Source organism: Chryseobacterium ureilyticum (genome assembly GCF_900156735.1).
GTDB lineage: Bacteria > Bacteroidota > Bacteroidia > Flavobacteriales > Weeksellaceae > Chryseobacterium > Chryseobacterium ureilyticum.
The window spans coordinates 173015-230685 of sequence record NZ_FTOL01000007.1 but is presented as its reverse complement, the minus strand read 5'-3'; the positions used below and the strand labels follow the sequence as shown (position 1 = coordinate 230685).

The following is a 57671-nucleotide window of genomic DNA, read 5'->3' as shown; positions in this document are numbered from 1 at the left end:
AAATCATTCCCTCTTGTAACCAGCGGAGGTATAGGATCTTTTCTTCCCCACTGATAGAGAAGTCCTATGCTTTTATTCCAATCTGAAGCGGTAATAGAACTGGAAATAGCGCCTAGATTTCGATCCATCCATTTCCATTCATTATTAGGAATCGGTTCTATTATTCCATCTGTTCTCATTCTTTTCACTCCATCAAAACTCTTATAGGAAGAACCATTCGTAGGATCATCTGTAATCCAAATGTGCCAGCTCCAGTAAATTTCTCCATTTACTTTTAATGCCACTACAGCATTTCCTTTTTTAGATTTATTGATAGGAACTTTTATTTTAGCATCCTGTCCGGAGCCTAAAATCTCCAAAGCATAATTTGCTCCTGATTTTATTAATCCATGGACATCTTCCCAAAGCACATCCGCTGTTATTGCACCCGAAGGGATTCCACTACCATTGATATAATTTCCCCCACTCCACATTGCATAAGCTTTTTTAACAGGAACCAATATACCTTCACTATTCTGCTGAGGGTCAAAAATGTAGCTGTTAGGAGCTTTTTTCCAATCGGAAATTACTTTCTGTACTATTTTCTTCTGAATCGGCTTTACCAATGAATCAAATTTTCCAATCTTATGTCTTACCGAGGGAAGACCTTTTACTGAAATAATATTCCCCTTAATAAAACACATACTTATCAACACTAAACAGAATGCTGCCTTTAATTTTTCAATCAACCTTTTCATACTTTTATGGATTTGAGTGTATCCTTAGCGGAATACAACTTTTAAGCCCATATCAATAAAATGATATTTATTTTATAAATAAATATTCAATATTTTAATTATACTATAAATAAACTAACATAAAAACATTATTAACAAATAAAAAACATTCAAAATAAATAAATAAATAAATAAACAGGCTGCTTTAAAAAGCAGCCTGTTTATTTTTATTATCTAAAAGTATTTTACGGTAGTACGTGATTTCGATAAAGATCTATCGAAAATCGCCCAGCCTTGATGTTATTAAAGTATCCAAATACCACAAAGTTGAATACCACAAGGGATATGATAAACGCATAGATCATATTCTTCATTCTGCTTGAAACTACATACATGGCATTCGGAATAATAACATAAGCAAACCCAATGAATGCTCCGGCAAGTCGGGAAGAGAAGATAGGATTATTTCTAAAGATAAAGTATAAGCAAATTCCAACTACAGCATAGTTTCTGTGATATTCATAGTAAGGAAAATATTCTTTCATCTTTGTATCAAAAACAAAAAGGAAAAACGTCAGAATTGCCATCATCGCTTCAGGAATACCAAAACCACCATTTAGCCTTTGAGCACTGATTTCTACATATCCGTTAAATCCTTCTACAAGGGAACTTTCAGACGCCATTCCGCCCAGGAAATCTCCAAGCACACGATACACTTCGAAAGGAGACAATAAAATAGATCCGATAATCATCAGAAGCATCATTGTTTTATTCAAAGGTATACGAGCTAGCCAGTACATAGGCAAAAACAGATAACACACACTGTGAATACCTGACCCTATGAATATAAAAAAGAGGTAATACCAGAGCTTCCGTTCTTTAATAAACCGAATGGCAAAGTAGACAATGAAAGTTCCCAAGTTTTGTCTTATCTGCCCACTTTCTCCAATGAAGAAGTTCGGGATAAACATAAACAGCGTGAATGTAAAGGGATAAAAGGTATTATCATCTGTATATTCTACTTTAAAAAACATAGCAAAAAGTGCTATGACAAAGGTCACCATATAAAACGGTGCATCAAAAATATTGAGGAGTATCTTATTAATTAAAGTATAGAGCCACTCCACATCGAGCAATTCTGGTCCTTCCATATGGAGCATCTTCATAAAGATACTGTAATAGCTCTTCTCATCAGAATAGATATAAATCCCGAGATAACTTCCATAATCCGGTCCTACATCATTCCTAAGCCCTGCAATAATCACAAAGTATGCTCCAAGTAGCCAGAACCACTTTTTATCAACCTTTCTTCCATAGACTTCCTGAATACTGAAAATCAGCATGTAAATAATCGCAATTATATAATATGGATGGAGTAAAGTCATGCTATAGCTCTGATGTTTTTTTAAACTGGTGATAAACAATTATAATCCCTGTCAGAATCAAAGGTAAAAATAACCTTATTTCCCAAAAAAGTCCTACCAAGGTAATCATAAACAAATAAGGAATGGAAAAGAAAAGATATTTACCAAAAACCACTCTATTCTCCTTATCTGCACAAAGCTTATATATAAAATAAAGGACAATAACGGCAAACAACAATCCTGCAAGGTTGAACGGACTTGAAAAATTCCTATTGATATAAAATCCTTCTACAAAAGTAGTTTCATTCTGTACAAGCATTGCCCGCAATCCCAAATAAGGAACCAGAAAAGCAATCACCAATGGTATTAGTTTTAAGATTATCTGATAATTTCCTTTCTTCAAATCGTCCACATTAAAGAATATGGCAGCAAAAAAAGCAATATTGATACATGCCGTTTCTCTCACTAAAGTAGATAATGCAATAAGCCCGGCTAAAAGATACAGGAATATATTTTTATGGGTAAGTAAATATTTAAATGTTAAAAAAACTCCAGTTAAATAACAAAAAAGAGCTATCGTATCACAATTTGTAGGAGCATACTGCGTAAGTACAATGAAAAATACAGACAAAAGATGAATGATTCTTCTGGCATTCAGATGTAAAAGAAAAGTAGTCGCTCTAAGTTTAAAAATCATATTCAGAATCACTGAACACAACACAAAGAACACGCTATTCATCAGGAAAAGCCCGTGATAAAATGGCGTTCCGTTTTTGGATAAAAAGTCTTTAAAGGACGAAAAAGGACCATTGATCAGATAAAACATCAGATCTGTCATCTGTACACTCAGGTAATTGGGAATCACTCTGTAAGCATATACTGAGGAAAATAAAAAGTCAGGGGTTCGCTCCGAAATCTTTAGTCTTGTATAAGAAGACTCAAATCCGTAGTAAGACATTGCAAACATCAGAAGGGGGAGCACTATTATAAATAGGAATCCGTTTATTTTTTCATCATTCTTTTTCAACATATCTAAAACAGATTCTTATTTTTTTAATAATAATTTATGGTTTAAAATACATTTCATCAAAAGGGAACTTTTGCAAAAGTAGAATATTTTTTTATTCTTCCTAGAATATTTTATTGATTTTCAGTCAAAACTTATGGTCTAACTATTTTGAACTAATTCTTAAAAAATTAAATTTGCAGACTTGATTTAAATGCAATGCATCGCTTTTTTATATTTTTATACTATCTGATTTCCAGAAACAAAATCCTCTCTGTATTTACAGCCTTAGGAATTGCCGCCATATGTCTTTTCTTTGCGTCAAAGATTAATTTTGAAGAAGATATCAATCAGATTATTCCTAAAAGTGAAAAATCCGATCTGACGGCAAAGGTGCTTAAACAGCTTAACTTTTCAGATAAAATCATTGTTATCATAGAAAATAAATCCAATGAAGACAGCTTCCAGCTTTCCGAAACAGCGGATACTTTTTTACAGAAAATAGCCCCTTTACAAAAATACATTGGTTCTGTTCAGGGAAAAGTAAATGATAATGAGATCTCAGAAACCTTTGATTTTGTAAGCCAAAACCTTCCTTTATTTCTAAATGAAAACGACTATAAGGAAATTGAAAGAAAGCTTCAAAAGGACAGTATTGCCCAGCAGGTAGAGAGCAATTACATGTCTTTGGTTTCTCCCACAAGTCTCGTTACTAAAGAATTCATCAAAAAAGATCCGCTCGGGCTGACTTTTTTAGGAATAAAAAAATTAAATGCTTTAAATATCAGCAAGGATTTCAAACTGGAAGACAGTTATATTGTCACCAAAGACGGAAAAAACCTTCTCCTGTTCATTGATCCTAAAAATAAAAGCAATGATACAAAAGACAATGAGTTCTTTGTAGATCAGCTTACCTCCATAAAAGACAATCTTAACAAACAATTCAAAGGCAAAACGGAAATAAGCTATTTTGGTTCACCTGTGATTGCTGTTGCCAATGCCAAACAGATAAAGAAGGATATCCAGAATACAGTAATGATTTCCATGACTGTACTTTTGATCCTGCTGATCTATTATTTCAGAAACTTCTTTACTCCGATTATTGTATTCCTTCCAACGGTATTTTCGGTATTACTGGCTTTACTGATTCTGTATTTTATTAAGGATAAAATTTCGGCAATCTCTTTAAGTGTAGGCGCCATCCTGATCGGAATTACCATTGATTACGCTCTGCATATTCTGACACATTATAAGCACAATAATAATATTGAAGAGCTGTATAAGGAAATTACACAACCTATTGTATTAAGTAGTGCAACTACTGCTGTTTCATTTTTGTGTCTGGTATTTGTAAGGTCCGAAGCATTAAAAGACCTGGGCCTTTTTGCTGCCATCACGGTTATTTTATCGTCAATCAGCGCCTTGATTATCGTCCCTCAACTTTATAAGCCGAAACACAAGGAAGAAAAACTTAACACCAATTTTATTGACAAGATCGGGTCATATCCTTATGAAAAGAATAAACCATTGATCATTGGCTGCTCCGTTATCATTCTTGCGTGCCTCTTTGGCTTCAGACATGTAGGATTTAATGAAGATATTGGTGATCTGAACTATATTCCCAAGGAAATGAAGATCAGTGAGGCTAAGCTACAAAAGCTTTCAGATATTACCTCAAAGTCTATTTATACGATTTCTTACGGAAATTCTGAAGAAGAAGCTCTTGCCAGAAATTCTAAATTGAGTTCTTTTCTTGAGCAGGAGAAAAAAGAAGGCAAAATCTTAAGCTATAACTCAATCGGAAGCGTTGTTTTATCGGAGAAAGATCAACAGAGAAAAATTAAAGAATGGCAAAATTTCTGGAATGGTGATAGAAAAAACCAGACTATTTCAGAATTGGTAAGTAATGGAAACAAATTTGGTTTCAACAGTTCTGCATTTGATAATTTTAATGAAATTCTAAACAAAAACTATTCAACATTAGACCTTAAAGACTACGAAAAGGTAAAAGCTCTTCAGATTTCGGAGTTTATGAGCAATGAGAATGGTTTTTATACCGTTTCCAACGTTGTAAAAGTTGATGAAAAGAAAAGAGATACTTTCATCAAGGATATCGAGAAGAAACATGATGCTCTTGCAATTGATCGTCAACAGATGAATGAAAATTTCTTAGGCTTATTGAAAAGAGATTTCAATACCCTGATCAATTATTCTCTTTTAGCAATCGTTCTGACAATCATTGTTTTCTTTAGAAATTTTGAACTGACGGTTCTTACCATGTTCCCAATTGTTCTTACGGGAGTGGTGACGGCAGGAATTCTTTATTTTTTAGGCTTGGAATTAAATATTTTCAGTACAGTAGTTTGTACGCTGGTATTCGGGGTGGGTGACGATTTCAGTATTTTTCTTACTCAGGCAATGCAAAAAGAACATACCACGGGTAAAAATGAACTTCCTACTTACAGAACGTCCATTATTCTTGCCGTATTTACAACCATTTTATCTATTGGATCATTAATTTTTGCCAAACATCCTGCTTTACATTCACTTGCCTTAGTGGCATTAATCGGAATGTTCTCTGTAATCATCATTACCTCTACATTATATCCATTTTGGTTCAGGTTTTTCATTACCAACAGAGCGAAAAAAGGACTTTCACCAATCACCTTCAGACTGTTATTAAATTCTATCATTTCATTTTTATATTACGGACTTGGAGGATTGATATTTTCAGCGTTTGGAAGTTTCTTCGTAAAAAATTCAAAGGGAAAAACGTTGGATATTATTAAACTTATTTTAGCTAAGTTTTTAACTTCTGTGCTCTATTCTAATCCTTTTGTAAAGAAGAAGGTCATTAAAAATTTAAATGAAGATTTCAGCAAACCGGCTGTTATTATTGCCAATCACACCTCATTTTTAGATACGCTGGCAATTGCAATGGCTACTCATAAAATCATTTATCTGGTCAATGACTGGGTATATCAATCTCCTGTTTTTGGAAGGCTGGTAAGAGCCCTAGGTTTTTATCCCGTTTCACAAGGCATTGAAAACGGAATGGAACAACTGAAAGAGAAAATTGCCCAAGGATATTCCCTTGTTGTTTTCCCTGAAGCTGAACGTTCGTATAGCAATGATTTAAAAAGATTTCACAAAGGTGCATTCTATCTTGCTGAACAGTTTGATCTGGATGTTCTTCCTTTATATATTCATGGTAATTCAGAAGTACTCCCGAAAGGAGATTTCATTATCTATGATGGAAGTATCACGGTAAAAGTGGGGGAAAGAATCAGCAAAGATGATCTGAGTTTTGGTAAAAATTATTCAGAGAGAACGAAAAAGATCAATGCATACTACAGAAATGAGTTTGCTAAACTGAGAGAAGAAATTGAAAATGAAAATTATTTTAAAAAGCAATTATTCTTAAGCTATTTATATAAAGACAGTGAAGTGGTAACGGAAGTAAAAAAAGATTTTAATACTAATAAATCCGTATATTTTGAACTGAATAAACATATCGCTAATAATGCTAATATTCTTCACATGGCTGATGATTACGGGCAAAAAGATGCATTACTTACTTTATTTCAGGCTAGCCGAAGAATGTTTACGTTAATCAATAATGATAATAAAAGAGCAACTGCAGCCCACAATTATTTAGTAAAAAGAAGAAAAATACAATATATAAAGGATCTTTCGGAAGTAAATAAAAAATTAGACGTTCTACTTATTTCCGATGACAATTTTAATATAGATATACTTCAGGAACTCCCTGACACTGTAATTTTTGTGAATACTAAGAATCTCAGATTTGAAAATGAAAATTATACATTAAAATTCAGTTCTGAAGCGATAAAAGTATTTAAAACTGAATAATAAATATGAAAAACATATTTTTGTAAACGCTAAAAAGATTCCATGAAAAAAAATATACTTGTCATATATTATTCTCAAACCGGTCAGCTGGAAGATATTGTGAGAAATATTGCCAAGCCTTTTGAAGCTCAAAAGGAAGAATATGATGTTACTTATTATAATATTCAACTAAAGGAAGACTTTCCTTATCCTTGGCCTGGTGATGTTTTTTTTGACACTTTTCCGGAATCTTATTTACAAATACCAAAAGAAATACTTCCTCCTTCTGAAGAAGTCCTGAACAAGAAGTATGACCTCATCCTGTTTGGATATCAGGTATGGTTCCTTACTCCTTCCATTCCTATTATTTCATTCCTGAAAAGTGGATATGCAGCGCAGCTTCTTAAAGAGACTCCTGTTATTACGATTTCCGGGACGAGAAATATGTGGATGCTTTCTCAGGAAAAACTAAAAGTCTACCTTAGAGATTTAAAAGCAAAGCTTGTTGGGAATATAGCATTGGTAGACAGACATGACAACTATACCAGTGTATTGACCATTGTACGATGGTTAACCAAAGGACAAAAAGAAAAATCAGGACTTTTACCTGCAGCCGGTGTTTCTGATGAAGAGATTACAGGCTCAGTAAAATATGGCGAGATTATCGAAAAGCATTTAAAAAATACTGATCTCGAGAATTTACAACCGGATCTTGTGAAAAACGGAGCCATAGAAATTCGCCCTTTCCTGGTGCGTGTAGAAAAGGTAGGAAACAAAATTTTCACAGTATGGTCTAATCTGATTATCAAGAAAAAAGAGAAACGTCCATTGCTGATAAAATTCTTTAAGGTATATTTGATGACTGCGATATGGGTAATCTCACCTGTCGTATTAGTCTTACACCTTCTTACAACCCCTATATTTTGGTTTAAAAGACAAAAACAAAAACGATATTTACAAGGAATTAATTTAAAATAGAATGTACGACGTATTTATAACAAAGGCATCAAAATATTTACCCAATGAACCGGTATCGAATGATGAGATGGAGAAATATCTTGGGCTAATCAATGACGCACCTTCTAAAGCTAGATCACTTATTTTAAGAAATAATAAAATCACCACAAGATATTATGCTTTAGATAAGGAAGGAAATCCTACGCATTCCAATGCGCAGCTTACAGCAAAAGCAATTGAAGGTCTTTTTGACGAGAATTTCAAAAAGGAAGATATGAAACTATTATCCGTAGGAACTACTTCTCCGGATCAAATTCAGCCTTCACATGCTTCTATGGTTCATGGTGAACTGAACATCGGAAAATCCATTGAAATCAATACAGCAACCGGGCTTTGCAACTCTGGGATGAATGCGCTGAACTACGGATTCCTTTCTGTAAAAGCCGGTGTACAGGAAAGTGCGGTATGTGCAGGTTCCGAAAGAATGTCTGCATGGATGACTGCAGATAAGTTCAACCACGAAGCTGAAAATTTAAAATTATTGGAAGAAAGACCCATTATCGCTTTCAAAAGAGAATTCCTGAGATGGATGCTCTCTGATGGAGCAGGTGCTTTCCTATTACAAAATAAACCTAGAGAAAACAGTATTTCTTTAAAAGTAGAATTTATAGATTTCTATTCTTATGCTCACGAAATCGAAGCATGTATGTATGCAGGATGTGAAAAGCAAGAAGACGGAAGCTTAAAATCATGGGCAGATTATCCATCAGATTCCTGGTTGAAGGACTCTATTTTTGCAATTAAACAGGATACTAAGATCCTTGATAAGTATATTCTTGTAAAGGGTGCAGAAAGTTTAAGAGCATCTTTTGATAAACATAATCTGGATCCTGAAAAAATTGACCATGTATTGGCTCATATCTCTTCAGGATATTTCAAAGATGGTTTAAAAGAAGAATTTGCAAAAAAAGGAATGGATTTCCCTGCTGAAAAGTGGTTCTATAATCTTTCTAACATCGGAAATATCGGTGCCGGATCTATCTTCGTAGCATTAGAGGAGCTAATGAACTCAGGTACATTGAAAAAAGGAGAAAAAGTACTTCTTTGCGTTCCTGAAAGTGGAAGGTTTGCTTATTCTTGTTCTTTATTAACAGTTTGCTAATGGAAAACAGACTACCAACATCCGATACAGATTTTGTACAAAGTCTTATTCCGCAGCGTGCTCCGTTTGTAATGGTACACGAACTATCGGAATACTCAGAAAACCATCTGATTTCCGGATTCGAAATAAAAGAAGAGAATCTTTTCGTTCAAGACGGATTTTTCCAGGCTTCAGGTCTGATCGAGCATCAGGCTCAAAGTGTAGCCCTTCATACAGGGTATAAATATCATCTGCTTGGAAAGGATGCACCAACAGGATATATCGGAGCGATTAAATCTTTTGAAGCCGAAATATTACCTAAAGTCGGAGATCAACTGAAATCTGAGGTAACCATCCTCAATGAAGTAATGGGAGTAACACTTGTAGACATTGTTACCAAATTAAATGGTGAAGTGATTGCAAAATCTCAAATGAAAACTGCTGTAAAATAACTTTTAATGGAAATCAGGGAAGAAAATATCATCAATATTCACAACTTTTTACCTCATCGCGAACCGATGCTCATGGCAGACTATATACTGGAACTGACCAAGGAAAAAGTAGTGACTTCCTTCGAAATAAAAGAAGATAATGTATTTGTTCACAACAATGAATTTGTTGAAGCAGGCTTAATTGAAAACCTTGCCCAGACCTGTTCATCCATCCTTGGACAAAGCTTTTTTGAAAATCCTGAAGCAGATACCAAGGTAATAGGTTTTATTACCAATATCAAAAAAATTGAAATTTTCGGACTTCCAAAGGTAAATGATAAAATCATTTCAAAAGCATCACTGATTTCCCAGTTTGAAAATATCTGCCACATTTTCTGTGAGACTTTCAATAATAATGAATTGTTGATCCGAGCAGAAATTAACCTGTTTATTCAGGAGGTAAAATCGTAAAAAGAAAAAAAACTATAAAAGCTGTACATTTTGTGCAGCTTTTTTTATGATTACATAGATTGGGTATTGTTATTATTTAACGCGGTGATGCCCACCTCTATTGAATTAAACACATACCAATCAAAGATATTCCCTTGCTGAGTGAAACGCCCTTGCGATTGGAAACAACCGTATTTTATAATCCTTTTGCGAACTCTTGCGTTACAAAAGAATCTATCAAAGATTATTGTAAATATTAGTAAAATTTGCGTTTAAATAACAGAATATTTCACGTGAAACATTCCACATAGAGATGAAATAGCAATCATCATCAAAAGCCCTATTTAAAACAAAAAGTGGAACATTTCTGCTCCACTTTACCTATTATTAAAATTAAAAAAAAATTAGTATCCAAAAATCTCCTCAAGAGATACTTCCTGGAATTCCCCCATTTTGTTGATGGACTCCATATTTAGATTTTCTTTTTTACCGATGATTGCCGTATTGTATTTTACCGGTTTGATCTCCGTATTATAGAATCCTGTCAGTTGAGGTAATGTCAACCCTTGAATTTCAGCATATGTATCTTTTCTCAGATCGTAATCAACGCCTAGTTTTTTCAAAGCTAACTGACTGAAGAAAATATTCGTTCTGTTAATTCTGTTAGAAGCGATCTGCTTTAATGCAGAACCTCTTGCATTTTCAAACTGTGTTGGAATTTGTGGTAATTCAGCCATCAGCTCGTTCATTGCATTTACAGCAAGAGGAAGCTTATTTGCCTGTGTTCCGATATAATTGGTGATATAGTTTGCATGTCCTTTTTCCGAAGCATTAGCATAAGAAACATAAGCAGAATATGCCAATGACTTACTTTCTCTGATCTCCTGGAAAACAATAGAAGATAACCCTCTTCCGAAATATTCATTAAAAACTGTTGATTTTCCAAAATTACCAAGGTTTACAGGGCTTGCTTTTGCTACTTTGGACATTTCCATTTGTACCATGTCGTAGTTCGCAAAATACACCTTTCCTGTTGTAGCCGGTTCTGTATATTCTTTAGCTTTTGCTGGCTGAAGGCTTGTACTTGTGATATAAGGTTTTACTGCTTTTTCCATACCAGCCTGATCCTGTCCGTAAAGGAATACTTGGTAAGGATATTGGTTCAGTGTTTTTACCTTTTTCATCAGTTCTGTAGCGTCAATACTTTCAAGACGAGCTTTAGAAATAACATCTGTCAGCCTTGAGTCTTTTCCATATTTTGCATAGTTGGAAAGAGCTCCCATAATTCTCACTTTATCTCTCTTCGCAGCATCTCTTGCTTCAAGGATTGTTTTAACCGTTTGGCTGTAGATTGTCTTATCAGCTTTTACATTCGTCATCCAGTGGTTCATAAGCTCCGTCCCCTTTTTCATGTTGCTTTCAAGCCCAGATAGCGTGATAGTCGTCTGATCGTTGGATGTTCTGAAACTGTATGTAATTCCTAATTTAAAGAATTCCTCTTTCAGTTGCTCCGGTGTATATTTATCTGTCCCAAGGTATTCGAAAACAGTTCCTGCTAAAGAAAGTTCCTTATCATTATCTGTTCCAAAAGGGAAAACATAACTTACCTGAGCGATCTCATTATATTTATTTTTAACAAAACTTACCGTCTTATCTTTTACCTGTGACGTCTGAATAGCCGTTTTATAATCTATAAACTCTGGTTTGCTCTCTGTAACCTTTGTATTTAAAATATCTTTAAGGAAAGGAGATTGCGCTTCTTTATTCAGTTTAATAGGAGTAATTCCTGGATTTTCTACTCTTACCAACTTATCATTTACGCCTTTCTCTTTATAAACCACTACATAGTTATCCTTAAAGAAATCATTCGCAAACTTTACAACATCAGCTTTAGTGATTTTTTCATATTGATTGATTTCATCCAGCTCCTGCTCCCATGTTCTTCCTTTGATATAAGAATCATAAAGTTCTGTAGCAAGACCGTCAGCCGTTTCAAGACCTTTCATACGCTGAACTCTCTTATCATTTACGATAGCTTTCAGCATCCAATCCGGGAATTGTCCTTTTTTAACAAGCTCAATCTGGTCCAGTAATAGTTTTTTAGCCTCATCGAAGCTCTGACCTTCTTTAGGTGTTACAACCAATCCAAAGTAACCATATGTTTTAAATGGTGATTCGTAAGCTCCGGCACCTAAAGTTTTTTGCTTTTGATTAATATTAAGGTCAATTAATCCCGCATCACCTCTGTTACTTAAAATTTCAGCAACAACATCTGCTAATCTTGCTTCCTGGCTTCCATAAGAATCCGTTCTCCATGCCATTGTCATTCTTGCATTAGAAGGACTTTTTACCGTTCTGGAAACAATCTGAGTCATTGGCTCTTCTGAAACCATCTTTTTCATCGGAAGCTCCTTGTACTTGAAAGCACCGAAATACTGATCAACTAATTTTATAGTTTTGTCATAATCAAGATCACCTACTAATACAACAGCCATGTTATTAGGCACATAATAGGTATCGAAATATTTATGAATAGCCACCATCGAAGGGCTCTTTAAATGTTCAGAAGTACCGATAGTTGTTTGTTGTCCGTTCGGGTGTTTTGGGAAAAGCGCTTCCATCAAAGCATAGTTTACAAGACGTCCGTCGTTATCCTGCGCTCTGTTGTACTCTTCATATACCGCTTCCAATTCTGTGTGAAAAAGACGAAGTACCAATTCTGAGAAACGCTCTTTTTCTACTTTCAGCCATTTTTCAAGTTCGTTAGCAGGAATATTATTTTTGTAAACTGTTTCATCCAACCAGGTATGGGCATTTGTTCCAGTAGCTCCTAATGAAGAGATCGCTTTATCATATTCATTGGCGATTGCATATTTTGATGCTTCCTGAGAAACCTCATCAATCTTTTTATAAAGTTCTCTTTTCTTTGCAGGATCTTTTTCTGCCTTATGTTGTTCATAAAGATCAGAGATCTGCTGTAATAAAGCTTTTTCCTTTGCCCAATCCTGAGTTCCCAAATGAGAAGTTCCTTTGAAAACCATATGCTCTAAATAGTGAGCCAGCCCTGTATTGTCACTTGGATCATTATTAGATCCCGTTCTCACAGGAATATATGTTTGAATTCTTGGTGCATCCTCATTTCTTGCAAGATATACCTTTAATCCGTTTTTCAAAGTATAAACTCTTACTCCGGCATTATCATTCTTTACCGTTTCATAAGTGTAGCCTTGAGCATCCGTCAGCTTTTGTGTATCGAATTTCTGAGCCATTGCACTTAGCATGCAGAAAAGCGAAACAGAAATAAAAAACTTCTTCATAGTTGTTATTTAATAGTTATTTTTTTCTATCCAATTTCTACCCATTAGTATTATTATAGAGCACAGTTGTTACAGTTAATCTATACAAACGTCAATAATAATTGCTAACAGTATTTTTTATGATTCCAATATTTATAATTAGTTAAACACTTGAGTCTACAAAACAGCAAACATTCCCTTTATTCAATGTGTTCAAACTCAAAAGAAAATAGGAAAAATTAATCAGCAACTCTTTTAAATGGTAAAAAACAGCAATCGCTCATCACCTGAACCTTTCAGCAGTAATCCTTATATAGGCTCAGTTTCACAAGAATACCATGATCGGGCTTACTGTAATTTTCATATTATGTATTTTCACTATTTTAGCCAACTGATTAAAAGAATCAAAACAGGTGAACTATTTTTCATCTGGAATCTAAAAAAATTAAACATTATTTAGATGAAAAAACAAGACCTACCTCAAGACGAAAGCAATCTGAAATCCGCCAACATGACAGAAGTGTTGTACGTAACAGATGAGAATGATAATTATACAACAGCAAACAGTACAGGCTGGGATGCAAAAAAAGCTGCTCTGGACGAATCCATGGAACTTATTCATGAAAGAATAGATGAAGCAAAACAAAACGTTGCCAATAATATCGTAAGCCCGATCGTTTATTTTATGGAACTGAATAAAATGGACCTTGGAGTACTTTCCTCTTACGTAGGAATGTGGCAGTGGAGGGTAAAAAGACACTTTAAACCCAAAGTATTTAAAACACTAAGCGAAGCCGCACTGAAAAAATATGCTGATGTATTCGGAATTTCAGTCAATGAATTAAAAAACTTCGATGGAAAATAAATGAAATGAGCACTATGCCCCATTCCATTTAACCAATGAAAAAGATATAAGCTACCAATGAAATTAAACTTTGAACACCATCAGACTGCGCATTGCGAAAACGGTGTTGCTTCTAATCTCCTTCTTAACAGAGGACTGAAACTCAGTGAACCTATGATCTTCGGGATCGGTTCAGGATTGTTTTTTGTCTATCTACCTTTTTTAAAGGTAAACTTTGCTCCAGGCTTCAGCTATCGTCCGATGCCGGGTGCAATCTTTAGTAAAGCGGCAAAAAGATTAGGAATTAAAATAAAAAGAGAAAAATTCTCAAACCCTCAGGATGCTCAGAAAGCATTAGAAAGAAATTTAGAACAAAATATACCTACAGGGCTTCAGGTAGGCGTTTTCAATCTTGCTTATTTCCCTGAAGAATATAAATTCCACTTTAATGCTCACAACCTTGTCGTATATGGTAAAGAAGACGGAAAATTCCTGATCAGTGATCCGGTAATGGATTATACTACTTCCCTTTCAGAAGCTGAATTGGAAAAAGTAAGATATGCTAAAGGAGCACTTCCTCCAAAAGGTCATATGTACTACCCTATCTATATTCCTGAAAATATTCATTTGGAAGAGGCTATTAAAAAAGGAATCAAAGACACTTGTAAAAATATGCTGGCTCCCGTACCGCTTATCGGAGTAAAAGCAATGCGATGGGTAGCAAAAAGTATCCCGAAATGGGCTGAAAAGAAAGGTACAAAAGTGACAAACCATTACCTTGGGCAGCTGATCAGAATGCAGGAGGAAATAGGGACCGGAGGTGGTGGCTTCAGATTTATTTATGGAGCTTTTCTGCAGGAAGCAGCTGTTATCCTTAACAACGACGAATTAAAAGAACTATCAAAGGAAATCACTTCTATCGGTGACCTTTGGAGAGATTTTGCCGTGGATATTGCCAGAGTGTATAAAAACAGAAACTCAAAGAGCAATATTTACAATGAATTATCAAAAACAATGCTTCATATCGCAGATTTAGAAGAAGCTTTCTATAAAAAACTGAGAAAAGCGATCTGATATGGCAGAGAATATGATTGAGATCAAAAATCTATATAAAAAATACAAAAATTCCGACGAGTTTTCTGTAAATGATATCTCTTTGAATATCAATAAAAACGAAATCTATGGAATTCTTGGTCCTAACGGAGCTGGAAAAACAACTTTGATTTCCATGCTTTCAGGATTAATTAAACCAACATCAGGACAGTTTACCATTGATGGGCTTTCCCCACAAAAAGATGGTTTCAAAATAAGACAGATCATTGGAATCGTTCCTCAGGAATATGCGCTTTATCCAACTCTCACAGCAAAGGAAAATCTAATGTTCTTCGGAAGTCTGTACGGATTAAAGCATAAACCGCTTACCAAAGCCATTGACGAGTCGCTGGAGATTATGGGGCTGTCAAAATTTGCCAATAAGCAGGTAGGACAGTTTTCCGGAGGGATGAAGCGCCGTTGTAACCTTATCGCCGGAACTCTTCACAATCCTAAGGTTCTCTTTTTGGATGAACCTACTGTAGGAGTAGATGTTCAGTCTAAAAAAGCAATCATTGATTATCTTCAGGATTTAAACAAACAGGGAACCTGTATTATTTATACGTCTCACCATCTTTCGGAAGCGGAAGAATTCTGTACCAAGATTGCGATCATCGATCATGGAAAAATTCATGCTGTAGGAACTCCAGAAGAGCTTGTTTCACAGTTTGCCAATGCCGAAAACCTTGAAGATGTTTTCATTTCATTAACCGGAAAAGAATTAAGAGATGTTGTTGTATAAACTGTGGAGAAGCTTTATTAAGGAAATTCTTCTGTTGAAAAGAGATATTGGAGGAATTGTAATCATTTTTGTAATGCCGTTGCTATTGATTGTGACCATTACTTTGATTCAGGATTCTACTTTTAAAAACCTTGAGGGATCAAAAATCCCGATCATTTTTATTGATAATGATAAATCTGAGGTCTCAAAAAATATAAAGGGGGAGCTTGAAAACAGCAAAACCTTCCAGCTATTGACCAATTTCAATGAAAAATCTGCACAAGATGCCGTATTTTCCGGAGATTATCAGATGGCAATCGTTATTCCTGAAAATCTAACAAAGGATTTAAATTCAAATATTGATTCTAAAGTTCAGACGATTGTAAGTTCATTCGGATTGGAAAATGATTCTGTAAAGACAAAAATCGAAGCTCCAAAAGCCAAAGAAATTCATTTATATTTTGACCCGGCAACGAATGCAGGATTCAAAAATTCTGTCATGAATTCTGTCAACAAAATGGTTTTTGAGATTGAAAATAAAAAGATTTATAAAGCATTCCAGGATCAGCTTGGAACGACTGAAAATCTTGATGAAAATAAAAACCTGATCAGCTTTAAAGAAATCACCCCTAAAAAGGGAGAAATGGATGTGATGCCGAATTCTGTTCAGCATAATGTACCTGCATGGACGCTTTTTGCAATCTTTTTCATTGTAGTTCCATTATCCATTAATCTTGTAAAGGAAAAAAGTCAGGGGACAAGCGTAAGAGCAAGAATAAGCCCTACACCCTATTTTGTACATATTTTAGGAAAAACATTTACCTATCTTATCATCTGCATCATTCAATTTTTATTGATGGTTGCGGTAGGAATTTACCTTTTCCCTTATATGGATCTTCCTGCGTTTGATGTATCCGGAAAAATGTTCCAACTGGTTACTGTAACTTTATTTGCGGGACTTGCTGCCATCGGTTTCGGAGTATTATTGGGAACAATTGCAGACACTCAGGAACAATCAGCACCTTTTGGGGCAACATCAGTCGTAGTTTTAGCAGCTATCGGCGGAATCTGGGTTCCGGTATTCTTAATGCCGGAATTCATGCAGACGGTAGCCAAATTCTCTCCCATGAACTGGGGATTGAATGCTTATTATGATATTATTTTAAGAAACAGCGGAATCGGAGGTATTGCCAAAGAACTGGTATTCCTGTTTTTATTTTACCTTGCAACGGTGGCAATTTCCATTTTTTATGAAAGAAAACAAAATGCAGTCTAACGAAAATATATTAACCTGCACTGAAGAAGTAAGGGTAAGATTCAACGAGACAGATCCATTGGGAATTGTCTGGCATGGTCATTACATCGTTTATTTTGAAGACGGAAGAGAGGCTTTCGGGCGTCAGCATGGGCTAACTTATCTTGACATTCAGAATGCAGGGTTTGTAGCGCCTATTGTAAAAAGCACCTGTGAACATTTTCTTCCTTTAAAATATGGAGAAACTTTCAGGATTGTAACCACTTACATCAATTCTGTTTCCGCTAAGCTGATCTATAAATATGAGATTTTCAATCAGGAAGATAAATTGGTGTGCAGCGGAGAAACTATTCAGGTATTCCTGGACAGTAATGGAAGCTTGTGCTTATATAATCCGGACTTTTTTCAGGCATGGAAGGATAAAATGGGATTATCATGAGAAAGGAAATTTATATCACAGACTATAGTTGTGTAACTCCGCTGGGTTTTGATGTTGAATCTAACTGGAATGCTATTCTTGAAGGAAAATCAGGAGTTGCCTTGCATAAGGTTATAGAAAATCAGGATGCTTTTTATGCTTCTATGATTGATTCTGAAAAACTGAATAAAGAGTTCATCACAGTTTTTGATTCTGAAATAACTAACAGCCAGGAATTCACAAGACTGGAAAAAATGTTACTTTTAAGTCTTAAACCTGTCATCGAAAAGCACTCTGTAACTGCAAACACGGCTTTTATCCTTTCTACAACGAAAGGGAATGTCAGCTTATTAAAAAATCAAACTGAATTACCTGAAGGCGCTTATCTTTCAAAATTAGCACAGAAAATTGCAGACTTTTTCGGATTTACTACAAAACCTATCGTAGTTTCTAATGCTTGTGTTTCAGGAGTTATCGCAATTGCTGTGGCTAAAAATATGATTCAGGCAGGGAAATATAAGGACGCTTTTGTAATTGCAGGTGATGAAATTTCGGAATTTGTGATCTCCGGGTTCAATTCATTTCAGGCAATAGGTTCTGAGCCTTGTAAACCTTATGATAAAAACCGAAACGGAATCAATATTGGTGAAGCAGCAGCAGCAGCTTACATCACGTCTGAAATTTCTGAAAATGAAAAGATAAAATTTAAAGTGCTTGGGGATTCTGCCATCAATGATGCTAATCATATTTCCGGACCTTCAAGAACCGGAGACGGATTATACGGAAGCATCAAAAATGCTATGATTGAAGCCAATATTAGTTCAGAACAGATAAATTTTATTTCAGCTCACGGAACGGCTACATTATACAATGATGAGATGGAGAGTATTGCTTTCAACAGAATGGAGCTTCAAAATGTTCCTTTGAACAGCATGAAAGGCTTCTACGGACATTGTCTTGGCGCAGCAGGGTTACTGGAAAGCATTATTTCTATGGAAAGTGCACTTCACAGTACACTAATTACATCCAGAAACTTTGAGGAAATGGGAGTTTCTCAACCTTTGAATGTTATTAGAGATTATCAGACATCAACTATCAGATATATCCTGAAAACAGCTTCTGGCTTTGGTGGTTGTAATGCGGCTATTGTATTAGAAAAGATGATATAATATATAAAGACTCCAAGAATTTTGGAGTCTTATTTTTTTATTATTGTTTTGTAAAGATCAGATTTTCTGTCTCGGGAAGGTGTATTTTGTATTCTCTATCAGGAGGGCAAAGAGTATCAATTCTTGTTGTAGTCCCCGGATAATATCCCCATGAAAATTGAGTAGCATTTATTTTCTTTAAATTGATAGTTCCTATGCCCACACTACAGTTCCCTCCTGAAAAAAGTAAAGTTACATTATTTCTATTGTCTTGAGTATATGCACTTTTTATAGAAAGTCCTACATCATTAGTAAAATCTTTATTCAATGTGCTTTCTGAAATTATTCCATTTTTTGTAATCTCATATCTTATAAATAATTGGTCTCTATAAAAATTTTTATCAAAAAGTTCTATTGAAGCTTTTTTCTGTTCTGATATTTGGAGAACTATAGTTTTATCTTGGAAAGTTGCATTCCATGTTCCCTCATAATAATCTAATTCGTTATTTAAATCTTTAAAGTATGAATTTTCTGGAGCCCCTAGCACAGATGTGTTTAGTGGTAATACTTGCTGCTGTGCTTTGCAAGAAAACACAACAAAAATCCCTACTATAATCCACACATTTCTCATTATTGTTTTGTAAAAACCAAATTCTCAGTTTCTGGCAGATAGATGGTATAATCTCTATCAGGTGGACAAGTAATATCATTTCTCGTTGTTGTCCCAGGATAATAGCCCCATGAAAATTGAGTAGCATTTATTTTCTTTAAATTGATAGTTCCTATACCTACACTACAATTACCTCCTGAAAATACCAATGTAATACTATTGTCTTGAATTTTGGATCCTTTTATGGAAAGTCCAATATCATTGGTGAAATCCTTATTTAGTGAGCTTTCTAATATACTGTTACCTTTTTTCACTTCATATTTTACAAATATTTGATCTCTAAAGAATTTTTCCCCAAATCTTTCGATTGGAACTTTTATTTGCTTAGATATTTGTAAAGTAATAGTTTTATCTTGAAAGCTACCTTGCCACACTCCTGTAAAGTAATCTAATTCATTATTTGAATCTTTGAAATATGAATTTGGAGCTGAGTCAAGGGCGGAAGCATTTAATGAAATTATTTGCTGTGCTTTACAAGAAAGCACAATAAATATTCCTAATATGATTAAACCATTTCTCATTACTGTTTTGTAAAAATCAGGTTTTCTGTCTCGGGAAGGTGAATTTTGTACTCTCTGTCAGGGGGACAAAGAGTATCAATTCTTGTTGTAGTTCCCGGATAATACCCCCAAGAAAATTGAGTAGCATTTATTTTTTTTAAATTGATAGTTCCTATACCAACACTGCAGTTTCCTCCTGAAAATACCAGTGTAATACTATTGTCTTGAATTTTTGAGCCTTCAATAGAAAGTTTGGAATCAGCTGTAAAATCTTTATTTAATGTGCTTTCCAAAACTATATTATCTTTTTTTACTTCATACTTTATAAATAATTGGTCGGTATAAAAGTTCTTGTTCCACATTTTAAAGGGGGTTTTTATTTCCTTAGTAATCACAAGTTTTATAGTTTTGTTGTCGAAATTGGAAGTCCATATTCCTGTGTAGTCATCTAATTCATTATTTATATCTTTAAAATATGAATTCGTCTGAGACTTAAAAGCTGAACTGTTTAAAGGCAATATTTGCTGTGCTTTACAAGGTATAGTAAAGAAGATTAATATATATATAATTTGTTTCATAATATTTTATTTTTAGTTACATGGAGCCGGAACTGGAGTACCATTTGAATTTTGGTTTATTGTTGAAATTTTATTTTCCTCCACCCTTTGTAGTATAACTTTATTCTGTAATCCCATATTTTCTAAAGTTGAAAGGAAAATTTGTTCTAATCTTTGATTTATAGAAATATCATTATCGCTAATTAAATCTACATTTTTTTTCCATTGTTCTTTATTCCAACCATCCAACTGCCCTGTACTATAACTCCCATACGCAGGTATTTCATTATGCGTTCCATTAAAGTACATTACATAATGTATGCCACCGGGAGCTACCACTACCATATAGGCATTTCCCGCATTTCCTATGGCTTGATATCTTGCAATTTCTATTAGAATAGCAATATCATCGGCAGAAAATATATTCACTCCAGTTCCTGGGTGGTTATGATAGCCACCATTCATGGTAGAAGGGTCACCAAGGTTTACACTATAATCTTCATTTTGAGTAGCTTGAAGAATTGTTCCAGAAGAGTTTTTTATCATGTATTTTATTCATAATATATCTCTATAAAAACTTCCTGTTTCCATACTCTATTAGCTTATAGGGTTCTTTTGTGATAAATAAAGACACTTCGTTATTATTAAAAATTGCCTTATAACACCCCACCAATGGGTCTAATTCATTATTCATGTCTTTTAAATAAGAATTATTGGGAATTATTGTAAAATCAGTATTTAAAGGATATTCTTGTTGCGCATTGCATATTAATGAAGTCGTTAAAGCAATTAATAATATTGTACTTTTCATTTTGATATATTTTAATTTAACATGGAACTTCATCTATTATACCATCGTTACTGATTTCGTATCTCCATCATTTTCAATATCATAATAAATAAAACCACTAACCGGTGGCTTTATTTTTAACACTTTGATAAAAAGGTTATTGTTTTGTAAATACAAGATCCTTTGTCTCAGGAAGATAAATCTTAATATCAGTTCCTACTGGACATCTGCTATCATCAAGAATAATATCATTAGGCCGATATTCCCATGACATTTGTGTATCATTAAGTTTTTTTAATATTATACTTCCCCATCCAACACCACAATTAGTACCTCCATAATACAATAGAAGCTTATTCCCATTATCTTCAACCCACATACTATATATTGTATGTCTTAATTGCTGTTCCGGCAAATTCATACCTTGAGTATCTTGAACTATATGTCCTGAAGAACTTTTAATAATATATCTTATAGATAGTACATCTTTATAATGTTTGTATTGACTATTATCAAAAAATTTATGAATAAGTTTGTTGATGAATAAAGTTATTTTCTTATCCTGATAAGTAGCTTCGTAAGTACCAACAAAAGAGCTTAGTTCATTATTAGTATCTTTTAAATAGGAGTAATTAGGAGTTTCTGTATAGTCAGTCCTTAAAGGATATTCTTGTTGCGCTTTGCAAAAAGTAGTAATAATGATAATAATTAATAATAATATTTTTTTCATATTCTTTATTTTTAACACGGTGTAGCTGTTATCGTCCCATCACTGTTTTTAGTTATTGTACTTATCGTTCCATCAGTTTCTATTCTTTGTAGATTTACTTTTCCTTCTATTTTCATATCTTTCAGAGTTTTAAAAAGTAGTTTTTCAAGTCCCTCGGCACTACTAGAAGAATGATATAAATAATTTCTAGTTTCAAAGTTTATTACAAACTCATCTAGTTGTTGTTGAGAGAAAGTCACCAAAGCATCATTATAATTCCCATTAAAAGTTATTACATAATGCATACCATTAGGAGCTACCATTCCAATAAAAGCATTTTTTGGGTTTCCATAATTTCCTTGAGCTAAAGCGAACTGGAGCAATTGATCTATATCTGGTGGCGATAGCATTGGTATTCCCGTTGGGGTATGGTTATGATATCCTCCAACATATCCCGTCTTATCCATGAAATTTACACTATGATCTCCCCCTGGTATCATATCTGACGGGGTTCCGTCTGCTTTGATTTTGTAACCGTCTTCACCTCCTAGAGGAGATTTTGCTTTTAATGCATCTATTGCCGGTTTTGTTTTAGAATTATTTATTAGGTTTTTCGTCTTCTCACAAGGATCTTTTGGTTTTGGTGGCACACCACCGCCCCCTCTTGGAGGACCACCACAGTTATTAAATGTCTCACAACCACCGCCGCCGTCTCCACCGCCACCACCTTCACCAGGATACACTCCTATATCAAAATTTGGTAATTTGGGAACTCGAGGTGAAGTAATGATTACTTCCCCTGTGTCACAAGGATTTCCTGATGTTCCACAAGGAGGTGGATCTTCTTTTCCTCTACTAAAAACTGAAATACTTTTTCTAAGATAAGCTTCTCGAAATTCTTTTAAAACCAATTGATTATATTCATCCTTTTGGTTTAGTATTCCAAACTGAACATAAGTTTCTTCATCTTGAAGAACTCCAATCGCAATATCCACAACCTTTCCGTTTTCAACTACAGGAAAATATACCCACACTTTATCATCAAATTTTATGGGCTGAGAACGCATATCAAAATCAATATGTCTTTCGGAAATACTATTCCTTTTAGCATTACCTTCATTTTCCAATGATTTCAACCCTGTAAAATCGGTTTTATACAATTTATCATATTCTTTTAAAAGAAAAGCAAAACCATCCGGATAATTTATTATTCCATTTTCGTTTGGTTGGGTAAAAACCTGGAACTTATTTGAATAATAAGCTTCATCACCTGAGGATAAGTAATCTTCGTTCGTTCGGCAGGATTGCAAAGACACAGCAAACAGCGCCACCGATGCAGTCCGGATAATAATTTTTTTCATTCTGACTATTATGTTTTTTTGATTCGCTAAATATCGTATTTTATCACATACCTATGAATAAAAATCAAAAAAATAGGCTGCTCGTACTAAAAATTATTAAAAAAACAATATTTTATAAAACAGATCAATAATTCTATTTAATGATTTCCCGATCAAAACATGTATTCAATAAAAATGAACTTGAATAAAAAACTACAGATCATCTTTCAAAAAAATTAACCATTAGCTATCATTTCAAATTATTTTATATTTGTGAAAAATAAAAAATTTGCTAAAAAACAGCAGATCTGCTATTAATGAAGAAAACAAACACCTGTACCGTAGAACATTCAAAAATAACTGTTGACGGAGAAATTATTTTTGAAAGTCAGAATCACACATTCCAAGAATTTGCAAAGGAAGCTTATAAAAACATGGAACTGAATTATCCTAAGTTCCACAAAATGGATAATCTAAGTAAACTAGCCTTTCTTGCTGCTGAAATGGTATTAAAAGATGATGATCACAGCAGAACAGCCTTAGTTTTTGCCAATAGATCATCCAGCCTGGATACTGATTTTAAATATCAGGAAAGCATCAACTCTCAGGAAAATTACTTCCCGAGCCCTGCTGTCTTTGTCTATACACTTCCCAATATATGTGTGGGAGAAATCAGCATAAAACATAAAATGCAAACAGAGAATGCTTTTTTCGTTTTGGATGAATTTGATGAAAAATTTTTAAATGATTATTCCGAGCAGATTCTTTATTCCGGAAAAGCAGACAAAGTATTATGCGGCTGGGTTGAATTATATCAGGAAAATTATAAAGCTTTTGTATATTTGCTAACCTTGTAATAAATGTAACAATATAACCACGTAAAAATGTAACAATTTTAACTATTCGTAAACTTTTACATGGATACATTGGTAAACTTAATTAAATTATGGAAAACTTAAAAACTGAATTGAAGCACAAAATTATTGAAGTACTTAATCTTGAAGACGTTTCTGTAGAGGAAATCAAAGATACGGATCCGTTGTTCGGAGGAGGATTAGGACTTGACTCTATTGATGCTTTAGAACTTATCGTTCTTCTTGATAAAGAATATGGAATTAAATTAGCTGATCCTAAAAAAGGAAAGGAAATTTTCCAGTCTATTGAGGTAATGGCTAAGTTCATCGAAGAAAACAGAACAAAATAAAATTAATACAACAATGTAACAGTTTGTCCTTTATTGACATCCTGTTACATTGATACATTGTTACATTATTCATACTAATGAGCCAGAAAATTGCCATAACAGGAATGGGCATCATTTCCTCCATCGGAAACAATGTGGAGGAAAATTTTATTTCATTACAATCCGGAAAACATGGTATTTCAGATATTCAGATGTTTGAAACCCGTCATGCCGGAGCGATTAAAACAGGTGAGGTAAAATTATCCAATGAAGAACTTGTAAAGAAACTTCAGCTAAATGAAGACAACAACGTAACAAGAACATCCTTATTGGGAATGATCGCTGCAAAAGAAGCTGTAGAAAGTGCCGGAATTTCAAATATCAACGAATACAAAACCGGTTTTATTTCCTCTACCAGCGTCGGAGGAATGGATATTACCGAAAAATATTTCTACTCCTACGAAAACTTCCCTGAAAAGCAAAAGTACATTGATGCTCATGATGCCGGAAATTCTTCATTGGCTATTGCTGATTATCTGGGATTAAAAGGCATGGTTTCTACCATCAGTACAGCATGCTCATCTGCAGCCAATGCAATCATGATGGGAGCCAAATTGATTAAAAATGGGGTCTTAGACCGTGTTATCGTCGGTGGAACAGATTCGCTTTCAAAATTTACTTTGAACGGATTCAATACTCTGATGATTCTTACAGACTCTTACAATACTCCTTTTGACAACAACCGAAAAGGTCTAAACCTTGGAGAAGCAGCCGCTTTTCTGGTTCTTGAATCTGAGGAAGTTGTAAAAAAAGAAAATAAAAAGGTTTTAGGTTACCTTTCCGGGTATGGAAATGCCAATGATGCCCATCATCAAACCGCTTCTTCTGAAAACGGACAAGGTGCATTTTTAGCAATGCAGCAAGCTCTGAAAATTTCAGGGTTACAAAAAGAGAATATAGACTATATCAATGTTCATGGGACAGCAACGCCTAACAATGATTTATCAGAGGGAATTGCCATGATCAGAATATTCGGGGAAAACAATGTACCTGAGTTTAGTTCTACAAAGGCATTTACAGGACATACACTTGCTGCTGCTGCCGGAATTGAAGCCGTATTTTCAATTTTAGCCATGCAACACAGCCTTATCTTCCCGAATCTGAATTTTAAAACAAAAATGGAAGAGTTTGATTTAACGCCTGTTACTCAGCTTAAAGAGAAAAACATTAATCATGTTCTTTCCAATTCATTCGGGTTTGGAGGAAACTGTTCAACATTAATATTCTCAAAATCATGAGTGCAGTATACATCAACAGTGCAGCCTGCATCTCTGTTCAGGACACTTTAAACGAAAATATCCTTCAAAATCTTAACCCGCAAAACACGGTAAAGATTATAAAAGCTATAGAACCTAATTACAAAGAATTCATTCCTCCGGCAATGATCAGGAGAATGTCTAAAACTGTAAAAATGAGTTCAGTAGCATCAAATTATGCTTTAAAAGAAGCTGGAATTGAAAAACCGGACGCTATTATTGTGGGAACCGGAATGGGATGTTCACAGGACTCTGAAAAGTTCCTGAAAAACGTGATTGATAATCATGAGGAGTTTTTAACCCCTACATTTTTCATTCAATCCACTCATAACACTGTGGCAGGTCAGATTGCTCTTGGATTGCAGTGTCATGCTTACAATTTCACTTACGTTAATACTTCTTCGTCGCTGGAGTTTTCATTTTTGGATGCTCAGCTTCAGATCAATGATGGGGAAGCTGAAAATATTCTGGTAGGGTCAACCGATGAGCAGACCGACAGAACCATGGAGCTTTATTGTCTGAACAATACTATTAAAAAAGAAACCGATCTTCCGGCAGACCACCTGAATTCCAAAACCAATGGAGTTATTTGGGGTGAAGGAGCAAGTTTTTTTGTGGTTGGAAAAGACAAAACAGAAAGTTCTTACGCAAAGCTTACAGACATTAAAATCAGCAACCGATTAGAATTGAACGAAACACAGGAATTTATTCAGGAGTTTTTATCAAAAAACAATCTTTCTGTGAATCATATTGATGCTGTGATTTTAGGCTTCAGCAGTGATGCTGATTCTGATGCTTACTATACCAAAGCGATGAATCTTTTTCCTGATTCTGCGTTATTGTATTATAAACATTTAAGCGGTGAATTTAATACAGCCAGCGGATTTTCTACTTTTATAGCATGTCATATCCTTAAGGAACAGCAAATCCCGAAAGTAATGATGATCAATAGTATACAAAAGGAAGAAGTAAAAAATGTACTTCTTTACAATCATCTTGCCGGTGATGATCACAGTTTGGTATTATTGGAAAAGGCTTAATTGAAGAGTCGTAATAAAAAACAGTGCTATTGTCATTCTGACGAAGGAAGAATCTCTGCTTTTATATGATAGGTTCTTCATTTCGCTCCGCTATATTCAGAATGACAAAATGGGTATACATTCAGGAAGTTTAACAATAAAAAAGTCAGCAATGAAGCACTATTCATTCATCCTATTTTATCTTTTCTGTAACGTTTTTATTTATGCGTTTCAGGGAAGCTTGTGGGTGTATATTGCTTGTTTCCTTGCTTTTTCTGCCGTTGTTGTTTGGGGTTCGTTTGCTATTGAACTTGGATATTTTGTTAACAGTATTACGAACAAACGAACAAAAATCAAAGAGGTGGCTCTGACTTTTGATGATGGTCCAACAGAATTCACTCCTCAATTTTTAGATTTACTTCAAAAACATCAGGTAAAAGCTACATTTTTCTGTATCGGAAAGCAGATTGAAAAATATCCGGAAACGTTTCAAAGGATCATAGCGGAAGGGCATACCATCGGAAATCATACGTTGTCACATTCTAGTGCCACAGGTTTTTTATCCACTTCAAAAATGGTCAAGGAGATTGAAAGCTGTGATGAAGTGATAAAACAGATTGGAAATGTTCAAACAGATTTATACAGACCTCCTTTCGGAGTTACCAATCCGAGTATTGCCAAAGCCATTAAGCGAACTCATAAAACAAGCATTGGATGGAATGTTCGTTCTCTGGATACCGTTATAAATGATGAAAAAAAGATCTTCAGAAGAATTACAAAAACCCTTAAAAAAGGGAGCATTATTCTCCTTCACGATACCTCTGAAAAAACGTATCGTGTGCTGGTAGATTTATTAGTATTTTTGGAGGATAAAAAGTATTCAACATTTACCGTTGATTCAATTACAAATTCAAGAAAAAAATGATTAAAAATATTGCCTTAGGAGCATTTTTATTGATTTCCGGGTTCTTTTTTGCTCAAAATACAGCAATGTCGGGAGCAGAAGCAAAAGCATTTGTATCAAAAGTTTCTGCAGACACCAAGGAGATCAAAACCCTGCAAAGTGATTTTACCCAAACCAAAAAAATGGATTTTCTGGATAAAAGCATTGTAACGCATGGAAAAATGTCTCTTCAGACCCCTAATATGCTAAGCTGGAAATATACCAAACCTTATCAATACAGCATTGTTTTTAAAAGCAATAAAATCTACATCAATGATCAGGGGAAAAAATCTTCTGTAGATGCTAAAAGCAAAACATTTGAGAAGATCAATAAACTGATTGTAGGAAGCTCAAACGGAACCATGTTCAATGATCCTGAATTCACAGTGACCTATTTCAAAAACGGAAATTACAATGTGGCTAAGTTTGTTCCTAAAACATCACAGCTGCTGAAATATATCAAACAGATTGAACTTTATTTCCCTAAAAGCCAATCTACGGTTTCTCAGGTGAATATGACAGAAGCATCTGGTGATACTACGAATATCATTTTCAAAAATACAAAGATCAATGCTTCAATTCCTGCGTCAGAATTTAACTTATAGTCTGATCCTTTTGCTTGCAGTTTCCTGTAAGTCATATCAGCTTACTGATGTAAAACAGGTTTTAACCACTGAAAAAACGGTTGAAAATCTTTATTTTTCGTCTTCTGAGGATTATGTGTACAAATGTCAGATGGATATTTATAAAAATCATGTCAGCGGAATACTCATCATCAAAAAACTGAATGAAACCACACATCGTGTCGCATTAACTTCTGATTTTGGAAATAAACTGATTGATTTTGAAGTTTCAGACAATGGTTTCAAGCTTAATTATGTACTTCCTGATCTTGATAAAAAAATTGTCATCAATTTTTTGAAAAACGATTTTCAACAGCTTTTAAAAAGACAATATCCTGTCAGCGAAAGTTTTGAAAATGATAATGCAAAAATCTATCTGTCAAAAATTGAAAATAAAGCCTATTACCTGTTCTTCAACAAAGAAAATAATCTATTGAAACAGGTTATTTACACAAAAAATAATAAGGAGAAAATCGATTTTACTTTTGATGCAAAAAAGCATATCTTCGCGGACAGTTTAAACTTAAAACACAAGGATTTTAAGATCAATATAAAACTATTTCAAATAACCGAAACTGAATAAATTACACATGAAGAAGATATATTTCCTACTTTTTGCATTACTATCAACGTTGTTTTTTGCACAGGTAACTTTTAATCCGGGAATCAGAGTAGGCGCTAATATTTCACACGTATCTAACGGACCTGTACAAGATTACTTTTATTATAATGACAATCAGGGATATCACTATGGAAGCAACGCATTTGATATCAAATCAAAGGTTGATTTTTATGTAGGTTTCCAGGCAAACATCCGATTTGCAAAATTCTATGCTCTACAGCCGGAAATTTATTATACACGTCAGGGGGCAAAATTTGAGAGCCAAAAATCTACAGTAGCTTCTAAAACAGTCACTCTGTCTTATGTAGGAGCAGCGGTAGTAAATAAATTTTACTTTGATAAATTTAATATTCATTTTGGTCCGACTTTGGAACTTTTAACTGACCATAAGGATATTGACTCTCCTACAGATGCCGATCTTGGATTGTTATTCGGTACAGGCTATGACATTACTAAAAACATTGGTGTAGAAGCCCGAATTAAAAAAGGTTTTGTACATATTAATAATGACCATACCAATGTAACATTCCAGCTTGGAGTTTATTATACATTTAATCTTAAAAAATAAGATCATGCAAACCATTCTTACAGATTTTTATACGTTAACATCATACGAAAAGGCTGAAAACGGAAATTTTACGGCAAATATTCATCTTAATAAAGATCATGATATTTTTAAGGGACATTTTCCTGGAAATCCTGTGACTCCCGGAGTTTGTATGATGCAGATCATTAAAGAACTGACGGAAGAGTTTACAAGTTCAAAATTATTTTTAAAAACAGCATCGAATGTAAAGTTCATGGCAATCATCAATCCTTTTGAAACTCCGGATCTGAAACTACAATTGGATATCACTGAAAATGAAGAAGATGTTAAAGTAAAAAATGTGACATCCTTTGGCGAGACTATTGCATTGAAATTGTCTGTAAGCTATAAAAAAATCCCATCATGAAACTTATTCTATCATTCGTAGCGGCATTCATTTTTTTCTTTCAGTCTGATCTTGAGTCATTAAGAAACAGCTATGCCAAAGCCAACGAGTCTAATGCCAATACGGCAAATTTCATTGAAGTTGCGGAAAAGCAATCCAGTTCTGATGCTGTGACTTCAGGATATAAAGCAGCTGCCAAAATAATGGAAGCTAAAATCTCAAAAGGAAACAGAAAAGCCCTTGTAAAAACTGGTGCTACAAACCTTGAGAGCATTATCAAAAGTAATCCCAATAACGCCGAACTGAGATTGATCAGGCTAAGTGTTCAGGAAAACATTCCTAAAATTGTGGGTTACAGAGGAAGTTTAAAAGATGATAAAGCATTTCTTCTGACTCATTACAGCAAACAAAATGCAACCTTAAAAAATTACATCAAAAGGTTTGCAATGCAGTCTAAAACTATTACCGAGGCTGAAAGAGCCACTTTAAAATAAAACCATGTTCCTTGCTGAAGTACAAAATGCAATCTCTGAAAAGAAAATCTGCATTTTAATTCCGACTTACAATAACGAGAAAACCCTGAAGAGGGTCATCGACGGTGTTTTGAGCTATACCGAAAGTATTATTGTGGTCAATGACGGATCTACAGATTCTACCCCGCAAATTCTTACACAATATCCTCAGATCAGTGTTATTACTATACCTGAGAATAAAGGGAAAGGAAACGGGCTTAAAACAGGCTTCAGAAAGGCAAAGGAACTCGGATATGATTATGCCATCACTATTGATTCTGACGGGCAACATTATCCGGATGACATTCCTGTTTTTGTAAATGCTCTTCTGGAGGAAAATGATGATGTTTTATTAATCGGAAACAGAAATATGTCTCAGGATGGTATTCCTAAGAAAAGCAGTTTTGGAAATCGTTTTTCTAATTTCTGGTTTTGGTTTGAAACAGGAATCAAGCTTGAAGATACTCAATCCGGTTACAGACTTTATCCTTTACACAAAATTCCAAAGAAATATTTTACTCCAAAATTTGAATTTGAGATTGAGATCATTGTAAGAACAGCATGGAGACATATCCCTGTAAAAAATGTCCCTATAAAAGTTCTGTATGATCCTGCTGAGCGTGTGTCTCATTTCAGACCGTTCAAAGATTTTACCAGAATCAGTATTCTGAATACAATTCTGGTAACCATTACCCTCTTCTACATTATTCCGAGAAACTTTGTGAATAATTTCAAAAAAAAAAGCTTTAAAAAGTTCATCAAGGAAGATGTGCTGGAAAGTGACGGAAGTAACCGTATAAAGGCTTTTTCCATTGCGTTGGGAGTATTTATAGGACTTTCTCCTTTTTGGGGATTTCAGACTTTACTTGTGATCAGTTTATCTGTTCTTTTTAAACTGAATAAAGTACTTGCCTTTGTAGCATCCAATGTGAGTTTACCTCCTTTTATTCCTTTTATCATTGCAGCATCTCTTTTTCTGGGATCGCCATTTGTTCAGGGAGACAGCAATATTCTCAGTCAGGATTTAAATTTTGAACTGATCAAAAACAATCTGCTTCAATATGTAATCGGAAGTTTTATCCTAAGTACAACATTATCTGCTTTAGCTGGAATAACTACTTTTCTTTTTCTGAATAAACTGAATCCGGAGAATAATTAAAAGAATTATAATCTAATTATCTTTTTATTTGTCTTAGTCAGATACTTTTCAATTGTCTTTTGATCCGGAACGGTGGTTATTTCTTTAGTAAGTGCTTTTTCAAATTGGATTTTGGCTTTTGAAAACTCCTTTCGATGATAATAATATTTCCCGGCTAAAAAATACACTTTCCAAAAATCAGGATTTAAAGATTGATAATGAGTAAGGAAACTATCTGTAAGCATTTCTTTATTGACAATAGCATCATTGATCTTTAAGGTTACCTTTCTGTATTCTTCATAGTTTTTGAAGTCCTGTGAATCGGTAAAAGGATCTTTGGCAATATTCAGTTGGGATTTTGAAAAATCATTATGTTGTAAACCTTTCTCTGAAAATATTTCATTGAGATCATAGCATACAAATTCTCCCAATTGATAGGGATTGGAGGAAACCCAGACCAATCTTTTCTGAGGTGAAAATATAATCGCATGGTGAGCTAACAGCTGATTTAAAGCCTTTTCATTTCCGAAACCGATACTTTCATCTTTTAAGCCTGATCTATCTCTTAAAATAGCAGCCATTTTCTCCGGATTCAACTTTTTCTCTTCCTGTAAAAGTTCCTGAAGTTTTTCATAACGGTATGCGGAATGACTTTCTTTAATGTGTTTCTGATTTTTCACATCATCTTTATAAGCATCCGACTGAAAATGATTGGTGCAAAATACTTTACTCGTATTCTGAGCTTTGTACACTCCGAAATTTTTAGGTGAAACTTCAATGATCACGGCATTTTTATCATTGGCACTTCCTACGAGGATAGATTCTGAAACAAAAACACTTCTTTTTTTCGCAATAGCAATTGCCTCATCAATGGTTCTGGAATATTGTAGAATTTCTCTCGTGACCAATGAAATAGGGGTTTTAGCTGTTAAAGGAATTTTTGATTTTCCGGCATTGATTGTTACGGTGATTCCTTCTTTATTCATCCCGGAGACTACGCCGATCATTCCTGCCCAGCTTACAGACATATAGGGTATTCCGTCCTCGGGTTGTACAAATTCCACCAGTTTATTTCTTGAGAAATCATCTCCTACATAAAAGTCAAAGTTTCTTCCAATCAGCAGATCTCCGTCTTCTGTATTCTCATTCCAAACGGCAAGTGAGGTACAGCCCACCATTGCTAGATCCTGCAAAGCATGCCCGATGTCATGAGCGCCATGTAAATAAAGGTTCCTTAGATATTTAGAAGCAATAAAGTCATATTTATCTGATGAATATTGTGATAAGCCATATAATTCTGCCTGATAATCTTCTCTTACGTTGAGATACATTTTTCTGTTGTACCACTTTAAAAAGCTGCTTAAAAGGTTCTGCTTAAACTTTGACGGTACAAATCCTTCCACTTTAGAGAAAAAGATCTCTTCCTGTTCCTGCATCAGCTTTTGGGTAAGCGCACCGTTATTATATCCTAATTGAAGAGGATTTCCTTTGATATAAAGCTCCCAAAGCTGTTGTTTATTTTTAGTAAGATAATTCTGGTTATAGCTGTAAGTAGAATCATTGATCTTGTATACTTGGGGAATTTCCAGAGCATATTGTTTAACTTCCGGAATATGGTGTACAGATTTTGAAACCCCACATGAATGAAGGATAAAGAGAAAAAAAGTGCAGAGAAAAAGTCTTTGTAGAGACAGGTAAATAGTATTAGTTTTTTTCACTTCGGGTTATTAAAATATATTCCTCAAATGGTTATCAATAGTTTCTTTTCCTATAATTTCAGCACAGGTATTAAAAGCTCCAATGGTAACCCCTAAAATTCCGTGCATATTCACAGACTGACCTGTGAGAAACAGATTGTCAATCTTTGTACGGGGAGAAACCATTGTTTTAAGAGGGTTATCCGAATTTTTCATGTAACCGTACATATTTCCTTCAAAGCCTCCGATATAATCACGATAAGACAACGGTGAAGAGGTATGGATCCTTTTAATAGCATGCCTAAGGTTAGGTATTCTTTTTTCCAGGGCTTCAATCATCTTTTCTGTCTTCTCCAGCTTAAATTTTTCATACAATTTGCCTCTTTCATGTTCATTGGCAACTGTATTGAATGTATTTTCCCATTGTTTCACCTCATCGAAATCCATATAGGAAATTGCAGTCATGCTTTCTGCAAAGTCTGGATATTGTTTTGATGGCGTGGATGAAAGCATGTACGTTTCAGGCCAGGTTTCTTTTTTATAACGGAATGCATTCCAAACCTGCTCTTCGGATGAGTAATGATAAATATTATAATTAAAATTCGGAAAGCTGTGAGGTTTTAACACCAGGTAGACACTAAAGCAGGATGAAACCGGCTGCCAGCTTAAAACCCTGTTCAGAAAAGACTTTTTCAACCTTTCCTCACCAATAAGTTTAATAGTAGAACGAATTTCAATATTTGAAATAAACTGTTTTGCAAAATATTCCTTTCCGGAAACTGTTTTTACCGAAGCTAAGCTATTATTTTCATTAAAGATAAATTCAGAAACTTCAGAATGTTTGTGGACCTCTGCTCCATATTGACGAAGCTTTCGAATCAATAATTTTGAAATCTGGCTTCCTCCTTTCACACATTTGTAGGCGCTTTGAATATAGGAGTTTACCGTTAATGCATGCACGTAAAAAGGAACATTTTCCGAATCGCCAGCGTATAGAAAATTAGAGCCTAATAAAACGGATTGAAGGATTTTGTTCTGCGTAACCGATTCTATAAATCTCTTGGTATTTAAGTGTAGGATTTCTTCATTATAATGATCTTTCCCTACGACGTTATATCTTGGAAACTGGCTGCACACATATTGAATCTCTTCACAGTAGTTTTCAAGATTTTCTTTTTCATCAGGAAAATATTTGGTAAGCTGCTCTACAAAATTTTCATATCCTTGTGCGTGTGGATATTCTATGCTATTTTCTCCGAAAGAAATTCTATCGAACCCATCTTCATCCATTTTCTGAAGTTCAAGTTCGTCCATGATTTCCAGATAAGAAAAAAAGCGGTTTAAGTTTTGTCCTTTTGAAAGTCCTCCCAGATAATGAACCCCGGTATCAAAGATGAGTTTATCCCTTGAAAAAGTCTGTAGATTTCCGCCATACTGATTGTTTTTTTCCAATATACAGACTTTCAGACCTTCTTTCGCCAAAATAAGAGCTGAAACAAGACCTCCCAATCCGCTACCGATTACAAGTATGTCATATTCTTTCTTCAAAGGAGAACGTGCTTTATAAGTTAAAAAGAGATTGAGAAATTAGGGAATTCAGAGTTATTTTGTACTTAAAAGACGGAAAAGTCTTATTCAGACAATACAAATTCATGATCTCAAATTTTCAAAAATCTCAATAGTTTTGAGTTTTTATTAGTTTTTAGGGAATAAAAATAGAAAAATTAATCAACATCATCCCAAAAATCAAAATAATTAAACCATTGAAGCGGATATTTTTTCACCATGGTCTCAAGATTATCTACATAAGACTGTAAAAGTCCCTGTGAATCTCTGTTTTTGATATTCTGAGCTACTCTTGCATATAAGTGATAATGAAGGTTATCTTCTTTCATTACATAAACGTAAACTACCGGAACACCTAATCGGGAAGCAATAAGGAATGGTCCTGCCGGAAATTTGGCACTTTTCCCCAACAGATCTGCTTCAAGATATTTTGATCCCTCAAAATAACGATCACCTGTAAAACATATCAGTTCATTATTTGACAAAGCCTGATTGATCTCAAAGATATGTGACAGATCTTCTTTTACATAAATGAATTTGATATTACTTTTCTTTACGGAAACACTTTCTAAATATTCCTTGATTACCGTCACCTCCTGATCTGTAGTTACCAAGTTGATCTGACAATCAAAATCGATGTCTGCAAAGAAATGTTCTGCAATTTCAAAGTTACCGATGTGGGCACTGATCAAAACTCCGCCTTTTTTTGCTGCTAAAAGGTTTCTGAGGTTTTCAATCCCGTCAAATTCATAGGTATATTTTTCTCGTAAACCGGCAGAAATAGCGGTTTTATCAATCAGAACTTTCCCGAAAGTAAAGTAGCTTTTAAAAATGGAACGCTTTGCCTTCCAATATCCGTAGTTCAGTCTTTTCTGGAAATAATAAAGAATGTATCGATTGCTTTTTTTCTGAAACAGAACAAAGTAAGAAGCAACAAAATACAGGATAAAATATGAACTCCTGATTCCGATATTTCTAATACACCAAACGAATATTCTGTATCCTGATACGGTTCCTTTAGATTTACCTTTCCACTTGTTCATAAATAGAGTTTACCATTATAACAGTATACCAATGTAACCCTATCTCTGAGTACACTCTAATATGGTTACATTGGTACATTTTAAGGAGTATAGATTACTTATAACTATGCGTTTTTTTCAGCAATCTTGTTTTCAATCGTTGAGTAGAAGTCAGCAAATGTCACCATTTTTTTGAAATCGGCTTCTCCTAATTTCACTCCGAAATTAGATTCAATCACCACTACCATATCGATATAGTCTAAGCTGTCTAAGCCTAATGTATTTTTAAGGTTGGCATCATTACTGATTTCGTCTCCATCAACTTCAAATTCGTTGACAAGAAAATCATTAACAATAGCAACTATTTTTTCCCTTTCCATGTTTTTAATCAAATTTTTTAACTATTAGTGCAGAATTGGTTCCCCCAAACCCAAAAGAATTCGACAAAAATACATCAATTTTTTGATTTTTTGTTTTGGAGACTAAATTTATCTTTTGAGCCTCATTATCAGGATTATCCAAGTTAATATTCGGAGCTACAAAATCGTTCTGCATCATCAGAATTGAGTAGATAACTTCACTTGCGCCTGCCATCCAACACTCGTGTCCTGTCATGGATTTGGTAGAACTTACTGGAACTTCGCTTCCGAAGATTTCATAAATAGCTTTTGCTTCGTTCGCATCACCAATAGGGGTAGAAGTAGCATGAGCATTAATATAATCAATGTCTGAAGCTTTCAATCCTGATTGTTTCAAAGCTCTGTCCATTGCAAGGGCTGGTCCGTCAACATTCGGGGTTGAAATATGTCCGCCGTTGGATGAGAAACCATATCCTATAATTTCAGCAATGATTGGAGCACCTCTTCTTTGTGCCGATTCTAAGCTTTCAACAACTAAGCTTGCTGCTCCTCCACTTGGAATCAAGCCGTCTCTTCCTGCATCGAAAGGTCTTGAAGCTTTGGTAGGTTCGTCTTCTCTTGCGGAGAAAACTCCCAATCCATCAAAACTTGCCATGGAATATTTGTTGGTTTCCTGAGCCCCACCACAGATAATCATATCCTGAAAACCGTTTTTGATCATCATATAAGCAAGTCCTAAGGAATGTGAACCGCTTGCACAGGCTGCACTGATTGTAAGATTGATTCCTCTCAGCTTAAAGATCGTGGAAAGGTTCATCGTTACAGTTGAGTTCATTGATTTAAAGATCGCACCGGACCCCATTAATGTAGTATCTTTCTTTTCTCTTGCAATGTCTATAGATTCTACCACTGCCTGAGAAACACTATCGTTTCCGTATAGAATCCCAACTTCATGGGTGTCTAAAAATGTTTCATCAAGATTGGCTTGTTTCAAGGCATCAATTGTGGCAAGATAAGCATATTCACTTTCTTCTCCCATGCTGATGCGCTGACGTCTATTCAGAAGGTTTTTGAGATCCGGTTTTGGTACAACGCCTGTAAGCCCAGATCTAAACCCGAATTCTTTTCTCTCCTGATCTAAAACAATACCGGATTTTCCTTGGTATAGAGATTCCCTGACTTCTTCTAAAGAGGTCCCAATGCAGGAATAAATCCCCATTCCGGTAATCACAACCCTGTTTTCCATTTGTTTATATTGAGTTTAACAATGTATCAGTTTAACGATGTAACAATATATTTTATTGAGATTCAATTTATATTGTACACTGGTACATTGGTATATTGTTAAATTATTTTATGAGTAAATTCCGCCGTTAATATTAATCACTTCGCCTGTAATGTATGAAGATTTTTTCGATGCTAAAAACGCTACAAGATCAGCTACTTCTTCAGCTTCTCCGAATCTGTTGGCTGGAATCATTGCTTTAAGCTCATCTTCATTCATTTCCTGGGTCATATCTGTTTTGATAAACCCTGGTGCAACAGCATTTACTGTAATATTTCTTTTTGCGACTTCTTGAGCAAGGGCTTTTGTAGCTCCTACCAAGGCTCCTTTTGCAGCGGAATAATTTGTCTGCCCGGCAGTTCCTTTTACTCCGGATACTGAAACCATATTGATAATTCTTCCGTATTTGTTGCGAAGTAATTTCTGAATAAAGAAATTCGTTACATTGAAAAATCCGTCTAAGCTTGTATTGATAACGCTGCTCCAGTCTTCTTTTGGCATCCACATAAACAGACCATCTTTGGTAATTCCGGCGTTGTTTACAATCACTTCTACCACAGCTGTAGGATTATTTCCCTGCCAAGCTGTTAATACATTCTGAACTTCTTCAGTATTTCCTACATCAAATTTAAGGATTTCTCCTGTAGCGCCAAGTTCTTCTACTTTAGCCAAAGTTTCTTTTGCTGCGGCTTCATTTGAAGTGTAGTTAATCAGTATATGGTAATTCTTTTCTTCAGCCAGTTTTATACAGATCGCCCTTCCGATTCCTCTTGAGCCTCCTGTTATAATTGCACATTTCATGCGTTAGTGTTTATTTCGTTTTAGTTTTTTTAAGTTACCTTGTTTTTCTTTTAATAGACAATTTATTCTGATGAATAATTACATTGCCTTTAAATATTTCTTTACTTCTTCCAGATAAGGGTACATTACCATATCATCTGAGAATGCAGGAATTATTTTTCTGATCTCATCATACAGCTCTTTTGTGGATGAAGAAACTTTATCCTGGAAACCTAGGTATTCAATTGCCTGGATAATTGTAATGGCTTCAATTGCCAATACTTCAAAAGCATTTTCTATTACTTTTCTACAGATTACGGCTGCATTGGTTCCCATACTCACGATATCCTGATTATCGTTATTATTCGGGATACTGTGAACGTACATAGGATTTGACAGCATCTGGCTTTCTGCTGTAGTGGAAGTTGCTGTAAACTGTACACCCTGCATTCCGAAATTGAAACCTAATTTACCTAAATTTACAAAAGGAGGCAAAATTTCGTTGATTTTAGCATTTAAAAGATAGTTCAACTGTCTTTCTGCAAGCATGGTTAGTTTTGTTACTACAATTTTAAGCTTATCCATTTCCAAAGAGATATAGTCTCCGTGGAAATTTCCGCCATGGTAAACATGTTGGTCTTCTACATTGATAATTGGGTTATCATTGGCAGAGTTAATTTCGTTTTCAAGAACTTTTTCTGTGTATTCCAATGTATCTAACACTGGTCCTAAGATCTGCGGTACACATCTTAATGAATAATATTCCTGTACTTTTTCCTTGAATACTTTTTCCTGTTCTTCAAAGTGAGTATAAAGGTGATCTTCTCTTTTTCTGATCAGTTTACTATCTGCTAAATGGGCACGCATTCTTTCTGCCACTTTCTGCTGACCGTAATGTCTTTTGGTTCCGTTCAAAGCAGCGGATAAATGATCATCATATGCCTGAACAATTTCGTTGATCGCACATGAAAGTCTGATGGAAATATCTGTTAATTGATTTGCTTTATAAGCATTCACTATTCCGATTCCTGACATTACCGAAGTACCATTCATTAAAGCAAGACCTTCGCGGATCTCAACCTGAATTGGTTCTAATCCTTCGATTTCGAAAACTTCTTTTGTGGATTTTCTTTCTCCTTTATAAAATACTTCTCCTTCTCCGATCAAAACTAAAGCAAGGTGAGCCAATTGTACAAGGTCACCACTTGCTCCTACTCCTCCATGCTCAAAAATCAATGGGGTGATATCTCTGTTGATCAATTCCTGAAGAAGATAAATAACGGATTCATGTACTCCTGAATTTCCTAATGATAAGGTATTCATTCTTGCCAACATACATGCCTTAACTTCCTGAGCTGGCAAAGGGTTCCCGATTCCTGAAGAGTGGCTTCTGATCAGGTTATATTGTAGCTGGTGTGTGTCTTCATCACTGATCTTAAATTGAGCCATCGGTCCAAAACCAGTGTTCACACCATATATTACTTTGTTTTTAGAAAATTCTTTTAAAAACTGAAAACTTGTATTCACTCTTGATAAAAGTGATTGATCCAGTTCTATTTTCTCATTTTCAATAATAATTTTTTGAAAGTCTTTCAGTTCTAAAAAGTTGGTTATTTTCATCAATTAAAAGTAATAGTTGATAATTTTGTAAAATATTAATTAATTGTCACTAATTTTGCGGCAAAGATAAAAGTTATTATTAAAATAAAAAATCAAAGATGAGCAAAGAATTTGTTGACGTTCTTGTAATCGGGGCTGGACCTTCCGGATGCGTGTCTTCTTCATACTTAAAGAAGAACAACGTCAACGTAAAAGTGGTCGAAAAGACAAAATTCCCAAGATTGGTAGTCGGTGAAAGCTTAATTCCAAGGGTAATGGATCACTTTGACGAAGCCGGATTATTCCCTGCACTAGACAAAATGGGCTTTGAAAAAAAGCTTGGAGCTCGTTTCCTTCGTGGTGATGAAGTCTGCATTTTTGATTTCAGTAACAAATTTGGAGAAGGCTGGGATTGGACCTGGCAGGTTCCGAGAGCTGATTTTGATAACACTCTTGCTCAGGAAGTCATTAATAAAGGGATCGATCTGGAATTTGAGACAGAAGTTATTGATATTAAATTTGACGGAACTGATTCTATAACAACGGTAAAGAATAAGGATGGAGAAACTAAAGAAATCCATGCAAAATTCGTTATTGATTCCAGTGGATACGGAAGAGTACTTCCCCGTTTGCTGGACCTTGAAAAACCTTCAAAATTATCTCCTCACTCTGCAATTTTCTCTCATGTGAATGATATTAACAGAGAACCTGGGGAAGAGGGAACATTGATTTCTTTTGACATCATTGAAACAGAAGTTTGGCTTTGGGTAATTCCTTTTTCTAATGGAAATACAAGTATAGGTATCGTAGGACCTACTGATTATATTGATCAATTATCTGAAAATGGAGATCCGGCTGAAGCTTTAAGAAAGGCTATTTCTCTTTCTGATTATTATGTAAAACGTTTCGGAGATGTAGAGTTCCTTTTTGAGCCAAGACATCTTAAAGATTATTCATGCTCAGTGAAGAGTTTATTCGGAGATGGATTTGCTTTAACAGGGAATGCATCAGAGTTCCTTGATCCGGTTTTTTCCTCAGGGATGGCATTTGCTACCGAATCCGGAATGCTTGCAGCAAAACTTGCTTTAAGACAGCTTAATGGCGAAACAATTGATTGGCAGAAAGAGTATACTGATTATATTTTATATGGTGTAGATGTTTTCACCACTTATGTAAAGGAATGGTATACCGGAAATCTTCAGGAGCTATTCTTCCACCAACCTGAAAATCCGGATGTAAAGAAAAAGATATGTGCGGTTTTAGCAGGATATGTGTGGAATAAGGACAATCCTTTTGTGAAAAAGCACGATACTGTGATTAAGAATCTTGCGAACCTGATCAAACTTGAAAAACAGGAACAGCAAAATCAACAATAAAAAAACGGTCTGAATTTTCAGACCGTTTTTGTTTTATTTTAAAGACTTTTTAATTTCTCTTCCCAGATATCTTCCGGCAGATTCATAAGCTGCGGCAATTCTTCCATACTCCATTACAAATTCATCATTCTTTACGAATTTATCGAATTTGTTTAGTTCTACTTCCACTAAAACCTTAGAAGGATTATTCGTTTCAATCAGTTTTATTTTACCCGTTATTTCAGCAGTCATTGCTGTAAGTCCTGCATGCCATCCCGGAAAAACCCATGCTGTTTCTACCAACAGGGTATATTTTGCAGAAGGATCTTTTTTGAATGAAATGTCTTTATACGTTTTATTCAGTCCTTTTGCGAAATAATCTACATATTCTCTTTTATAGATTTCCCATTGCCCGATCCATTTTGTCCATGCCTCCTCGCCTCTTTTAGGGTTTTCCAGAACCTGTTTTTTTCTGTTTTCAAGATATTGAACTTCCGTAATATTCTCTTTCATAAATAATACGTTCTCAAATTTGACCTCAACATTTACTTCGGGCTGATCTTTTAATACAAGTAAATTACCCGCTGTAATTTTCATTTTGTCCTGTGCGAAAACTGTTGTCATCATTACGAAAAACACCAGCAATAATAATTTTTTCATTGTTTATTAGTTTTATTTTTAAGCGTTTAAAGGTATCATAAAAAGTAGAGTTATAATACTTTTATTGAAAATTATTCTTATCGTAGATCTATAAAGGTAATAGGCTTTCTGCTGTTTGGATTGAAGACCGTTTTGGACAGAATATCAAAGTCAATAACTTCAATTTTCGGGCTTACTCTCAATTTTGCTCGGAAATGATCTCTTACTTCATTTACAAAATTCTCGTTTTCGGCTTCAATACTTAATTTGATGATAATTTCATCCAACCCGATCTCATTAGCCTGAATTACGATCTGATAACACAGAATATTATTAAAATCGTTCAGAATATCATTCATTGCCGGCGGATACAACGTTGTTCCCTTATATTTAATCATCTGCTGCTTTCTTCCAATCACAGGTCCTAACCTCATCGTATTTCTTCCGCATTGACATGGTTCGTAATGAGCTTTTACAATATCACCTGTTTTAAATCTTAATAAAGGAATAGCTTCCACACCCAAAGTTGTAATGGTAAGTTCTCCGCTTTCTCCTTCCTTCACTACATTTCCCTCATCATCCAATATTTCTGTAATGATCAATTCCGGGTGATGATGTCCTCCAATCTGAAATTCACATTCTGTAAAGGCAGTACTCATCTCAGTAGATGCATACGTAGAAAAGAGTTTAATGTTCCACTTTTCTTTGATCTTCTGTGAAAGAATATTATCTGTAAAATCCTGATTTTTGATACTTTCTCCGATACATACTGCGCCATAAACACTTGAATTTTTATAGTCCAAACCATGTTTTTCAGCATAATCGATCATCTTTAACAGAAAAGAAGGAACAGTAATCAGGTATTTAGGTTTATATCTGAAAATAGAATCCCATTGCAATTCCGGAATTCCAGGTCCCATTCTGACAACACTTGCACCCATTTTTCTTAATCCTAAAAAGTAAGCAAGTCCTGCCATGAAACGTTTATCGATGGTTGTGATCATCTGTACAACATCTCCTTTCTGGATTCCTGCACAGGCAAATGATATTGCTTCATTATAGGCAAGTCTTTCAAGGTCATTATCAGACAAACCGAAAGTCACAGGATCTCCCAAAGTTCCTGAAGTCGTGCTATAATCTACAATCTTATCCGGAGTAATACAGAAAAAATCATGATTGTACTGCTGTAAATCATTCTTTGTGGTTGTAGGAATCTTCTGCAGATCTTCTAAAGTTTGAATTTCCGCAATATTGATATTATTTTCCCTAAACAGTTTTGTGTAAAAAGGTGAATTCTCCTCAAGATAAGCCAAAAGCTTCTGAAGTTTATCTTCCTGAAACCTTTTTATTTCCTGAGTACTTGATTTTTCGATGAACGGATGAAATTCCAATGATTTTAATTTTGAGCAAATTTATTTAATTAAATTAAAAGTTGGTTCATAAACCCTTGTTTATCTTTGGAAGGTAAATGTTTGTGTATTGGTATTACCTGCTGTATTAGTCGTAACAACTTTTAAAGTATGTGAGCCGGAACCTTTAGGACATTTTTCATCAAAAGTATAGATAAAATCATCTTTTGCACGAGCAAATCTAAGCCACTTTCCATCCAGTTCTGCACGGAATTCTACAATATCTCCAACTTTTGAAATTCCTTTCAAACGAAGAATGCTACTGTTTATAGCTGCTCCTTCTTTCCATCCCGGAGAAACTGAAGGTAAACTATTATCTAATATAAGTTTCACCGTTCCTAGTCTGTTGAATTGTCCTTCTGCCTGATCGCCATTCCATTTTGCCTTTATCACATTCGTATCACTTCCATAATTAAGAGACATCACCACTTTATCCTTTTCTTCTTTGGTTAATTTCCTATTCGGTTTTATTTTCAAAGTATAGTTATCATGAACAGGTATGTATGGGCTATTTAACACAATGGCATTGGAAACTACATTGGCATCACCGTCAGATTTCTCATACATATTAAAATTTACCGCATCATACAAAGCATTTTTGCTCAAATTAATTTCAGCATTTTCAGTGGTAATTGTTTTTCCTTCATTGGGAAGACCGGTTTTTGCTGTCTGTGAAATTTTCTCTCCAGCTGTATTAAGCTGAACTTTGGTTGTTAAACGGCTTGTATTTCCTTTTACATCTTTAAGAATGATTTCAATGGTATGAATATCCTGATCCTGAAGATTAATGATTCCCGACATATTAGCATTACTGTAATTTTGTAGTTTCATTCCTGGCAAGGTAGATAAATGCTGGATTGCCGTTTTGTCCCTGATAAATTTGGTATAGTCTATACAACCATTCAGATAGCGGGTATCATCATAGCTCACTTTATCAATACTAAAGCCATATATTAATTTCCCATCCATCAATAATTCAGCTTTATAAATACCAAGATTGAAGCCCTGATTAGCCTTATCCACTGCTTTTATCCCAAAGCTTATCATTGGAGAATTCACTTTTACTACATCTGCTGTATAAGTATTTCCAACTTTTTTAACAGTAATTCCATTAGCTCCGGGTTCATAAGTACTAAACCTGCGATCATACCAATACAATCCACTGATAATAGGAGCCACAGAATCCGGAATAGCAAAACCGAAAAGCAACGGATTAAGACACTCCTCCGTTTTAGTATCTCTTATCTCAAAATGTAAGTGCGGACCAGCAGAACCTCCCGTATTTCCACTCAAAGCAATAAGTTGTCCTTTTGTAACTGGAAACTGTCCCGCTTGAAAAGTAATATCCTGTTCCCATTTTTCGTCTTTGTACTGCTTCTCTTTTACATATTCATCGAGCTTATCGTAATATTTGTTCAGATGAGCGTAAACCGTTGTGTAGCCATTGGGATGGGTGATATATATCGCGTTTCCAAAACCATATCTTTCTACTTTTACCCTGCTTACATAACCTTCTGCTGCAGCCAGTACAGATAGGTTTTCCTGACTATTCGTCCTCAGATCTAATCCCATATGGAAATGATTTGTTCTTACCGCCCCGAAATTGGCAGCCAGCTGCATGGGAATATTCAGTGGATTACGGAAATAGTTTTGGGGATAGTTATTTTGGGCGTGTATAATGATTGTTGTGATCAAACAAAAAGCAACCATCAATTTGGGAAGGGTTTTCATACAGCATTTGGGTTTAGTTCTACTTAAATATACGAGATTTCAAGCAATGATCGTGCTATTGTCCTTTAGTAGATTTTATTTTTCCCACAGATAACACAGATTTTTACAGATAATGATGGATCAATCTGCGAAATCTGTATGATTTGCGAGAGATTATAATTTAAGTTTTGGATAAAGCCATGATTTTATGTATTTTCAAATCTTTAAACATATTTAAACCAGTACAACAAATAAATTATATTAACAGAACAAGAAATAATAGAAATTGCAACTCATTACGTTAAAAAAAGAAGTACAAAATATGATCTTGTCATTTTAGATAACGAAGCCATTAAAAAGCCTTATGGGATTATATTTTTTTACAATACAAGAAAATTTAATGAAACAAGAAATGATGATGACAATACCTTGTTGGGTAATGCTCCTTTTTTGGTAGAAAATAAAACAGGAAAAATTATAATATTCGGAACCAGTAGATCTAATGAATACTATATTGAGGAATACGAAGCAGGAAGATGGCCGGATATGCCACTACTTAGCGACTTTGAATAATTTACAATCACTTTCGGGTAGCTTTTATATTTTCCGAAAACACTATAAAACTATGACAGATAAATAAAAGAAAGAATCAGAAGCCTTAAAAAAAGTAAAGGAACTTTTAAAAGACCCTACTTTATCAATAATATCTTCCACGTATAGTGAAAATGAGGAGCTAAGGGATAACACTGTAAAGACATTATCATTATAAGCCTACTGGATGATATTTACGGAAAAGGATTTCGGGTGTACGTAGATGCAAAAACCCTGGACCTTTTATACGTACAAGGTCCATATAGATCAACAGAAATAGAAGATTTTTTTGAACTATGAATAAGGTTCTTGTGGTATAGAGCAGGATTCATGGTATTTGATTCACAAGATTAATAACGAACATATAAGAAGCAGCCTAATGACCATAGAAGAAAAAGAAGACAAAATAACATCAATAATAAAATTAAAATTAGATGAAATTGATTATAGAATAACCAGTATAATCTCATACTACTCCGAAAATAGGCTGCTAAGAGATGGCACTTACAAGAATGTAATTGTAACATCTTTCACAGAACCCCTACTTGACTTAGATACTTCTATTATTACAGATTCTGAAACCTTAGAAATGCTTTATGTGTGGACCGGACCAATGCGTTATATGGAAATAGAGAATTTCTTTACAAAACATTGATATTAGTTTTGTTTTCAAAAATATCAATACATCTGTAGTTTTTAACAACAGAAAAATTCGTATCAACTATTAAAAATTCCGAATGATAATTTTCTAAATAAAAAGGGTTCTTAACCTCAATGTTCCCCTATAAAACGACAAAAAAATCCCCCTTATTTATCATTTACTTTTTGCTTTTAAGCCCTTTCTTCATTTATATTTCTGAAATTGAACTTTTTAATAGAAATTACCTAAATAAAACATATCTTATAAACCGACAAAATTTAGTAAATTTGCAGACTTAATTAATCAACGAATATTGAGATATTTACAATGAGCCAATTTAAAGAATACAAAAACCTCAACCTTATTGACGTAGCAGAGAATGTAGCGGAATTTTGGAAACAAAATAAAACTTTCAATAAGAGTGTTGAGATTCGTCAGGGAAATCCTGAGTTTGTTTTTTATGAAGGTCCGCCTTCAGCAAACGGTATGCCTGGAATTCACCACGTAATGGCAAGAGCATTGAAGGATATTTTCTGCCGTTACCAGACGCAAAACGGGAAGCAGGTTTTCCGTAAAGCGGGATGGGATACGCATGGTCTTCCTGTGGAACTGGGTGTAGAGAAAGAATTAGGAATTACGAAAGAAGATATTGGTAAAAAGATCTCTATTGAAGATTATAATAAAGCTTGTCGTGAAGCAGTAATGCGTTATACCGATGTTTGGAATAACCTTACAGAGAAAATCGGATACTGGGTAGACCTTGATGATCCGTACATTACGTACAAGTCAAAATATATGGAAACTGTTTGGTGGTTGTTGAAGCAATTATATGACAAAAGCTTGTTGTATAAAGGATATACGATCCAGCCTTACTCTCCAAAAGCAGGAACAGGACTTTCTTCACACGAACTGAACCAGCCTGGAACGTATCGTGATGTTTCAGATACAACGGTTGTCGCTCAGTTTAAAGTTAAAAAAGATTCATCTGCTTTATTCAACGATGTTGACGGAGATGTACATATCCTTGCATGGACGACGACTCCTTGGACGTTGCCATCCAACACAGCATTAACAGTTGGTAGAGATATTGAGTATGTTGTTGTTAAAACATTCAACCAATATACATTTGAGCCGGTAACAGTAGTATTATCCAGCGTTCTTTTACCTAAAGTATTCGGTAAGAAATATGCTGAAGGTACAGACGAGGATTTTGCCAATTATACTCCAGAAACCAAAGTAATTCCTTTCAGAATTTTAAAAGAATTTACAGGAGAGAAACTTGTTGATACAAGATATGAGCAATTAGTTCCTTGGTTTACGCCAAACGACAATCCTGAAAATGCATTCAGAGTAATCTTAGGTGATTTCGTTACAACAGAAGACGGTACAGGTATCGTACACACAGCTCCTACTTTTGGTGCTGATGATGCGAGAGTAGCTAAAATGGCTCAGCCTGAGATCCCACCAATGTTGGTAAAGGATGACAATGATAATCTTGTTCCATTGGTAGACTTACAAGGTAAATTTATCCAGGGCGAGAATGTTCCTGAAGTTTTCTCAGGAAAATATATTAAAAACGAATATTACGATGAAGGAACTGCTCCTGAGAAATCTTGGGATGTAGAGCTTGCGATCTTATTGAAAATAGAAAACAAGGCATTCAAAGTAGAGAAATATGTTCACTCCTATCCACATTGTTGGAGAACTGACAAACCGGTATTATATTATCCATTGGATTCATGGTTTGTGAAGATGACTGCTGTAAAAGACAGATTGGTTAATCTGAACAAAGAAATCAACTGGAAGCCAAAAGCTACCGGAGAAGGACGTTTTGCCAACTGGTTAGAAAATGTAAACGACTGGAACTTATCCCGTTCAAGATACTGGGGTATTCCGTTGCCAATCTGGAGAACAGAGGATCTGAAAGAAGAAAAGATCATCGGTTCTGTAGAGGAACTTTACAACGAGATTGAAAAATCTATTGCTGCAGGTTTCATGACTGAAAATCCGTTCAAAGGTTTCATCATCGGAAATATGTCTGAATCGAACTACGAGCTTGTAGATCTTCATAAGAATGTAGTAGACAAAGTAGTTTTAGTTTCTGATTCAGGAAAAGCAATGAAACGTGAAAGTGACTTGATCGACGTTTGGTTCGATTCAGGTTCTATGCCATATGCTCAATTACACTATCCTTTCGAAAATAAGGAAATGATAGACAATAATAAGGCATTCCCTGCAGACTTTATTGCAGAAGGTGTTGACCAGACTCGTGGATGGTTCTATACACTTCACGCAATCGGAACTGCTGTTTTTGACTCTGTTGCTTATAAAAATGTAATGAGTAACGGTCTTGTTTTGGATAAAAACGGGCAAAAAATGTCAAAACGTTTAGGAAATGCAGTAGATCCATTTGAAACTCTTTCTGTTTACGGACCGGATGCTACCCGTTGGTATATGATTTCCAATGCAAATCCTTGGGAAAACCTGAAATTTGACATCGAAGGAATTGATGAGGTAAGAAGAAAGTTCTTCGGAACACTTTATAACACCTATTCATTCTTTGCTTTATATGCGAATGTTGACGGATTCAATTATTCAGAAAAAGAAGTGGAAAACCGTCCTGAAATCGACAGATGGATTCTTTCTGAACTAAATTTATTGATCAAGGAAGTAAAAGCATTCTACGAAGATTACGAACCTACAAGAGTAGCAAGAGCAATCAGTACATTTGTGAATGATAACTTAAGTAACTGGTACGTAAGATTGTGTAGAAGACGTTTCTGGAAAGGAGATTATTCTGATGATAAAATCTCTGCTTACCAGACACTTTATACTTGTCTTGAGGTGGTAGCAAAATTATCTGCTCCTATTGCTCCGTTCTTCATGGATCAGTTGTATCAGGATTTAAATAAAGTAACTGGAAAAGAAAACTGTGAATCTGTACACCTTACAGACTTCCCTGTTGTTGATGAAAGTTTAATTGATCAGGATTTGGTTGAAAAAACACATTTAGCACAGAACATCACAAGTATGGTTTTCTCTTTGAGAAAGAAAGAAAACGTGAAAGTTCGTCAGCCGTTACAAAAAGTATTGATTCCTGTTTTGGATAAAAAGACAGAAGAACAGATTTTAGCAGTAGCTGATCTTATCAAGCAGGAAGTAAACGTGAAAGAACTACAGTTAATCAACGCTGAAGAAGCAGCTCACTTAATTGTAAAACAAATAAAGCCCAACTTCAAAGCTCTTGGTCCTAAACTAGGAAAAGATATGAAGGTAGTAGGTGCTGAAATCAGTAATCTTACCACAGAACAGATTGCCGGTCTTGAAAAAGAAGGAAAACTTGATGTTCAGGGATATGAGATCACTCTTGATGATGTGGAAATCTCAACAAAAGATATCCCGGGATGGACAGTGACTTCTGACGGTAAAACTACTGTGGCATTAGATTTGACGTTAACCGATGAGTTAAAATCTGAAGGTATTGCCAGAGAATTCATTAACAGAATTCAGAACTTGCGAAAAGAGAAAGATTTCGAGCTGACAGACAGAATTAATATCTCCATTGAAGAGAATTCACCATTCCTTGAAGATATTAAGAAAAATGAGGAATATATTTCTTCCGAGGTCTTGTCAAATAAAATAGAAATTGTATCTTCACTTTCAAATTTTAACGAAATCGAAATAGATGAGGTTAATTTTAAGATAAATGTCGAAAAAAATTAACATGTAGTTATTGTATTTCAAATTCCATTTCATAATTTTATTAAAAAAGAGAAAGAATATGTCAGACGAAAGAGTTAGATACAGCGATGCTGATTTACAGGAATTTAGAGCGATCATAAAAGAAAAAATAGAAAAAGCGGAGAAAGATCTTCAGCTGATCAGAGAAAGTTTCATCAATGACCAGAATAATGGGACAGATGATACCTCACCTACTTTCAAAGCATTTGAAGAAGGTGCAGAGACTTTGAGCAAAGAGCAGAACTCTATCCTTGCAGGAAGACAGGAAAAATTCGTACGTGATCTAAAGAATGCTTTAATCAGAATCGAAAACAAGACTTACGGTGTTTGTAGAGTAACAGGAAAGCTTATTCCTAAGGAAAGACTTTTAGCCGTTCCTCATGCTACCTTGAGCATCGAAGCGAAAAACATGCAAAAATAACCGTAAGGTTTGTAAAATAATATTGGGTTTATATTGTATTCACGGATACTTTATAAACCTAATTTTTAATGTATACCTATGAGCGAAGTACTCATTTTAATCATCATCGTTGCAGCAGTTTTATTGTTTTTCAACAGGGAGTGGATCAGAAACAGATTTTTCCTGAAGAAACACACCAACTACACCATCGATGATCAGTTTAATTCTGATAAACGCGATAGGGAAAAGGAAATCGACAGACTTTTGAGTAAGATGGGCAAAAACGGAATTAATGACCTGTCTTTAAAAGACAGAAAAAGGCTTGACGAATTGTCCAAAAAGTAAAAATTAAATATAAGAAATGGAATCTATCATAGTACATCCTAAAAACTCTATGGAGCTGAGTGCACTGAAAAGTGTATTGAAAGAAATGAACATTAAATTTGAGAAGGCTCATGTTAAAAGTTCATATAACGGACAGAAAGTAGTTAAGAAAGCAAGTGATAATAAAAATGTAAAACCTGCCGCAAAACCTTCAAAACCTAAAGGACAGTAATGAAAAAGATATTAGCTATCACATTTTTGGTATTGTTAATAGACCAGGCTTCAAAAATTTACATTAAAACTCATTTCGAACTGAATGAGAGCATTCCTGTTATAGATGGATTTTTCAATAAAACATTCGTTGAAAACCCAGGAATGGCTTATGGTTTCCATTTTGGAGGAATTATCGGGAAATATTTCCTTGTGATCTTAAGAATCTTCCTAATTGGAGGAATGGTTTATATGTTCAAAAAATGGCTGAAAGAAGGCGCTTCCAATTATCTTTTAGTCCCAATGGCAATTATCTTTGCCGGAGCTATCGGAAACCTTATTGATGGAATGTTCTACGGAATGATCTTCGACAGCGGAACGGTTTATGATGCTAGTACCGACCGATGGATTGGCTATGGCGGAGTTTCAAAATTTGTTCCTTTCGGACAAGGATATTCTACTTTCATGAAAGGTTGTGTAGTAGATATGCTTCACTTTCCGGTAGTAGACTGGTATGTTCCGGATAGTTGGCCCATCATAGGTGGAAAGCATATTGAATTCTTTAAATATATTTTCAATGTTGCTGATTCAGCGATTACCGTAGGAGCTGCTTTCTTGTTGATATTCAGAAAAAAAGCTTTTCCAAACGGACTTGAATTCTAACAGATTTATTTCGGATGAGAAAAACAATCAAAAATATTTTTAAATTTTTCCTGCTTCTTTTGGTGGCAGGAATTATTTTTATTGCCTGGGCTAACTATAGCATCAAAAAGGAAAGTTCGGCATTGGTCTCTTACAACGTAGCAGATGTTCCCGAAACAAAAGTTGCATTATTATTAGGAACCGGCAAAAATCTTAATAACGGAATGCCGAATGCTTATTTCTACAACAGAATTAAAGCAGCTAGTGATCTATATAAAAGCGGAAAAATACAGTATATCATCGTAAGTGGTGATAATAGTACCAAAGACTATAATGAACCGGAAGACATGCAAATGGAATTGATTAAGCAGGGAATTCCTCAGGACAAAATTATTCTGGATCACGCTGGGTTTCGTACATTGGATTCTGTGGTAAGAGCAAAAGATATCTTTGGACAGACTAAACTGGTGATTATCTCTCAGAAGTTCCATAATGAAAGAGCTGTTTTTCTAGCTAAAGAAAATGGAATGGAAGCTTTTGGCTACAACGCAGAAGATGTGAATAAGTATGCAGGATTAAAGACCAATTTACGTGAGTATCTTGCCAAGGCTAAAGCATATTGGGATTTGCTTTTTGGGGTAGAGCCTAAATTTGGTGGTGAGAAGATTATTATTCCTTAATATTTTAAATCACAGATTTCACGGATTTGCACAGATAACTATCTATAAAAAACCACGAAATTTATTTAATCTGCGAGAGGTTTTATTTTAGGTTTAGACTAAAGCCAATGGAATTGTTTTGTATGGGAAGGCAGGCTAAAGCCCTCCTCTATTGATACAGTTGCGCATACATTGAAATTTAAGATATAATCTTTTGATCTTTTCATTCATTATTCCCTTCAAACCTCGTAAATTTGCAATTCATTAATTTTTAAATATAAATTTTAAACAAATGTCAAGAATTCTTACCGGCATTCAAGCCACCGGAACACCCCATCTTGGAAATTTATTAGGGGCAATTATTCCTGCAATCGAACTATCTAAGCAGGAAGGAAATGAATCATTTTTATTTATTGCGAATCTTCATACGCTTACACAGATTAAAGATGCGCAGATTTTAAGACAGAATACCTACGAGATTGCTGCGGCTTGGCTTGCTTGTGGATTAGATACCGAAAAAACATTTTTCTACAGACAAAGTGATATCGCTGAAACCTGTGAACTATCTTGGCATTTATCATGTTTTTTTCCTTATCAAAGATTAACATTAGCACATTCATTTAAGGATAAGGCTGACAGACTTCAGGATGTGAATGCAGGTCTGTTCACCTACCCTATTTTGATGGCGGCAGATATTCTACTGTATGATGCAGAGATTGTTCCTGTTGGAAAAGATCAGCTTCAGCATTTGGAAATTGCCAGAGATGTTGCTTCAAGATTTAACAATCAAATGGGAGAAGTTTTTGTATTGCCACAATCTGAACTTCAGGAAGACACAAAATATGTTCCGGGAACTGATGGACGTAAAATGTCTAAATCAATGGGAAATATCATTAATATTTTCTTACCTGAAAAAGAATTGAAGAAACAAGTAATGAGCATTGAGTCTGATTCCAAATCTTTAGAGGAACCTAAGGACCCTGCGACAGATAAAACATTCCAAATCTATGAATTGATCGCGACACCTGAGCAGACAGAGGAATTAAGAGCTAAATATCTGGCAGGTAACTTCGGATACGGTCACGCTAAAAAAGAGCTTTTAGATCTTATTTTAACTCGTTTTGAAAAGGAAAGAGAAGTATTTAATTATTATATGACTCACCTTGACGAACTGGAAGCAAAACTTCAGGAAGGTGCTGCAAAGACAAAACCGATTGCTCTGGAAACTCTTAGAAGAGTAAGAACAAGCTTAGGATATTAGTTCTAAACTTTAAATATAAGAAATCGGCTGCTTCAGAATTGAGGCAGTCGATTTTTTTATGATATCTTATTTTTAGTAAGGATAAAATAATGCATTTGATCTTCAAACTCATATGTAATATCCCAACCCGGATATTGTTTTATGATCGTTTTAATGATGGATAATCCTAAACCTGTAGAGGTATGATCAGAACCCTGTTTATAAAAGCGGTTAAAAATTCTGGATTTATCTAATGAAACCGGCATTCCGCTGTTCTGGAAAATGATCCTGTTGTTTTCAATAAAAATATTTAATGTTCCTTCTTCATTATTGTATTTAACAGCATTTTTAAGAAGATTAGATAATAAAATATCTGCTAAATCCTGATTAAAATCTGCTTTAAACATTCCTTTCTCAATAATATTAACTTCTACATTTTTAAAGGCAATGAAATCTTCATAATTCTGTACAAGTTTATTTACTATAGCATTAAAATCAACATCTGAAATTGCATTAAACTGGCTGTTTTCAATCTTTGAAAGCATTAATAATGACTTATTCAACCCCACCATTCTTCTCAAATCATTTTTAACCTCAGTAAGAAAGTTCAGGTTCTTTTTATCAAGGTTTTCATTTTGAATCAGAAGATCTATCTTATTAATAACAATTGCTAAAGGCGTCTGAAGCTCATGAGAAGCATTCTCAATAAACTGTTTCTGCTGATAGAAAACCAGTTCATTACGGTCAATCATCTCGTTGATTTCTACATTCAGTTCTTCAAATTCTTTAATGGTATAATTCTGATCATCCTGTGAAAAAGGAATCCCGAATTGATATTTTTTCAGTTTATCCAGAATCTGATAAAAAGGACGCATTGCTTTATTCAATAGATAACCGTTAACTGCAACAATACTTATCACCAAAAGAACATAGAGAACGATTAAAGCAGTGGTAAGATCGTAAATCAACTCATCTTCTTCTACGGTTGAAGTTCTTATGACAAGTCTTTGATTCTTTTTAAACTGATCTATAAAATCTGCTTCGAGAACACGATATGGCTGATCCTTATCATCATACTCCATATAATACATCTTATTATACAGCCTACTTTTATTTTGATATTTTCCAGCTGTGATAGGGTTAATCTTAAACTCATTGAATCCGAATTCATTGTTATTCAATAGCTGCGGATTAAGATAAACAGCTTTTATAATCTGAATTTTCCTGTCTTTAAGCCCATCATCCACATTATCATGCACTTCATCAAGAATATAGGCATAGAAAAGCCCCGCCCATACTGCTATGATCAGCAGAAGGATCATAATGAGGTACTTTATAGTATAATATTTTAATGAAACCTTCATCACACGAATTTATATCCTATTCCGTAAACCGCTTGAAAATCTGCCTCTGCATTGAGTGTTTTCAGTTTTTTACGAAGATTTTTGATTTGTGAGTAAATAAAATCAAGACTGTCTGCCTGATCTATATAATCTCCCCAGATGGCTTCTGCCAAAGTAGTTTTCTGTAAAGTTTTTTCAGGGTGAATAACGAAGTAATACAAAAGATCATACTCTTTTCGATTAAGAACCAATTCTTCGTCACCGATTTTTACATTCCGGTTCTCCGGATCGATGTTTATATTTTTATATCTGATAATATTCTCTCCATCCTGATTTTTTCTTCTGATCACAGACCTTATCCTCGCCATCAGTTCCGCAAGGTGAAAAGGTTTTGCAAGATAGTCATCAGCACCTATTTCAAGCCCTGTTACCTTATCATCCACAGAATCTTTTGCAGACAGAATGATAACGGGATCTTTTTTATGCATTTTTTTAATTTCTCTCAACAGATCTATTCCATTTCCGTCGGGCAGCATAATATCCAGCAAAATGCAGTCATATTCATAAGAAATAATTTTTTCAAGTCCGGAGCTATAATTTTCGGCGTATTCTACAATGAAATGCTCTGCCTCCAGAAACTTCTGTACAGTATCCCTTAAGTCCGGTTCATCTTCTACTATTAAAATCTTCATATGCTGCTTGGATAACTTTTATCAAATATATAAAATTATGTAGGAATAATCAGGAGAAAGTCTGGGGACTGAAGTCGAAACCCATTGATAGATACCTTAAGCAATCAACGTTAGAATAAGAACTAACTGATATAATACGCAAAGAAAATCAATGATGCATACATAACTTCTATCCCCTTCTCTCCAACTTTCTTTCATAATGAATTAATTAGCTTTCACATAACGTCCATCTGCATCAAAGACCAGGCATAAACCATTCATCAGGTGAATTTTGTAGGTATTATATTTTTTTTCAATAGAATTTACTACACTGCATGGGTGATGCTTTGTCATAAAAGACACAATACTCTTTCTAATCTTACTGGAAGATAATTTTCTTCCGTTACTGTTTATTAAACTCCAGTTAACCATAATACTAAAATTTTATTGTTATTCTTTATTTGCTATTAATCGTCAATTCTTTTAAAATTTCCATTTCTGTCGAATTCAAGTTCCAATCCGTTAGAAAGCTCAGCTTTATAAGACCATCTCTTTCTTTCTATTTTGACGATATGTGTATTTGGAAAGTTTTTACCAGTATAATTTTTGATCGATGCCGGAATAAAACCATATGGAACTTTCTGATGTTTTCCATCCACTTCTTTCCAGTTTCCACCGCTGTCGAATTCAGCTTTCATTCCGTTATTCAAGTATACTTTATATTCGTCAACACCATAGATCTCTCTATCTTCAATGGCTGATGATACCGGTATTCCTTTAAAATGACCTGCAAGAAATACTTTAGCTGTTTTAGGTAATTGATTTGGGTTTATAGCTCTATCCTGTGCAGAAACCAAACCGCTTATCATTAAGAACATTAAAATAAATACGTTTGTGATTTTCTTTACATTTTTCATAAGATTAAGTTTTTCTGTTATGATTATGCAGCAAAGTTCCAAATCAATTTGGGAAAGAATTGGGAATGACTTAAAACGTAAAAAATCAAAAGGGTAAAATGAAGTAAATAATCAATAAAAAAACCATTAAGGAAAAGATAAGTTATTAAGAGAATTAAGGAGATTGCTTTGCCTTTAGCTTGCAATGATAGAGAGTCTTAATCCTTTTAATAACCTAAAAAGCCTTAATGGTTCGATAAAAAATTTTCAAAGCCTTATTTCAGCTTTAAAATAAAAATTATAGATATTCTTTGATCTGCTGAAGATGAGTAATTGCTTTTAAGCCTGTTCCCTGCTTATCTTCTTTATAAACATCAAAGAAAATAGAATCCATACCAAAATCTCTTCCTCCCACAGCATCAGCGATCCAGTCGTCACCAATCATGATACTTTCTTCTTTCTTAGCATCAGAAAGCCCAAGAGAATACTCAAAAATCCTTGGATTAGGTTTTCGTACGCCTACTGCGTCTGCACTCGTAATGGTTTTAAAGTAAGGTGCAATTCCTGATAAAGTACATTTCCTTTCTGTTACTTCCTGAAAACCGTTAGAAATAATGTGTAATGTATAATTTTTAGCCTTAAGATAATCAAGGATATCTTCGGCTCCTTCCACCAGTTCGTTATGGCTTACAATATTATCAAGAAAGTGTTCTTCAAAATAAAGTGCCAGCTCTTTATCATCCACTCCAAAATGCATGAAGGAATCATAAAAACGGTGTTCTCTCAAATACTCTTTGCCTATTAATCCATCTCTGATCTTCTCCCATAAATCTTCGTTGATATCATGGTAAACAGTATGAAACTCTTCAAAGTCGATATTGTACTTCGAAGTAATTTCCTGTTTTTCGAAAAGGTCTTTGATTGTTAAATAGGCATTTCTGCGATGATCCCAGAGCGTATTGTCCAGGTCAAAATAAACGTGCTGCATTTTCATACAGCACAAAGTTAATAATTTTAATTTTTTGTAATAGGATAATTCTTGCTCTTGCTTTTCACAATTTCAAGGCTTTTAGAAAAATTGAGCAGAAAATCAATGGTTTGCTTTTTAGGTTTCAAAGTTTTCACTTTTAAGGAGTCATTTTTTTTCATAAGCGAAGTATGTTTTCCTTAAAAACGAGAAGTTTTACAAAATATTATCTATCTGGTTAATATTATGTTATTTTCATCCATGATTTTTCTCAGGTTTATCAATGCATATCGTACCCTCCCTAATGTTGTATTAATACTCATATCAGTATGATCTGCAATTTCCTTAAAGCTAAGTCCGTCAAAGAATCTTAGTTTAATC

The 57671-nt window shown here is 34.6% G+C and carries 58 protein-coding genes (2 of these 58 running past the window's edge); 31 read left to right on the top strand and 27 right to left on the bottom strand.

The window, feature by feature from the left end:
• The 3 genes from BW983_RS18300 to BW983_RS18290 form a co-directional block, all read right to left on the bottom strand.
• A protein-coding gene (locus tag BW983_RS18300) for a hypothetical protein (protein WP_076553314.1) crosses the window boundary here: on the bottom strand, positions 1–737 show its 5' portion. 433 nt of this gene lie to the left of the window's left edge; the window shows 737 of its 1170 coding nt (coding positions 1–737); the start codon lies at positions 735–737; its stop codon lies beyond the left edge, outside the window.
• Positions 738–961: 224 nt separating this feature from the next.
• Positions 962–2101: an EpsG family protein gene (locus BW983_RS18295; RefSeq protein WP_228409033.1), complete on the bottom strand. Its 1140-nt coding sequence runs from the start codon at positions 2099–2101 to the stop codon at positions 962–964.
• A 1-nt stretch (position 2102) separates the two neighbouring features.
• The gene (locus BW983_RS18290; RefSeq protein WP_076553312.1) at positions 2103–3110 is read right to left on the bottom strand and encodes a hypothetical protein; all 1008 of its coding nucleotides are present in this window, start codon (positions 3108–3110) and stop codon (positions 2103–2105) included.
• A 195-nt stretch (positions 3111–3305) separates the two neighbouring features.
• On the opposite strand from BW983_RS18290, the gene BW983_RS18285 reads away from it, so the two are divergent.
• From BW983_RS18285 to BW983_RS18265, 5 genes are read left to right on the top strand one after another with little or no spacing between them, the layout of a single operon-like run.
• Entirely contained in the window at positions 3306–6959 is a 3654-nt protein-coding gene (locus tag BW983_RS18285; RefSeq protein ID WP_076553311.1) for an MMPL family transporter, read from the top strand.
• 42 nt (positions 6960–7001) lie between these two features.
• Positions 7002–7916, top strand: coding sequence for a hypothetical protein (locus BW983_RS18280; protein ID WP_076553310.1), 915 nt, complete (start codon positions 7002–7004; stop codon positions 7914–7916).
• Between the two features lies 1 nt (position 7917).
• On the top strand, positions 7918–9057 hold the full coding sequence (locus BW983_RS18275; protein ID WP_076553309.1) for a dialkylresorcinol biosynthesis protein DarB: 1140 nt from the start codon (positions 7918–7920) through the stop codon (positions 9055–9057).
• Positions 9057–9488 carry a hotdog family protein gene (locus BW983_RS18270; protein WP_076553308.1) on the top strand — a complete coding sequence of 144 codons (432 nt, stop codon included), beginning with the start codon at positions 9057–9059 and terminating at the stop codon, positions 9486–9488. The genes BW983_RS18275 and BW983_RS18270 overlap by 1 nt, the downstream gene beginning before the upstream one ends.
• A gap of 6 nt (positions 9489–9494) precedes the next feature.
• Positions 9495–9938 (top strand): hotdog family protein, encoded by a 444-nt coding sequence (locus BW983_RS18265; protein ID WP_076553307.1) that lies wholly within the window; start codon positions 9495–9497, stop codon positions 9936–9938.
• Positions 9939–10321: 383 nt separating this feature from the next.
• Here BW983_RS18265 and BW983_RS18260 read toward each other — a convergent pair whose 3' ends face one another.
• On the bottom strand, positions 10322–13234 hold the full coding sequence (locus BW983_RS18260) for a M16 family metallopeptidase (RefSeq protein ID WP_076553306.1): 2913 nt from the start codon (positions 13232–13234) through the stop codon (positions 10322–10324).
• Between the two features lie 439 nt (positions 13235–13673).
• On the opposite strand from BW983_RS18260, the gene BW983_RS18255 reads away from it, so the two are divergent.
• Genes BW983_RS18255 through BW983_RS18230 form a run of 6 tightly spaced genes read left to right on the top strand, consistent with a single transcriptional unit; the run spans position 13674 to position 18712 of the window.
• Positions 13674–14078 carry a flexirubin biosynthesis protein DarG gene (locus BW983_RS18255; protein ID WP_076553305.1) on the top strand — a complete coding sequence of 135 codons (405 nt, stop codon included), beginning with the start codon at positions 13674–13676 and terminating at the stop codon, positions 14076–14078.
• Between the two features lie 57 nt (positions 14079–14135).
• Positions 14136–15131 carry a BtrH-related acyltransferase DarH gene (locus BW983_RS18250; RefSeq protein WP_076553304.1) on the top strand — a complete coding sequence of 332 codons (996 nt, stop codon included), beginning with the start codon at positions 14136–14138 and terminating at the stop codon, positions 15129–15131.
• 1 nt (position 15132) lies between these two features.
• Positions 15133–15891 carry an ABC transporter ATP-binding protein gene (locus tag BW983_RS18245; RefSeq protein WP_076553303.1) on the top strand — a complete coding sequence of 253 codons (759 nt, stop codon included), beginning with the start codon at positions 15133–15135 and terminating at the stop codon, positions 15889–15891.
• Entirely contained in the window at positions 15878–17146 is a 1269-nt protein-coding gene (locus BW983_RS18240) for an ABC transporter permease (protein ID WP_076553302.1), read from the top strand. The genes BW983_RS18245 and BW983_RS18240 overlap by 14 nt, the downstream gene beginning before the upstream one ends.
• Positions 17121–17564 (top strand): acyl-CoA thioesterase, encoded by a 444-nt coding sequence (locus tag BW983_RS18235; RefSeq protein ID WP_076553301.1) that lies wholly within the window; start codon positions 17121–17123, stop codon positions 17562–17564. The genes BW983_RS18240 and BW983_RS18235 overlap by 26 nt, the downstream gene beginning before the upstream one ends.
• Positions 17561–18712 (top strand): beta-ketoacyl synthase N-terminal-like domain-containing protein, encoded by a 1152-nt coding sequence (locus BW983_RS18230; protein WP_076553300.1) that lies wholly within the window; start codon positions 17561–17563, stop codon positions 18710–18712. Before BW983_RS18235 ends, BW983_RS18230 begins: the two co-directional genes overlap by 4 nt.
• A 40-nt stretch (positions 18713–18752) precedes the next feature.
• Here BW983_RS18230 and BW983_RS18225 read toward each other — a convergent pair whose 3' ends face one another.
• The 7 genes from BW983_RS18225 to BW983_RS24395 all read right to left on the bottom strand — a co-directional run bounded on the left by BW983_RS18225 (position 18753) and on the right by BW983_RS24395 (position 23278).
• Positions 18753–19322 carry a DUF6705 family protein gene (locus tag BW983_RS18225; protein ID WP_076553299.1) on the bottom strand — a complete coding sequence of 190 codons (570 nt, stop codon included), beginning with the start codon at positions 19320–19322 and terminating at the stop codon, positions 18753–18755.
• On the bottom strand, positions 19322–19882 hold the full coding sequence (locus BW983_RS18220; protein WP_076553298.1) for a DUF6705 family protein: 561 nt from the start codon (positions 19880–19882) through the stop codon (positions 19322–19324). The genes BW983_RS18225 and BW983_RS18220 overlap by 1 nt, the downstream gene beginning before the upstream one ends.
• Complete coding sequence (locus tag BW983_RS18215) at positions 19882–20439, bottom strand: DUF6705 family protein (protein WP_139329312.1); 558 nt, start codon at positions 20437–20439, stop codon at positions 19882–19884. Before BW983_RS18215 ends, BW983_RS18220 begins: the two co-directional genes overlap by 1 nt.
• 12 nt (positions 20440–20451) lie before the next feature.
• Positions 20452–20964, bottom strand: coding sequence for a hypothetical protein (locus BW983_RS18210; protein ID WP_076553296.1), 513 nt, complete (start codon positions 20962–20964; stop codon positions 20452–20454).
• Between the two features lie 22 nt (positions 20965–20986).
• Entirely contained in the window at positions 20987–21229 is a 243-nt protein-coding gene (locus tag BW983_RS18205; RefSeq protein ID WP_139329311.1) for a hypothetical protein, read from the bottom strand.
• A gap of 136 nt (positions 21230–21365) precedes the next feature.
• Positions 21366–21938, bottom strand: a complete 573-nt coding sequence (locus BW983_RS18200) for a DUF6705 family protein (protein ID WP_076553294.1) — start codon at positions 21936–21938, stop codon at positions 21366–21368.
• A gap of 11 nt (positions 21939–21949) precedes the next feature.
• The gene (locus BW983_RS24395) at positions 21950–23278 is read right to left on the bottom strand and encodes a hypothetical protein (RefSeq protein ID WP_076553293.1); all 1329 of its coding nucleotides are present in this window, start codon (positions 23276–23278) and stop codon (positions 21950–21952) included.
• Between the two features lie 296 nt (positions 23279–23574).
• Here BW983_RS24395 and BW983_RS18190 point away from each other — a divergent pair, with 296 nt between their 5' ends.
• The 11 genes from BW983_RS18190 to BW983_RS18140 all read left to right on the top strand — a co-directional run bounded on the left by BW983_RS18190 (position 23575) and on the right by BW983_RS18140 (position 31566).
• Positions 23575–24114: a 3-oxoacyl-ACP synthase gene (locus BW983_RS18190; RefSeq protein ID WP_076553292.1), complete on the top strand. Its 540-nt coding sequence runs from the start codon at positions 23575–23577 to the stop codon at positions 24112–24114.
• A gap of 89 nt (positions 24115–24203) precedes the next feature.
• Positions 24204–24461, top strand: a complete 258-nt coding sequence (locus BW983_RS18185; RefSeq protein WP_065396475.1) for a phosphopantetheine-binding protein — start codon at positions 24204–24206, stop codon at positions 24459–24461.
• A gap of 77 nt (positions 24462–24538) precedes the next feature.
• Complete coding sequence (locus BW983_RS18180; RefSeq protein WP_076553291.1) at positions 24539–25738, top strand: beta-ketoacyl-[acyl-carrier-protein] synthase family protein; 1200 nt, start codon at positions 24539–24541, stop codon at positions 25736–25738.
• Positions 25735–26796: a beta-ketoacyl synthase N-terminal-like domain-containing protein gene (locus tag BW983_RS18175; protein ID WP_076553290.1), complete on the top strand. Its 1062-nt coding sequence runs from the start codon at positions 25735–25737 to the stop codon at positions 26794–26796. The genes BW983_RS18180 and BW983_RS18175 overlap by 4 nt, the downstream gene beginning before the upstream one ends.
• A 151-nt stretch (positions 26797–26947) precedes the next feature.
• Positions 26948–27700: a polysaccharide deacetylase family protein gene (locus BW983_RS18170; protein ID WP_076553336.1), complete on the top strand. Its 753-nt coding sequence runs from the start codon at positions 26948–26950 to the stop codon at positions 27698–27700.
• Positions 27697–28323: a flexirubin biosynthesis/transport protein LolA2 gene (locus BW983_RS18165; protein ID WP_076553289.1), complete on the top strand. Its 627-nt coding sequence runs from the start codon at positions 27697–27699 to the stop codon at positions 28321–28323. The genes BW983_RS18170 and BW983_RS18165 overlap by 4 nt, the downstream gene beginning before the upstream one ends.
• Positions 28289–28924 (top strand): flexirubin biosynthesis protein LolB2, encoded by a 636-nt coding sequence (locus BW983_RS18160; RefSeq protein WP_084184579.1) that lies wholly within the window; start codon positions 28289–28291, stop codon positions 28922–28924. The genes BW983_RS18165 and BW983_RS18160 overlap by 35 nt, the downstream gene beginning before the upstream one ends.
• A gap of 7 nt (positions 28925–28931) precedes the next feature.
• Entirely contained in the window at positions 28932–29531 is a 600-nt protein-coding gene (locus BW983_RS18155) for an outer membrane beta-barrel protein (RefSeq protein ID WP_076553288.1), read from the top strand.
• A 4-nt stretch (positions 29532–29535) separates the two neighbouring features.
• Positions 29536–29916, top strand: coding sequence for an ApeI family dehydratase (locus BW983_RS18150; RefSeq protein WP_084184577.1), 381 nt, complete (start codon positions 29536–29538; stop codon positions 29914–29916).
• A complete protein-coding gene (locus BW983_RS18145) occupies positions 29913–30389 on the top strand; it encodes a hypothetical protein (protein ID WP_076553287.1) in 477 nt (158 codons plus the stop codon). Before BW983_RS18150 ends, BW983_RS18145 begins: the two co-directional genes overlap by 4 nt.
• Before the next feature lie 4 nt (positions 30390–30393).
• Positions 30394–31566, top strand: a complete 1173-nt coding sequence (locus BW983_RS18140; RefSeq protein WP_076553286.1) for a DUF2062 domain-containing protein — start codon at positions 30394–30396, stop codon at positions 31564–31566.
• 5 nt (positions 31567–31571) lie between these two features.
• On the opposite strand, the gene BW983_RS18135 is transcribed toward BW983_RS18140, so the two are convergent.
• The 7 genes from BW983_RS18135 to BW983_RS18105 all read right to left on the bottom strand — a co-directional run bounded on the left by BW983_RS18135 (position 31572) and on the right by BW983_RS18105 (position 39874).
• Positions 31572–33263: a C45 family autoproteolytic acyltransferase/hydolase gene (locus BW983_RS18135; protein WP_084184575.1), complete on the bottom strand. Its 1692-nt coding sequence runs from the start codon at positions 33261–33263 to the stop codon at positions 31572–31574.
• Between the two features lie 9 nt (positions 33264–33272).
• A complete protein-coding gene (locus BW983_RS18130; RefSeq protein WP_076553285.1) occupies positions 33273–34790 on the bottom strand; it encodes a phytoene desaturase family protein in 1518 nt (505 codons plus the stop codon).
• A gap of 176 nt (positions 34791–34966) precedes the next feature.
• Positions 34967–35851, bottom strand: coding sequence for an LpxL/LpxP family acyltransferase (locus BW983_RS18125; RefSeq protein ID WP_065396465.1), 885 nt, complete (start codon positions 35849–35851; stop codon positions 34967–34969).
• Positions 35852–35955: 104 nt separating this feature from the next.
• The gene (locus BW983_RS18120) at positions 35956–36210 is read right to left on the bottom strand and encodes an acyl carrier protein (protein WP_076553284.1); all 255 of its coding nucleotides are present in this window, start codon (positions 36208–36210) and stop codon (positions 35956–35958) included.
• A gap of 4 nt (positions 36211–36214) precedes the next feature.
• On the bottom strand, positions 36215–37435 hold the full coding sequence (locus BW983_RS18115) for a beta-ketoacyl-[acyl-carrier-protein] synthase family protein (protein ID WP_076553283.1): 1221 nt from the start codon (positions 37433–37435) through the stop codon (positions 36215–36217).
• 108 nt (positions 37436–37543) lie between these two features.
• Positions 37544–38275, bottom strand: coding sequence for a flexirubin biosynthesis SDR family reductase FlxB (gene fabG, locus BW983_RS18110; RefSeq protein ID WP_076553282.1), 732 nt, complete (start codon positions 38273–38275; stop codon positions 37544–37546).
• Positions 38276–38353: 78 nt separating this feature from the next.
• Complete coding sequence (locus tag BW983_RS18105) at positions 38354–39874, bottom strand: flexirubin biosynthesis tyrosine ammonia-lyase FlxA (RefSeq protein ID WP_076553281.1); 1521 nt, start codon at positions 39872–39874, stop codon at positions 38354–38356.
• A gap of 98 nt (positions 39875–39972) precedes the next feature.
• Here BW983_RS18105 and BW983_RS18100 point away from each other — a divergent pair, with 98 nt between their 5' ends.
• The gene (locus BW983_RS18100) at positions 39973–41229 is read left to right on the top strand and encodes an NAD(P)/FAD-dependent oxidoreductase (RefSeq protein WP_076553280.1); all 1257 of its coding nucleotides are present in this window, start codon (positions 39973–39975) and stop codon (positions 41227–41229) included.
• A gap of 33 nt (positions 41230–41262) precedes the next feature.
• Here the strand turns inward: BW983_RS18100 and BW983_RS18095 are convergent, their stop codons facing one another.
• The 3 genes from BW983_RS18095 to BW983_RS24540 all read right to left on the bottom strand — a co-directional run bounded on the left by BW983_RS18095 (position 41263) and on the right by BW983_RS24540 (position 44987).
• Positions 41263–41868, bottom strand: a complete 606-nt coding sequence (locus BW983_RS18095; protein WP_076553279.1) for a hypothetical protein — start codon at positions 41866–41868, stop codon at positions 41263–41265.
• A 77-nt stretch (positions 41869–41945) separates the two neighbouring features.
• Positions 41946–43238 carry a flexirubin biosynthesis putative acyl-CoA ligase FlxY gene (locus BW983_RS18090; protein WP_076553278.1) on the bottom strand — a complete coding sequence of 431 codons (1293 nt, stop codon included), beginning with the start codon at positions 43236–43238 and terminating at the stop codon, positions 41946–41948.
• Positions 43239–43298: 60 nt separating this feature from the next.
• Positions 43299–44987 carry a M23 family metallopeptidase gene (locus BW983_RS24540; protein WP_076553277.1) on the bottom strand — a complete coding sequence of 563 codons (1689 nt, stop codon included), beginning with the start codon at positions 44985–44987 and terminating at the stop codon, positions 43299–43301.
• 949 nt (positions 44988–45936) lie between these two features.
• Between BW983_RS24540 and BW983_RS18080 the strand changes: the two genes are divergently transcribed.
• The 8 genes from BW983_RS18080 (at position 45937) to trpS (ending at position 53434) form a co-directional block, all read left to right on the top strand.
• On the top strand, positions 45937–46212 hold the full coding sequence (locus BW983_RS18080) for a hypothetical protein (RefSeq protein WP_076553276.1): 276 nt from the start codon (positions 45937–45939) through the stop codon (positions 46210–46212).
• 312 nt (positions 46213–46524) lie between these two features.
• Positions 46525–49920: an isoleucine--tRNA ligase gene (gene ileS, locus BW983_RS18075; protein ID WP_076553275.1), complete on the top strand. Its 3396-nt coding sequence runs from the start codon at positions 46525–46527 to the stop codon at positions 49918–49920.
• 58 nt (positions 49921–49978) lie between these two features.
• Positions 49979–50359 carry a TraR/DksA family transcriptional regulator gene (locus tag BW983_RS18070; RefSeq protein WP_045501318.1) on the top strand — a complete coding sequence of 127 codons (381 nt, stop codon included), beginning with the start codon at positions 49979–49981 and terminating at the stop codon, positions 50357–50359.
• A 78-nt stretch (positions 50360–50437) separates the two neighbouring features.
• Positions 50438–50683, top strand: a complete 246-nt coding sequence (locus tag BW983_RS18065; RefSeq protein WP_076553274.1) for a DUF6576 domain-containing protein — start codon at positions 50438–50440, stop codon at positions 50681–50683.
• A 16-nt stretch (positions 50684–50699) separates the two neighbouring features.
• Positions 50700–50894, top strand: a complete 195-nt coding sequence (locus tag BW983_RS18060) for a DUF2683 family protein (protein ID WP_065396454.1) — start codon at positions 50700–50702, stop codon at positions 50892–50894.
• Positions 50894–51535 carry a lipoprotein signal peptidase gene (locus tag BW983_RS18055; RefSeq protein ID WP_076553273.1) on the top strand — a complete coding sequence of 214 codons (642 nt, stop codon included), beginning with the start codon at positions 50894–50896 and terminating at the stop codon, positions 51533–51535. Before BW983_RS18060 ends, BW983_RS18055 begins: the two co-directional genes overlap by 1 nt.
• A gap of 14 nt (positions 51536–51549) precedes the next feature.
• The gene (locus BW983_RS18050; protein WP_076553272.1) at positions 51550–52194 is read left to right on the top strand and encodes a SanA/YdcF family protein; all 645 of its coding nucleotides are present in this window, start codon (positions 51550–51552) and stop codon (positions 52192–52194) included.
• A gap of 271 nt (positions 52195–52465) precedes the next feature.
• Positions 52466–53434 carry a tryptophan--tRNA ligase gene (gene trpS, locus BW983_RS18045; protein WP_076553271.1) on the top strand — a complete coding sequence of 323 codons (969 nt, stop codon included), beginning with the start codon at positions 52466–52468 and terminating at the stop codon, positions 53432–53434.
• 56 nt (positions 53435–53490) lie between these two features.
• Here the strand turns inward: trpS and BW983_RS18040 are convergent, their stop codons facing one another.
• The 6 genes from BW983_RS18040 to BW983_RS18015 all read right to left on the bottom strand — a co-directional run.
• Positions 53491–54777 carry a sensor histidine kinase gene (locus tag BW983_RS18040; RefSeq protein ID WP_076553270.1) on the bottom strand — a complete coding sequence of 429 codons (1287 nt, stop codon included), beginning with the start codon at positions 54775–54777 and terminating at the stop codon, positions 53491–53493.
• Entirely contained in the window at positions 54777–55448 is a 672-nt protein-coding gene (locus BW983_RS18035; protein WP_076553269.1) for a response regulator transcription factor, read from the bottom strand. Before BW983_RS18035 ends, BW983_RS18040 begins: the two co-directional genes overlap by 1 nt.
• Positions 55449–55652: 204 nt before the next feature.
• Entirely contained in the window at positions 55653–55859 is a 207-nt protein-coding gene (locus BW983_RS18030) for a PepSY-like domain-containing protein (protein WP_076553268.1), read from the bottom strand.
• A gap of 35 nt (positions 55860–55894) precedes the next feature.
• Positions 55895–56344 (bottom strand): PepSY-like domain-containing protein, encoded by a 450-nt coding sequence (locus BW983_RS18025; protein ID WP_076553267.1) that lies wholly within the window; start codon positions 56342–56344, stop codon positions 55895–55897.
• 277 nt (positions 56345–56621) lie between these two features.
• Positions 56622–57317, bottom strand: a complete 696-nt coding sequence (locus BW983_RS18020) for a YjjG family noncanonical pyrimidine nucleotidase (protein ID WP_076553266.1) — start codon at positions 57315–57317, stop codon at positions 56622–56624.
• A gap of 203 nt (positions 57318–57520) precedes the next feature.
• Positions 57521–57671, bottom strand: the end of a protein-coding gene (locus BW983_RS18015) for an RNA polymerase sigma factor (protein WP_076553265.1). It continues 440 nt past the right edge of the window; 151 of the gene's 591 nt are visible here — the last part of the coding sequence; the start codon falls outside the window, past its right edge; the stop codon is at positions 57521–57523.

What these genes read in the sequence shown, in the direction of transcription:
- BW983_RS18295 (WP_228409033.1), bottom strand. Translation starts at nt 2,101, where the DNA reads ATGACTTTACTCCATCCATATTATATAATTGCGATTATTTACATGCTG.
- BW983_RS18290 (WP_076553312.1), bottom strand. Translation starts at nt 3,110, where the DNA reads ATGTTGAAAAAGAATGATGAAAAAATAAACGGATTCCTATTTATAATA.
- BW983_RS18285 (WP_076553311.1), top strand. Translation starts at nt 3,306, where the DNA reads ATGCATCGCTTTTTTATATTTTTATACTATCTGATTTCCAGAAACAAA.
- BW983_RS18280 (WP_076553310.1), top strand. Translation starts at nt 7,002, where the DNA reads ATGAAAAAAAATATACTTGTCATATATTATTCTCAAACCGGTCAGCTG.
- BW983_RS18275 (WP_076553309.1), top strand. Translation starts at nt 7,918, where the DNA reads ATGTACGACGTATTTATAACAAAGGCATCAAAATATTTACCCAATGAA.
- BW983_RS18270 (WP_076553308.1), top strand. Translation starts at nt 9,057, where the DNA reads ATGGAAAACAGACTACCAACATCCGATACAGATTTTGTACAAAGTCTT.
- BW983_RS18265 (WP_076553307.1), top strand. Translation starts at nt 9,495, where the DNA reads ATGGAAATCAGGGAAGAAAATATCATCAATATTCACAACTTTTTACCT.
- BW983_RS18260 (WP_076553306.1), bottom strand. Translation starts at nt 13,234, where the DNA reads ATGAAGAAGTTTTTTATTTCTGTTTCGCTTTTCTGCATGCTAAGTGCA.
- BW983_RS18255 (WP_076553305.1), top strand. Translation starts at nt 13,674, where the DNA reads ATGAAAAAACAAGACCTACCTCAAGACGAAAGCAATCTGAAATCCGCC.
- BW983_RS18250 (WP_076553304.1), top strand. Translation starts at nt 14,136, where the DNA reads ATGAAATTAAACTTTGAACACCATCAGACTGCGCATTGCGAAAACGGT.
- BW983_RS18245 (WP_076553303.1), top strand. Translation starts at nt 15,133, where the DNA reads ATGGCAGAGAATATGATTGAGATCAAAAATCTATATAAAAAATACAAA.
- BW983_RS18240 (WP_076553302.1), top strand. Translation starts at nt 15,878, where the DNA reads ATGTTGTTGTATAAACTGTGGAGAAGCTTTATTAAGGAAATTCTTCTG.
- BW983_RS18235 (WP_076553301.1), top strand. Translation starts at nt 17,121, where the DNA reads ATGAAAGAAAACAAAATGCAGTCTAACGAAAATATATTAACCTGCACT.
- BW983_RS18230 (WP_076553300.1), top strand. Translation starts at nt 17,561, where the DNA reads ATGAGAAAGGAAATTTATATCACAGACTATAGTTGTGTAACTCCGCTG.
- BW983_RS18225 (WP_076553299.1), bottom strand. Translation starts at nt 19,322, where the DNA reads ATGAGAAATGTGTGGATTATAGTAGGGATTTTTGTTGTGTTTTCTTGC.
- BW983_RS18220 (WP_076553298.1), bottom strand. Translation starts at nt 19,882, where the DNA reads ATGAGAAATGGTTTAATCATATTAGGAATATTTATTGTGCTTTCTTGT.
- BW983_RS18215 (WP_139329312.1), bottom strand. Translation starts at nt 20,439, where the DNA reads ATGAAACAAATTATATATATATTAATCTTCTTTACTATACCTTGTAAA.
- BW983_RS18210 (WP_076553296.1), bottom strand. Translation starts at nt 20,964, where the DNA reads ATGATAAAAAACTCTTCTGGAACAATTCTTCAAGCTACTCAAAATGAA.
- BW983_RS18205 (WP_139329311.1), bottom strand. Translation starts at nt 21,229, where the DNA reads ATGAAAAGTACAATATTATTAATTGCTTTAACGACTTCATTAATATGC.
- BW983_RS18200 (WP_076553294.1), bottom strand. Translation starts at nt 21,938, where the DNA reads ATGAAAAAAATATTATTATTAATTATTATCATTATTACTACTTTTTGC.
- BW983_RS24395 (WP_076553293.1), bottom strand. Translation starts at nt 23,278, where the DNA reads ATGAAAAAAATTATTATCCGGACTGCATCGGTGGCGCTGTTTGCTGTG.
- BW983_RS18190 (WP_076553292.1), top strand. Translation starts at nt 23,575, where the DNA reads ATGAAGAAAACAAACACCTGTACCGTAGAACATTCAAAAATAACTGTT.
- BW983_RS18185 (WP_065396475.1), top strand. Translation starts at nt 24,204, where the DNA reads ATGGAAAACTTAAAAACTGAATTGAAGCACAAAATTATTGAAGTACTT.
- BW983_RS18180 (WP_076553291.1), top strand. Translation starts at nt 24,539, where the DNA reads ATGAGCCAGAAAATTGCCATAACAGGAATGGGCATCATTTCCTCCATC.
- BW983_RS18175 (WP_076553290.1), top strand. Translation starts at nt 25,735, where the DNA reads ATGAGTGCAGTATACATCAACAGTGCAGCCTGCATCTCTGTTCAGGAC.
- BW983_RS18170 (WP_076553336.1), top strand. Translation starts at nt 26,948, where the DNA reads ATGAAGCACTATTCATTCATCCTATTTTATCTTTTCTGTAACGTTTTT.
- BW983_RS18165 (WP_076553289.1), top strand. Translation starts at nt 27,697, where the DNA reads ATGATTAAAAATATTGCCTTAGGAGCATTTTTATTGATTTCCGGGTTC.
- BW983_RS18160 (WP_084184579.1), top strand. Translation starts at nt 28,289, where the DNA reads ATGCTTCAATTCCTGCGTCAGAATTTAACTTATAGTCTGATCCTTTTG.
- BW983_RS18155 (WP_076553288.1), top strand. Translation starts at nt 28,932, where the DNA reads ATGAAGAAGATATATTTCCTACTTTTTGCATTACTATCAACGTTGTTT.
- BW983_RS18150 (WP_084184577.1), top strand. Translation starts at nt 29,536, where the DNA reads ATGCAAACCATTCTTACAGATTTTTATACGTTAACATCATACGAAAAG.
- BW983_RS18145 (WP_076553287.1), top strand. Translation starts at nt 29,913, where the DNA reads ATGAAACTTATTCTATCATTCGTAGCGGCATTCATTTTTTTCTTTCAG.
- BW983_RS18140 (WP_076553286.1), top strand. Translation starts at nt 30,394, where the DNA reads ATGTTCCTTGCTGAAGTACAAAATGCAATCTCTGAAAAGAAAATCTGC.
- BW983_RS18125 (WP_065396465.1), bottom strand. Translation starts at nt 35,851, where the DNA reads ATGAACAAGTGGAAAGGTAAATCTAAAGGAACCGTATCAGGATACAGA.
- BW983_RS18120 (WP_076553284.1), bottom strand. Translation starts at nt 36,210, where the DNA reads ATGGAAAGGGAAAAAATAGTTGCTATTGTTAATGATTTTCTTGTCAAC.
- BW983_RS18115 (WP_076553283.1), bottom strand. Translation starts at nt 37,435, where the DNA reads ATGGAAAACAGGGTTGTGATTACCGGAATGGGGATTTATTCCTGCATT.
- fabG (WP_076553282.1), bottom strand. Translation starts at nt 38,275, where the DNA reads ATGAAATGTGCAATTATAACAGGAGGCTCAAGAGGAATCGGAAGGGCG.
- BW983_RS18105 (WP_076553281.1), bottom strand. Translation starts at nt 39,874, where the DNA reads ATGAAAATAACCAACTTTTTAGAACTGAAAGACTTTCAAAAAATTATT.
- BW983_RS18100 (WP_076553280.1), top strand. Translation starts at nt 39,973, where the DNA reads ATGAGCAAAGAATTTGTTGACGTTCTTGTAATCGGGGCTGGACCTTCC.
- BW983_RS18095 (WP_076553279.1), bottom strand. Translation starts at nt 41,868, where the DNA reads ATGAAAAAATTATTATTGCTGGTGTTTTTCGTAATGATGACAACAGTT.
- BW983_RS24540 (WP_076553277.1), bottom strand. Translation starts at nt 44,987, where the DNA reads ATGAAAACCCTTCCCAAATTGATGGTTGCTTTTTGTTTGATCACAACA.
- BW983_RS18080 (WP_076553276.1), top strand. Translation starts at nt 45,937, where the DNA reads ATGACCATAGAAGAAAAAGAAGACAAAATAACATCAATAATAAAATTA.
- ileS (WP_076553275.1), top strand. Translation starts at nt 46,525, where the DNA reads ATGAGCCAATTTAAAGAATACAAAAACCTCAACCTTATTGACGTAGCA.
- BW983_RS18070 (WP_045501318.1), top strand. Translation starts at nt 49,979, where the DNA reads ATGTCAGACGAAAGAGTTAGATACAGCGATGCTGATTTACAGGAATTT.
- BW983_RS18065 (WP_076553274.1), top strand. Translation starts at nt 50,438, where the DNA reads ATGAGCGAAGTACTCATTTTAATCATCATCGTTGCAGCAGTTTTATTG.
- BW983_RS18060 (WP_065396454.1), top strand. Translation starts at nt 50,700, where the DNA reads ATGGAATCTATCATAGTACATCCTAAAAACTCTATGGAGCTGAGTGCA.
- BW983_RS18055 (WP_076553273.1), top strand. Translation starts at nt 50,894, where the DNA reads ATGAAAAAGATATTAGCTATCACATTTTTGGTATTGTTAATAGACCAG.
- BW983_RS18050 (WP_076553272.1), top strand. Translation starts at nt 51,550, where the DNA reads ATGAGAAAAACAATCAAAAATATTTTTAAATTTTTCCTGCTTCTTTTG.
- trpS (WP_076553271.1), top strand. Translation starts at nt 52,466, where the DNA reads ATGTCAAGAATTCTTACCGGCATTCAAGCCACCGGAACACCCCATCTT.
- BW983_RS18040 (WP_076553270.1), bottom strand. Translation starts at nt 54,777, where the DNA reads ATGAAGGTTTCATTAAAATATTATACTATAAAGTACCTCATTATGATC.
- BW983_RS18035 (WP_076553269.1), bottom strand. Translation starts at nt 55,448, where the DNA reads ATGAAGATTTTAATAGTAGAAGATGAACCGGACTTAAGGGATACTGTA.
- BW983_RS18030 (WP_076553268.1), bottom strand. Translation starts at nt 55,859, where the DNA reads ATGGTTAACTGGAGTTTAATAAACAGTAACGGAAGAAAATTATCTTCC.
- BW983_RS18025 (WP_076553267.1), bottom strand. Translation starts at nt 56,344, where the DNA reads ATGAAAAATGTAAAGAAAATCACAAACGTATTTATTTTAATGTTCTTA.
- BW983_RS18020 (WP_076553266.1), bottom strand. Translation starts at nt 57,317, where the DNA reads ATGAAAATGCAGCACGTTTATTTTGACCTGGACAATACGCTCTGGGAT.